Origin of the sequence: Comamonas sp. SY3 (assembly GCF_041730275.1) — a bacterium.
Lineage (GTDB): Bacteria > Pseudomonadota > Gammaproteobacteria > Burkholderiales > Burkholderiaceae_C > Comamonas > Comamonas sediminis.
Genome location: NZ_JBGTYN010000018.1, coordinates 1 through 55,482 on the forward strand (window position 1 = coordinate 1; position 55,482 = coordinate 55,482).

A 55,482-nucleotide genomic window follows, 5' to 3' on the forward strand; every position below is an offset into this window, starting at 1 on the left:
CGGCCTGGTGGCTGACCTGTTCGACGCCGTGCCCGAGATGGCCAGCAAGCTGTAAATAACGTGCCTGCCACCACACCACACTGCAACAGCATCCTGCTGAGCTTGGATGTGGTGGGCAGCGTGGTGGCAGACAGCAGCATCTGAAGAAGGCATCCCCTGGCGGGATGCCTTTTTTGTCTGCGCAGCGCACCCCTAAACCACAAGCAACGATAAGACGAGGAGACAACGATGAGCTACAAGGCACCAGTCAAGGACATGCTGTTTGCAATGGAGCACCTGGCCCGTATCGACCAGGTGGCACAGATTCCCGGTTTTGAAGAAGCAGGGCTGGAGACGGCACAGGCCGTGCTGGAGGAATGTGCACGCTTCAACGAAGAGGTGGTGGCGCCGCTGAATGTGGTGGGTGACCTGCAGCCCTCAACCTGGAAGGATGGCCAGGTCAGCACCACGGCAGGATTCAAGGACGCCTTTGCGCAGTATGTGCAAGGCGGCTGGCAGGGCCTGCAGCACCCGGTGAATGCCGGCGGCCAGGGCTTGCCCAAGACGATTGGCGCAGCCTGTGTCGAGATGCTCAACAGCGCCAACATGAGCTTTGCGCTCTGCCCCTTGCTGACCGATGGCGCGATCGAGGCCTTGCTGACGGCTGGCAGCGATGCGCTGAAAACGACCTACCTGGACAAGCTGGTCTCCGGCCAGTGGACCGGCACGATGAATCTGACCGAGCCCCAGGCCGGCTCGGACCTGGCGCTGGTGCGCACGCGCGCCGAGCGGCAGGGCGATGGCAGCTACAAGGTCTTTGGCACCAAGATCTTCATCACCTATGGTGAGCACGACATGGCCGAGAACATCGTGCACCTGGTGCTGGCCCGGGTGGCCGGTGCGCCCGAAGGCGTCAAGGGCATCAGCCTGTTCGTGGTGCCCAAGTTCCTCGTCAATGCCGATGGCGCACTCGGTGCGCGCAACGATGTGCACTGCGTCAGCATCGAGCACAAACTGGGCATCAAGGCATCGCCCACCTGTGTGCTGCAGTATGGCGACCACGGGGGGGCCACCGGCTTTTTGGTGGGCGAGGAAAACCGGGGCCTGGAGTACATGTTCATCATGATGAACGCGGCCCGCTATGCGGTCGGTCTGCAGGGCGTGGCCATTGCCGAGCGGGCCTACCAGCAGGCCGCCGCCTTTGCCAAGGAGCGTGTGCAAAGCCGCCCGGTCGATGGCAGCGTGGCCGGCAGCGCCACTATCATCCACCACCCCGATGTGCGCCGCATGCTGATGACGATGCGCGCCTATACCGAAGGCTGCCGCGCGATGGCGTTGACGGCCGCTGCGGCTTTTGATGCCGCCCATGCCCATCCCGATGCGCAGGTGCGCCAGGACAACCAGGCTTTCTATGAGTTCATGGTGCCGCTGATCAAGGGCTACAGCACCGAGATGAGCCAGGAGGTCACCAGCCTGGGCGTGCAGGTGCACGGCGGCATGGGTTTTATCGAGGAGACGGGTGCGGCCCAGCACTACCGCGACGCCAAGATTTTGACCATCTATGAAGGCACTACGGCCATCCAGGCCAATGACCTGGTGGGCCGCAAAACGGCCCGCGATGGCGGTCAGGCCGCGCGGGGCATCGCCAGCCAGATCGAGCAGACCGAGCAGGCGCTGAAGGCCGGCAGTTCAGCCGCAGCCCAGGCCTTTGCACGTGCGCTGGCGCAGGCACGGCAGGACTTTTTGGCAGTCGTCGATTACGTGGTCGCCGGCAGCAAGACTGCGCCCAACGATGTGTTTGCGGCCAGCGTGCCGTACCTGATGCTGGCGGGCAATCTGGTGGCCGGCTGGCAAATGGGCCGGGCCTTGCTGGCGGCCGAGCAGCAGCTCAGCCAGGGCGCGGGCGACCAGGCTTTCCTCGAAGCCAAGGTGACAACCGCGCATTTCTATGCCACGCATATTTTGGTAAAAACCTCCGCATTGCGCGAAGAAGTGCTGCACGGTGCGGCCCCGGTGATGGCGCTGCCGCAGGACAGTTTCTGAGCACCATGCCCCCCATCTGAAGTGCCCCGGCGCCTTGGCCAAGGCGCCGGGGGTCTGCGCCGCCCTAACCGCGCAGAAGGCTTTAGCCATTTGAAGGAGACCTTGTATGTCCAAGCTTCCCGGCGCGTTGCAGAACGTGCCTTTTCCGGTCATCGGCTCGCCGCTGTTCATTGTCAGCAACCCGCAGTTGCTGATCGCCCAGTGCAAGGCCGGTATTGTCGGCTCCATGCCCGCGCTCAATGCCCGCCCGGCCGAGCAGCTCGATGACTGGCTGGCCGAAATCACCGAAACCCTGGCTGCTCACAACCGCGCCCACCCTGACCAGCCCGCCGCACCGTTTGCGATCAACCAGATCGTGCACCGGACCAATGAGCGCCTGGAGCATGACATGGCGCTGTGCGAAAAGTACAAGGTGCCCATTTTGATCACCTCGCTGGGCGCGCGCGAGGACGTGTTCCAGGCGGCCCATTCCTGGGGCGGCGTGGTGATGCACGACATCATCAACAACAGCTTTGCACACAAGGCCATCGACAAGGGCGCCGATGGCCTGATCGCCGTGGCCGCTGGTGCCGGTGGCCATGCGGGCATCAAGAGCCCGTTTGCGCTGGTGCAGGAAATCCGTGAATGGTTTGACGGCCCGCTGGCGCTGTCGGGCAGCATTGCGCATGGGCGCGCCGTGCTGGCTGCCCAGGCCATGGGCGCCGACTTTGCCTATATCGGCTCGGCCTTCATCGCCACCGACGAGGCGCGCGCGGTGGAAGAGTACAAGCAGATGATCGTCAGCTCCAACTCGGACGACATCGTCTACAGCAACCTTTTTACCGGCGTGCATGGCAACTACCTGAGCCCGTCGATCCGTGCGGCCGGCATGGACCCGGACAACCTGCCGGTCTCCGACCCCAGCTCGATGAGCTTTGGCAAGGACCGCAAGGCCTGGAAAGACATATGGGGCAGTGGCCAGGGCATTGGCGCTGTCAAGCAGGTGGTGCCCGCCGCCGAGCTGGTGGCCCGGCTCAAGCGCGAGTACTTCGAAGCCCGCGATGCGCTGCTGGCTGGCGGCCCAAGCCGCGTACCTGCCGCTGCGCAAGCGGCGTAACGCGCAGATACCAACACCGGCCGCCGGGGCTGAACTTTGGCCCTGCGGCGCTGTCGAACCGCGTTTGACAGCTACGGTGTGATGCGATGGTGAATCTGTTTTTTGCCCCAGGGCCTGCCCCGCTGCTGCCGCGCCGCCATTGCCTGGCATGGGCTGCAGCGGCCATGGTCGTAGGGACCGGCCTTGCGGCCAGCGTGGCGCAGGCGGCCGATGCCCCACTGCCCGCCGGTGCGCGCAGCATCAGCATCAGCCAGGCGCAGCTGCAGCAGGCGGTCGCGGCCAAGTTTCCGCTGGCCCGCTCCTGGCAGGGCATGGTCGTCATCCAGCTGCAAAAGCCCAAGGTGGAGCTGCTGGCGCAGAGCAACAGCCTGCGTGCCGCCTTCGATATCTGGGTGACCGAAAAACTGATGGGCAATGAATACCCCGGCCAGATGACTCTGGACTTTGGCCTGGCCTTCCACGATGCCGATGCCAGCATCCGTCTGCACAATGTGCGCGTGCAGCAGTTGCAGATGCAGGGCGTGCCTGCCGCCTACCAGGGCATGTTCCAGACCTATGCCCCCCGCCTGGCCGAGCAGGTGCTGCAGGGCCTGCTGGTCTATGAGCTCCCGGCCAGCCAGCGCATGCTGCTGCAAGGCCTGGGGTATACGGTCGAGCGCATGGAGGTGCAGGAGCAAGGCCTGCGCATCGTGCTGGCGCCCAAGACGGCTGCGGCCGCGCCCACGCGTTAAGCTAGCGTGTAGGGGTAACAGGCAGGCAGGCCCGGCGCCAGCTGCGCCATCAGCACCCGGGCTTGCGGCGCCAGCTCCAGCCCCTGGTCTTGCGCCGCTTCCAGCTGGGCCATCAGATCGGCCAGTTGCAGCCATTGCCCGGCATCGATGCCCAGCAGCCGGGGCAGGGCATCAGGGCCGGCAGCGTAGTCCAAAAAGGCGACAGTCTGCTGCTGGTCACGGCTCAACAGCCAGGCGTCGCCGGTGCCAGAACAGGCAAACACCCACCAATCCTGGCCCAGGTTCGCCAACGGGGCATCGCGCCCCCAGGTTTCTTCGGCGGCTTCGAGGTGGTCCAGCAGCACGAAATCACCGGCAATCTCGGTGCGGGGCAGGCCATGGCCGGGCATCAGCGCAGGCCAGCCCGTGCCGGGCCAGAGCCGCTCGGCAATGGCGGCCGGAGTTTGCAGCGCCAGCATTTCAGTCGTTGCCTTCCTTGCGGGCGGGCGATTTGCCGGTCAGGCGGTCCTTGATGGTCAGCACCCGGGTGACGGCGCTGCCCATACCCATCAGCTGCAAGGCGGTGTCGGGGTTGAGGCGCTGCACATCGTCAAACCAGGTCATCAGCTTGTCGATCAGGTCGTACATCTCCTGCATTCGCTGCTGGGCGTATTGCTCGTCGGCCGAATGGGTTTCCTGCAGCAGGGCGGAGCGCAGCATCGACTGGGTGGGTTCGATCTCGCGGCGGCGGCGCTCCTCGGCCAGGGTGCGGAAGATTTCCCAGACATCGGCCGGCGCTTCAAAGTACTCGCGCCGGTCACCCGGCTGGTGGCGCATGTGTACCAGGCGCCAGGATTGCAGCTCCTTCAAGCCCATGCTGACATTGGAGCGCGAGAACGACAGGCCCTCGGCAATCTCGTCGGCATTGATGGGCTGGGGCGACAGAAAGATCAGCGCGTAGATCTGTCCTACCGTGCGGTTGATGCCCCAGCGGCTGCCCATTTCGCCAAAATGTGACACGAATTGGCGGGTGAGCTCGGGCAGCGGCGTTGGGGCTTGTTTCATGGCGCTGATTATCGGTTTTTTCTGGAAAAGCTGAAACGCCAGGCTGCCATGGCCCGGCGCTTGCTATAGCCGCTTTGTAAAGACGGCAGTTTTCGGTCTATCAGCGGGGCCGCCCCGTCAACGGCAGCGGATACAACGGCGTTACACATGGAGTGGCACTGCGCGCGCGGTGCCACACCTTTGTCAGAACATTGCCAAACTGCGCCGCGATGGCATGCCCATGGCGGATCAGCTGGCCAGAGACTATCTTGCCTACCACCACAACCCATAACAAACGAAATCTGTGGCTGGACATGACCAAAGGGGCTTGCTGTGCTGCCATCGTCTGGCACCACCTGGCTTTCTATGGCCCGATGTCGGATGTTGCAGCACAAGTCACCCCCGGCATCATCGAGTGGCTGGCGGAATATGCGCGCATCGCCGTGCAGATTTTCCTGGTCATGGGTGGCTTTCTGTCGGCCGCCAGCCTGGCACCCCAAGGCGTGGCCCGCTTTGGCAGCCCGCTGGCCAAGATCGGCCAGCGCGCGCTGCGCCTGCTGGCGCCTTATTCCGTCGCGCTGTTGCTGGCGGTGCTTATCGCAGCGCTGGTGCGGCCCTGGTTTGCCCATGAATCCGTACCCGCCGAGCCGACCTGGCAGCAGTTGATCGCCAATGCGCTGATGCTGCAGGACATCAGCGGTGAAGATGCGCTATCGGCAGGCGTCTGGTATGTTGCCATCGACTTCCAGCTGTTTGCGGCGGTGACGCTGCTGTTCGCATTCAGCCGCCGCTGGCCGCGCCAGTGGCTGGGCCTGCAACTGGGCCAGTGGGTGGTTCTGGCGATGACGGCGCTGTCGCTGCTGGTGCTCAACCGCCACAGTGAGCTGGACATGTGGTTTGTCTACTTTATCGGCGCCTATGGCATGGGCATGCTGGCCTTCTGGGGCAGCCAAAGTGCCAAGCCCTGGTCCTGGACGGCCGCATTGCTGGCACTGGGCCTGCTGTCATTGGAGGTGGATTTCCGCCTGCGCATCGCGGTGGCCCTGTGTGGCGCCGTGGCACTGCTGTGGTTGATGCGTGTGCCTTCGGACAGCCGCCTGGTCGATTGGCTGGGCCGCCAGGCCCCCGTGCGTTGGCTGCAGTCGCTGGGCCAAATGGGTTACTCGGTGTTTCTGGTGCACTTTTCGATCGTGGTGCTGTGCAACGCGGTGGTCTCGCATGTCTGGCCGAGCCAGCCCTGGCTGAACTGGCTGGGCATGGGCCTGGCCTTTGCGCTGTCGCTGCTGGCCGGGCGCGCGCTCTACCTGGGTGTCGAGGCGCGCACGCCCAGCCTGCGTTCGGTGGCCCGCTGGGAGCTGGGCCTGGTCGGTGCCGGCCTGCTGGTCAGTCTGGTCGGCGCGCGCTTGTCGATGTAGGGATTGCTAGCGGTGCAGATCGCCAGCCCGCTCGGGCTGGTAGCTGATGCCGGTCACGCGCACCGTCATGGTTTTTCCGCCCACCGATGGCCAGGCCAGTTCATTGCCAATCGACAGGCCCAGCAGTGCACTGCCCACCGGTGCGAATACCGAAATCTTGCTGCTGGTGTCGTCCAGGTCCTTGGGGTAGACCAGGGTCAGCTGGAACTGCTTGCCCGATTCGGCAATATCGAAGTTCACCGTGGAGTTCATCGTCACCACATCCGGTGGGATATCGGCCGGCTCCACGATATCGGCACGGGCAATCTCGGCCTCCAGATCCGCCTTGCCAGGGAAGGCACTGGCTGGCATCGCTTCCAGCAGTGCTTCCAAGCGGTCCACATCCAGGGATGACAGGATGAGTTGGGGTTTGCGAGACATGAAAACTTCCTCCGGAGTATGTAATCCCCGAATGTAGGCCATGCCCCATTTCGCACCAAAACGGTGCGAATAGCCCTGGTTTTCTCGGCGCTTGCACGGCCGCTCCGGATCGCGCACAATGCATGGAAAAACTGTATATAAAAACAGTTACCATGCCTGCCCGCCATCCCTCCACCAATACCTTGAACGCTGCCGCGCGGGAAGACCCGCAGGCGCTGCAGCGCTGCGCGGACGAGCTGGATGGGCCTGTGCCAGTGCGCGTGCCGCTGCCGGTGGCCCGCAAGGGGCGGGGCGCAGTAGGCGCCCCCCGCCACCGCTTTGCCAGCGATGTGCGGGAATGGGCCGACGATGGCTGGACCCCATCCACCGCTGCGGCGCCTGTTGCAGGCGATGCAGACCAGCATCTGGAAGAAGGCGCCTGGTGGCAGCAGGACGCCGAAAGCCTGCCGACCCAGGTGCATGAGGAGCGGGCCCGCAGCGCGATTCAGAAAAATGACTCGCCCGATATCTTCTTTGATCACTCGGTCAATCCCTACCGGGGCTGCGAGCATGGCTGCATCTACTGCTATGCCCGGCCGTACCACAGCTACCTGAATCTCTCGCCCGGGCTGGATTTTGAAACCCAACTGTTTGCCAAGACCAATATTGCCCAGGTGCTGAAGGCTGAGATCAGCCGCCCGCGCTACCAGCCTGCCTCGCTCAATATCGGCTCCGCCACCGACTGCTACCAGCCGATCGAGCGTGAGCTGGGGCTGACGCGGCAGCTGATCGAGGTGCTCAGCCAGGCCGAGCATCCGTTCTCGCTGATCACCAAGAGCAGCGCCGTGGAGCGTGATACCGACCTGATTGCTGCAGCGGCGCGCAAGAACGCGGCGGCGGTCTACATCACCATCACCAGCCTGGATCCGCAGCTCACCCGCCTGCTCGAGCCACGGGCAGCGGCCCCCCACCGGCGGCTGCGCACGATACGCCGGCTGACCGAGGCGGGCATCCCGGTGGGCGTGAGTGTGGCGCCGCACATTCCGTTTTTGACCGAGGACATGGAGGAGGTGCTGGCTGCCGCGCGCGAGGCCGGTGCCAGCACCGCCTTCTACACCGTGCTGCGCCTGCCCTGGGAGCTCAATGGCGTTTTCCAGCAGTGGCTGCAGGCCCACTACCCGCAGCGCGCCGCCCGGGTGATGCAGCGGGTGCGCGACCTGCACCAGATCAGTGAGGCCGACCGGCTGCGCGGCAAGAGCTATGACAGCCAGTCGTTCAGCCGCATGAAGGGCCAGGGCCTGTGGGCCGACCTGGTGCGCCAGCGCTTTGTGCGTGCCTGCGCGCAGCTGGGCTATGGGCGCGAGCGGCTGGAGATGGACTGGCGCGGTTTTGAGGCCTGGCGGGCCCGGCAGTTGCTGGTGCCCCGGCAAGCGGGCGCCGCGCAGGCACCACACCCGGGGCAGGGAAACCTGTTTTAGCCGCGCTTTCGTGCAGCAGCGCCATGGACTGGCTGCGCTGTCGCAACGCTTGCAGGCGCAGAGGCTGACGCCAGGTGCGCCACTGTTGCGGGCGGCGCAGAGCCCTTGCAGCTGGCAAAAATGTCCAGATCGGGCTGGTGCAGCGCGGTCTGCACATCGGTCAGGCCCAGCATCGAGTGGAACAGGTTGTCGTGGCTGATGCGGGCGGTGGCCACCGCTTGCTGCAGGCAAGTGGTGCGCATGCCCATGCGCTGCTGCATCGCGGGCGACAGCCAGGTGATCCAGGGCACACGCTTTTGCACATCGGGCGCGACGGAGTAGGGCAGGCCGTGCAGATAGAGGTTGTTCTCGCCCAGCGATTCGCCATGGTCGGCCACATACATCATCGCGGTGGGCTGGCGCTGGCCCTTGCTGGCGAGCCAGCCGATCAGGCCGCCCAGCATGCGGTCGGTGGCGACGACGCTGTTGTCATAGGCGTTGACCAGCGATGCGCGGTCGCAGGACTGCAGATTGACGTTATTGCACTCGGGGCTGAAACGCTTGTCCTCGCCCAGCGAGCGCTTGAAGTAGGCCGGGCCATGGCTGCCCATCTGGTGCAGCACCAGGACTACGCCCTTGGCGCGTTGCTCGGCGGGCAGCGCATTGATGCGCTCGTCCAGTCCTTCGAGCAAGGCCATGTCCACGCACTCGCCGTCCTGGCAGAGCGCCTTGCGGGCGGCGGCGGGCAGGTCGTTTTCGGTATTGGCGTTGTGCACGCGGATGCAGACGCCCTTGCAGCCCGATTGGTTCTCCACCCACAGCACGGCCAGGCCGGCGCGCTGCAAGACATCGAGCAGGTTTTCATAGGACTTGTCGCTGTTCTGGCTGCTGCGCCCCAGGTGGGAGAACATGCAGGGCACCGACACGGCGGTGCTGGTGCCACAGGACCAGGCATTGGTGGCGACTGCCAGATCGTCGCGCGCAGACAGCAAAGGCGTGGTCGGCCGGTCATAGCCATTAACGGCAAAATTGCCCGCACGCCCTGTCTCGCCGACCACCAGTGCATAGATCGGAAACGTGGTCTGGCCCGCATAGCTGGCGCCGAGCTTGGCGTCTTCGCCAATCGGGTAGAGGGTCGTGTCGCGGTGGTGGATTTGCTGGGCCACCAGGTTGCCTGCGGCATAGACGGTCGACAGCGGGTTCATCATGTAGCGCAGGTTGGTGTGGTTGCGCATGGCCGACGAGATGGGTCTGAAGCCTGCCATCACGACGACGACCATCGCCAGCACGGCCAGCAGCACCATGCCCAGCTGCTGGAGCACCGGGCGCCAGCCATGGTGCCGGGGCAGGGTCTGGCGCCAGATCCACCAGGTGGGGGGAATGGCGATGGCGCCGACGGTCACAAACAGGCTCCAGTGCAGCAGGTCCGCCGCTTCCTTGACGTCGGTCTGCAGCACATTGGTGAGCATCGATGCATCAATGGCGATGCCATAGTTCAGCATGAAGCAGGCCGCAAAGGCGGAGATCCAGCACAGCGCGGCCATCACCGGCTTGGCCGCACGGCCCCAGCTGATCAGGGTCAGCAACGCCCAGCAGGCGCATGCAATGGCCAGGCCCAGACTCGCTCCCAATACCCACTGCTGGGCGCTGCTCAGGCCTTCGGCCTGCGATATCGCTTTCCACAAAGCCAGGTTGCCTACGCTGGCCAGCCACAGGCTGACAACCAGGCTCCACAGCCACACGGGCCGCGCCGGCTGGTGGGGGGTGGTGGTGGCCAGGTCAGCGCTGAAGGGCAGGTCGGCCGGATGGGGCGGGAATGCCGCCGTGCCGGCGGCCTTGCCTGTGGAAGTGATAAACCGGGCAAAGAAATTCATCCCGCCATCGTCGGCGCGCCAGCTTAACAAGCGATTAATGCGTCAGCAGGCGTAAAAAAACCCGCCTAGCGGGTTTCCAAGGGGTTGCGGCGCAGTGCCAGGCGGCCATGGGCTGCCTGGCTGCGTCCCATCAACGCTGGGCGATAGGCTTGACGTCGCGCACCACCGAGCCGGTGTACAGCTGGCGTGGACGGCCAATCTTGTACTCGGGATCGGCCATCTGCTCGTTGAGCTGGGCGATCCAGCCGACGGTACGGGCCAGTGCGAAGATGCCGGTGAACAGCTTGACGGGGATGCCGATGGCGCGCTGCACGATGCCCGAGTAGAAGTCGACGTTCGGGTACAGCTTGCGCGAGACGAAGTAGTCGTCTTCCAGCGCGATCTTCTCGACCTGCTTGGCCAGTGCGAACAGCGGATCGTTTTCCAGGCCCAGCTCGGCCAGGATCTCGTTGCAGGTTTCCTGCATCAGCTTGGCACGTGGGTCGTAGTTCTTGTAGACGCGGTGGCCAAAGCCCATCAGCTTGACGCCGCTGGACTTGTCCTTGACCTGCTCCATGAACTCACCGACCTTGGCGATGCCGCCATTGGCCTGGATGCTTTCGAGCATGTTCAGACAGGCTTCGTTGGCGCCGCCGTGGGCAGGGCCCCACAGGCAGGCAACACCAGCGGAGATGGCGGCAAACGGGTTGGTGCCCGAGGAGCCGCACAGGCGCACGGTCGAGGTCGACGCGTTCTGCTCGTGGTCTGCGTGCAGGATGAAGATGCGGTCGAGCGCGCGCTCCACCACAGGGTTCACCACATAGTCTTCGCAAGGGTTGCCAAACATCATGCGCATGAAGTTGCCTGCATAGGACAGGTCGTTCTTCGGGTACATGTAAGGCTGGCCCGTGCCGTACTTGTAGGCCATGGCCACCAGCGTGGGCAGCTTGGCGATCAGGCGGATCGCAGCGATGTTGCGGTGCTCAGGGTTGGTGATGTCGGTGCTGTCATGGTAGAAGGCCGACATGCCGCCCACCAGGCCCGTCAGAACGGCCATCGGGTGCGCATCGCGGCGGAATCCACGCAGGAAGAACTGCATCTGCTCGTTGACCATCGTGTGCTTGGTCACCGTGTCTTCGAACTCGGCCTTCTGCGTTGCATTGGGCAGCTCGCCGTACAGCAGCAGGTAGCAGGTTTCGAGATAGTTGCAGTTCTTGGCCAGCTGCTCGATCGGGTAGCCGCGGTACAGCAGCTCGCCCTTGTCACCATCGATATAGGTGATGGCCGACTGGCAGGCAGCCGTCGAGAGGAAACCGGGGTCGTACGTGAACATGCCGGTCTGCGCGTACAGCTTGCGGATGTCGATGACATCCGGGCCGATCGAGCCCTGGTAGACGGGAAGGTCTACGCTTGCTGCGCCGTTGCTAAACGATAGCGTGGCTTTGTTGTCTGCTAGTTTCATAAAACTGGTTCCTTCTCGAGTTAGTCCGCAAGAGATGCGCGTGGTTTTCGGCTGCGCAGCATCTCCAGCACTTCATGAACATCTGGCGTGTCGAGGTCGCCTGTTGGTTCCTTGCGCTTGAGCAGCAAGTCCAGCAGGTCGTTGTCCGACAGGTTCATCAAAGTGGTCAGCCCTTGCGCCTGGCGGACATTCAGGCTTGCTCCGTATGTGCGGAAGAACTGCTCGACGAAGATGTCGTTCTCCACCAGCCCTCGGCGGCTGCGCCAGCGCAGCAGGTCGCGTGCACGTTCATCCAGCAGTTCGTTTTCCATCATTGCTCAATCTGGTTCTTACACCGCACGGCGAACCATCAGTTCCTTGATCTTGCCAATCGCCTTCGTGGGGTTGAGGTGCTTGGGGCACACGTCCACGCAGTTCATGATGGTGTGGCAGCGGAACAGACGGTAGGGGTCTTCCAGGTTGTCCAGGCGCTCACCGGTATGGTCATCGCGGCTGTCGGCGATGAAGCGGTAGGCCTGCAGCAGACCGGCAGGGCCCACGAACTTGTCGGGGTTCCACCAGAACGATGGGCAGCTGGTCGAGCAGCTGGCGCACAGAATGCACTCGTACAGGCCGTTGAGCTCTTCGCGCTCTTCGGGCGACTGCAGGCGCTCCTTCTCGTTGGCGACAAAGCTGTCGGCCATCAGGTAGGGCTTGATCGAGTGGTATTGCTTGAAGAACTGGGTCATGTCCACGATCAGGTCGCGGATGACCGGCAGACCGGGCAGAGGCTTCAAGACGATGTCACCCTTGAGGGTGTTCATGTTCGTCAGGCACGCCAGGCCGTTCTTGCCGTTGATGTTCATCGCGTCCGAACCGCAGACGCCTTCGCGGCAGGAGCGGCGGAAGGAGATCGACGGATCGAGTTCCTTGAGCTTGACCAGTGCGTCCAGCAGCATGCGCTCGTGACCGTCGAGTTCCACCTCCACGGACTGCATGTAGGGCTTGGCATCTTTATCGGGATCGTAGCGATAGATTTTGAAAGTACGCTTCATTTTGGGATGTTCTTTCGTGGGCTGCGTGGATTTAGAAGGTACGAACCTTGGGTGGTACCGACGGCACGGTCAGCGGCTTGAGTTGCACGGGCTTGTACTCGAGGCTGTTGGCGGCGCTGTACCACAGCGTGTGCTTGAGCCAGTCGATGTCATTGCGGCCCAGTGGGTACTTGGGATCATCGGCGGGGTGTTCGTAGTCGTCCACAGTGTGGGCGCCACGGCATTCCTTGCGGGCGGCGGCCGAGACCATCGTCGCTTGTGCCACTTCGATCAGATTGGCCACTTCCAGTGCTTCCATGCGGGCGGTGTTCCAGACCTTGGACTTATCCTTCAAGGTTACGCCACCAACGCGGGCGCGGATGTCGGCAATCTTCTTGACCCCTTCGTCCATGCTCTTTTGTGTACGGAACACGCCGGCGTGCAGTTGCATGCAGGCGCGGATGTCATTGGCCACGTCCTGCGCGTATTCACCGCTGCTCGACTCGTCGAGCTTGTTCAGGCGCGACAGCGAGAAGTCCGATGCGTTCTCAGGCATGGGCTTGAATTCGCCATAGCCGTTGACGTAGTTGACGATGTGCTTGCCGGCCGACTTGCCAAAGACCAGCAGGTCCAGCAGCGAGTTCGTGCCCAGGCGGTTGGCACCGTGCACCGACACGCAGGAGCATTCGCCCACCGCGTACAGGCCGTTGACAACCTTGTTTTCCTGACCGTCCCAGACAACGACCTGGCCGTTGATGTTCGTGGGGATGCCACCCATCTGGTAGTGGATCGTAGGCACCACAGGAATCGGCTCCTTGGTGATGTCCACGTTCGCGAAGTTGTGGCCGATTTCTTCCACCGACGGCAGGCGCTTGCGGATGGTTTCTGCACCCAGGTGGGTCATGTCCAGCAGGATGTAGTCCTTGTTCGGACCGCAGCCACGGCCTTCCTTGATCTCCTGGTCCATCGAGCGCGAGACGAAGTCGCGCGGAGCCAGGTCCTTCAAGGTGGGCGCATAGCGCTCCATGAAGCGCTCGCCGTCGCTGTTGCGCAAAATGGCGCCTTCACCACGGCAGCCTTCGGTCAGCAGCACGCCCGCGCCGGCCACGCCGGTGGGGTGGAACTGCCAGAACTCCATGTCCTGCAGCGGGATGCCTGCACGTGCAGCCATGCCCAGGCCATCGCCGGTGTTGATGAAGGCGTTGGTCGAGGCCTGGAAGATGCGGCCTGCACCGCCGGTGGCCAGCAGCACTGCCTTGGCGTGCAGCTCATACAGATCGCCGGTTTCCAGCTCCAGCGCGGTCACGCCAATGACGTCACCGGATTCGTCACGGATCAGGTCCAGTGCCATCCACTCGACGAAGAAGTTGGTCTTGGACTTGACGTTCTGCTGGTACAGCGTGTGCAGCATCGCGTGGCCGGTACGGTCAGCGGCAGCGCAGGCGCGTTGCACCGGCTTTTCGCCGTGGTTGGCGGTGTGGCCGCCAAACGGGCGCTGGTAGATCGTGCCGTCGGGGTTGCGGTCGAAAGGCATGCCGAAATGTTCCAGCTCGTACACCACCTTGGGTGCTTCGCGGCACATGAACTCGATCGCATCCTGGTCACCGAGCCAGTCCGAGCCCTTGATGGTGTCGTAGAAGTGCCATTCCCAGTTGTCGGGCGACATGTTGCCCAGCGAGGCAGACACGCCACCTTGCGCTGCCACAGTGTGCGAGCGTGTGGGGAAAACCTTGGACAAGGCGGCCACGGACAGGCCGGCCTTGGACAGTTCCAGCGCAGCGCGCAGGCCCGATCCGCCAGCGCCGATGATGACGACATCAAACTTGCGCTTGGTGATGTTCTCTTTTGTATAGCTCATTGTTCTCTTTCAATCGCGGGTATCACAGACGCCACAGAACCTGGAGGCCCCAGCCGAGGCAGCCGACCAGCCAGACCAGCACGAAAATCTGCATCACCAGGCGCAGGCCGACGGGTTGGATGTAGTCCATGAAGATTTCACGCATGCCGACCCAGGCGTGGTAGGCCAGCGCGACGAGCGTGCCCACGGTGATGAACTTCATCCACTGGTGGGCGAAGATGCCTGCCCACTGTTCGTAGCCGATGGGGCCTTTGATCATCAGCACCTGCACCAGCAGGGCCACGGTGAACAGGGCCATCAGCAGACCGGTCACGCGCTGGGCCAGCCAGTCGCGCAAACCGTAGTGGGCACCTGTCACGACACGTTTGGAGCCGTAATTGACGGACATGGGGAATCCTTTCTATTTATCAGTGAATGCAGTCGTGGGCGATCAGTACAGGCCAAACAGCTTGGCGCCCAGGATGGCCGTCAGCGCCAGGCTGATGACAAAGCAGGCGAGCGCCGAGTTCTTGCCGAATTCCTTGTTGACCGCCTTGTGCGAGACGTCCATCCAGATGTGGCGCAGGCCGGCGCAGAAGTGGTGCAGGTAGGACCAGATCAGCGCCAGCACGGCAAGCTTGATGAACCAGCCCGGGAAGATGCCAGCGCCGGTGTTGAAGGCGGCGGTGAAGCGGGCGTAGGAGAACTCGGAGGAGATCGAGGTGTCGAGCAGCCAGATCACGAAAGGCAGCAGGAAGAACATGACCAGACCACTGACGCGGTGCAGGATCGACAGCTTGCCGGCCAGCGGCAAGCGGTAGGTGGTGAGGTCCGACAAAGGGTTGATATTGCGAAACTCGGGCCGCTTCTTCGTGGTATCTGTCATGGTGTGAAAACTTTCGTGGATGTAACTGCTATGTAATCGCTAGGCGCAAACCTGCAAAATTTTATTGCAATGCAGCGCGCAGGTCTAAGGGTTTCTCTTTAACCCCGTGGTGACTACTCTGACTTGACCGGTGCATTAGCTCAGGGTATTGCTGTAATGGTGGGTGTCCGTCCGATAAAGACCTCGTCGTAATTCCATGGGAACATCGTTATAGGTGTAAGCAACGCGCTCCACGCTGAGCAATGGGGTGTGCGCATCGACATCGAGCAGTTGGGCCTGGGCGGCATCGGGCAGCACGGCGCGCAGTTTTTCCTGGGCGCGCACCATGCGTACACCGTATTCCACCTCGAACATGGCATAGGTGGCGCCGGGGTAGTCGCGCATCTGCTCGGCCGACAGGCCCTTGAAGCTGCTGCTGGGCAACCAGATGTCTTCGACAATCGTCGGAATGCCTGCGAACACCAGCACGCGCCGCACGTGGATCAGCGATTCACCCGTGGGCACCTGCAGCAGCTTGCAGATCTCGCTGGGGCCCTTGATGCTGCGGCAGGAGATGATGTTGCGCTGGGCAGGGCCTTCCTCATTGAGGTCGCCACTGTCGGGCAGGAGCCGCAGGAAACGGTACTGCACATTGCGCTCGGCATGGGTGGCCACAAAGGTACCCTTGCCCTGGCGGCGCAGCAGCAGGTTCTCGGCGGCCAGTTCGTCGATGGCCTTGCGCACGGTGCCCTGGCTGACGCGGTAGCGCGCTGCCAGCTCCATCTCGCTGGGGATCATTTCGCCGGGTTTCCAGGCGCCAGCCTCCAGGCTTTGCAGGATCAGGCCCTTGATCTGCTGGTAGAGCGGACTGAAAGCAGGGGTCGCACCACCCACACTGTCGCCAGCGGACGGGATGCCGGTGTCGTTTGCATTGGGGGTGGAAGATGTCATGCGCTTGTCTTGGGAGAGATTCAATCTCTCGGGTGTCACGGTGGATGTGACATCCAACGGTTCAAAATTACAGCGCGCATTGTATAGCGCATCAGAGGCCAATCATATCTTATATAAGACATAAGACAAATTGACTGAGTGATCTGTTCAAGAGTACACTTACGCGCTGTTTACAGACCTGCCATCGGGGCCTCCCGATCGCTGATTCCAGTCGTTTGACACGTTCTCCGATGCTGGCCTGCTTGGACACCTCATTTCTATTTTCTGGAGTTTTCCCATGAGCAAGAAGCCCGTACGTGTCGCCGTTACCGGTGCCGCTGGTCAAATCGGTTATGCCCTGTTGTTCCGCATCGCGTCGGGCGAAATGCTGGGCAAGGACCAGCCTGTCATCCTGCAACTGCTGGAAATTCCTGACGAAAAGGCACAGAACGCGCTCAAGGGCGTGATCATGGAGCTGGAAGACTGCGCTTTCCCTCTGCTGGCCGGTATCGAAGCCCACAGCGACCCGCTGCAGGCATTCAAGGACACCGACTACGCACTGCTCGTGGGCGCCCGTCCTCGCGGCCCAGGCATGGAGCGCGCTGACCTGCTGGCTGCCAATGCCCAGATCTTCACCGCCCAAGGCAAGGCCCTGAACGCTGTCGCTTCGCGCAACGTCAAGGTGCTGGTGGTGGGCAACCCTGCCAACACCAATGCCTACATCGCGATGAAGTCGGCTCCGGACCTGCCCGCGAAGAACTTCACCGCCATGCTGCGCCTGGACCACAACCGCGCTGCTTCCCAACTGGCTGCCAAGGGCGGCTTCAAGGTGGGCGACATCCGCAAGCTGACCGTCTGGGGCAACCACTCGCCAACGATGTACGCCGACTACCGTTTCGCCACCGTGGACGGCAAGTCGGTCAAGGAAGCGATCAACGACCAGACCTGGAACAAGGACGTGTTCCTGCCCACCGTGGGCAAGCGTGGCGCCGCCATCATTGCCGCTCGTGGCCTGTCGTCGGCAGCATCGGCTGCCAACGCCGCCATCGACCACATGCGTGACTGGGCCCTGGGCTCGGCGGGCGAATGGGTGACCATGGGCGTGCCTTCGAATGGCGAATACGGCATTCCTGCCGGCATCATCTTCGGCTTCCCCGTGACCACCGAAAACGGCGAATACAAGATCGTCGAAGGCCTGGAAATCGACGCGTTCTCGCAAGAATGCATCGACAAGACCCTGGCTGAGCTGCAAGGCGAGCAGGACGGCGTCAAGCACCTGCTGTAATCCAAGGCCGACCCGCATGCTTGCATGGAATGCCCAGCTCTACAGCCGGTTCGAGGACGAGCGCACGCGCCCGGCCGCCGAGCTGCTGGCGCGCGTGGCCCTGCCCGACGATGCCGCCTATGTGGTGGATCTGGGCTGCGGGCCGGGCAATTCCACCGAGCTGCTGGCCCAGCGCTTCGTGCATGCACGGGTGCTGGGTGTCGACCAGTCGCAAGACATGCTGGCCGCTGCGCGCCAGCGTCTTGCGCATGTGCATTTTGAGCAGGGTGACATCGCCCATTGGCAGGCTCCACTGCACAACGGGCGTTTGCCCGACCTGATTTTTGCCAATGCGGCCCTGCAATGGGTGCCGGACCACGCGCAGCTGCTGCCCCGCTTGATGGGCATGCTGGCGCCCGGCGGCGTACTGGCCGTGCAGATGCCGGACAACCGCGATGAGCCCACCCACCGCCTGATGCGTGAAGTGGCAGCGCTGCAGCCCTGGGCTGCAGAGATCGGCGATCCGCATGCGTTGCGCACGGATTTGCTGTCTTTGAATGATTACTACGATGTGTTGGCCCGTGGTGCGCAGGTGGATGCCTGGCGTACGGCGTACCAGCACCCAATGGACAGTGCGGAGGCGATTGTCCAATGGGTTCGTGGCACCGGTCTGCGGCCGTTTCTCCAGCCTCTGCGTGCCGAGCTGCAAACCAGCTTTGTGGCCGAATACACGCGCCGCATCGATGCTGCCTACAGCCTGCGCAGCGATGGCCGGCGCCTGCTGGCCTTTCCCCGCTTGTTTTTGGTGGCCCGCCGCCCCATCTGACGATCAGTAGCCATGAGTGTTTCCGCCATCCATCCTGCACAGGTACTGCTCGGCGCCCAGTCCGGGGCCCTGGCATTGCCGGTCTGCGACCACTACAGCGGTGTTGAAGACCGCATGCGCAAGAGCCTGGCCTTGCAGGCGCAGATGATGGAAGAGTTTGGCCGCTGCGTGTTCGATGTGACCCTGGATTGTGAAGACGGCGCGGCCGTCGGCCAGGAAAAGGCCCATGCCCAGCTGGTCGCCTCGCTCGCCAAGAGCGCTGCGCCCGGTGCCCGTGTCGCGGCCCGCGTGCATGCGGCCGACCACGCGGCGCTGGCCGAAGACATCGCCACCATCGCCGGTGAGGCAGGCGAGCAGCTGTGCCACATCATGGTGCCCAAGGTCGAGTCGGTCGATGACATCGACAAGGTCGACCGCTTGCTGCAGGCGGCCACCAGCACCCCGGTGCCGCTGCATGCGCTGATCGAGTCGCCCCAGGCGGTGCACCGCGCGTTCGAGATTGCGGCCCACCCCCGTGTGCAGAGCATCAGCTTTGGCCTGATGGATTTTGTCTCTGCCCATGGCGGCGCCATCCCTTCGAGCGCGATGGGCGTGCAAGGCCAGTTCACGCATCCGCTGGTGCTGCGCGCCAAGCTGGAGATCGCCGCCGCCTGCCACGCCTACGGCAAGGTGCCGTCGCACTGCGTGGTGACCGAGTTCAAGAATCCCGATGCGATGGAGCAGGCAGCCCGCCGCGCCTATGGCGAGCTGGGCTACACCCGCATGTGGAGCATCCACCCCGCGCAGATCCGGCCCATCCTGCAGGCCTTCGCGCCGACGCAGAGCCAGGTCGATGAAGCGGCCCGCATCGTGCGGGCGGCGGCAGACGCGCAATGGGCGCCGATCAGCGTCGATGGTGTCTTGCATGACCGTGCAAGTTATCGTTACTTTTGGCAAATTTTGGAGCGTGCTGCGCAGACGGGTTGTCCGTTGCCGGGTACAGTGCGGGAGTGGCTGTAACCATCCGGGTCCAGCCCTTTTCCTGTTTCTTGCGTTGTATCGCGGGAGTTGTTATGAAAAATCGCGTGATTTCTTTGTTGGTCTTGGTTCCTGCATTGACTCTGGCCATGGGCAGTGTGCAGGCGCAAGAGAAAAAGGCTGCCAAGCCAGCGGCTGCCAAAACCACTGCGGCCAAGAAGGCACCGGCCAAAAAGGCCCCTGCCAAGCGTGCCGCCACTGCCAAAAAGGGTGCTGCGGTCGCCGCGGGCGCCGGCGCCGCCACTGCGGCCGCCGCCATTCCCGCCCAGCAGACGCTGACCCCTGCTGAACTGGCCATCGCCGAGCAGGTCTACCAGGGCCGCATCAACTGCGAGCTGGGCGCCTCGATCAATATCGCCAAGGACTCGGTCAACCCCGGCTACTTCTTCGTTGAAGGCAAGGGCTTCAAGTACCACATGGCACCGGTGTCCACCTCCACCGGCACCATCCGCCTGGAAGACCAGCACGCCGGCGCCATGTGGCTGCAGGTGGCCAACAAGTCCATGCTGATCAACCGCAAGCTCGGTCAGCGTCTGGCCGACGAGTGCATGAGCCCCGAGCAGAACCAGGTTGCCGAAGCCATCAAGAAAAACCCACCTGCCGCACTGTTTGAAGGCAACGGCCGCTGATAAGAACAGCGGCGCGGATGCCCGACGCCTTGCGAGCGCCCCACCATTGAAATAGAGAACCGGAGAACGTATGTTGAAAGCCTACCGCGACCATGTGACTGAGCGTGCCGCTCTGGGCATCCCCCCACTGCCGCTGGATGCAAAGCAGGTCGCTGACTTGATCGAGCTGATCAAGAACCCGCCTGCCGGTGAAGAAGCATTTCTGCTCGATCTGCTGACCCACCGCGTGCCGCCAGGCGTGGACGATGCCGCCAAGGTCAAGGCTTCCTTCCTGGCTGCCGTGGCACACGGCGACCTGAAAGTGGCGCTGATCTCCAAGGCCAAGGCCACCGAGCTGCTGGGCACGATGGTAGGTGGTTACAACGTTCATCCGCTGATCGAGCTGCTCGATGACGCAGACGTGGCAGCCGTGGCTGCCGATGCGCTCAAGAAGACGCTGCTGATGTTCGACTTCTTCAATGACGTCGCCGACAAGGCCAAGGCCGGCAATGCCAAGGCCAAGGAAGTGATGCAAAGCTGGGCCGATGCCGAGTGGTTCACGTCGCGCCCCGAAGTCGAGAAGAAGATCACCGTCACCGTGTTCAAGGTGCCCGGTGAGACCAACACCGACGACCTGTCGCCCGCACCGGATGCCTGGAGCCGTCCCGACATCCCGCTGCACTACCTGGCGATGCTGAAGAACACGCGCCCTGACGCGGCCTTCAAGCCCGAGGAAGATGGCAAGCGCGGCCCGATGCAGTTCATCGAAGAGCTCAAGAAGAAGGGCAACCTGGTTGCCTACGTCGGCGACGTGGTCGGCACCGGTTCTTCGCGCAAGTCTGCTACCAACTCCATCATCTGGGGCACGGGCGTGGACATTCCCTTTGTGCCCAACAAGCGCTTTGGTGGCGTGACCCTGGGTGGCAAGATCGCTCCGATCTTCTTCAACACGCAGGAAGACTCCGGCGCGCTGCCGATCGAGGTGGACGTCTCCAAGCTGGAGATGGGCGATGTCATCGATGTGCTGCCCTACGACGGCAAGATCGTCAAGAACGGCGAGACCATCGCCGAGTTCTCGCTCAAGAGCGATGTGCTGCTCGACGAAGTGCGTGCCGGCGGCCGTATCAACCTGATCATCGGCCGCTCGCTGACGGCCAAGGCGCGTGAAGCGCTGGGCCTGCCCGCGTCCACCGTGTTCCGTCTGCCCCAGGCGCCTGCCGAATCCAAGGCCGGCTTCACCCTGGCGCAAAAGATGGTCGGCCGTGCGGTCGGTTTGCCAGAAGGCCAGGGCGTGCGCCCCGGTACCTACTGCGAACCGCGCATGACCACCGTGGGCTCGCAGGACACCACCGGCCCGATGACCCGTGACGAGCTGAAAGACCTGGCCTGCCTGGGCTTCTCCGCCGACATGGTGATGCAGTCCTTCTGCCACACGGCGGCCTACCCCAAGCCGGTGGACGTCAAGACCCACCGCGAACTGCCCAACTTCATCAGCAACCGCGGCGGCGTGGCCCTGCGCCCGGGTGACGGCGTGATCCACAGCTGGCTCAACCGCCTGTTGCTGCCCGACACCGTCGGCACCGGCGGTGACTCGCACACCCGTTTCCCTATCGGTATCTCGTTCCCAGCAGGCTCGGGCCTGGTGGCCTTCGGTGCCGCGACCGGCGTGATGCCGCTGGACATGCCTGAATCGGTGCTGGTGCGCTTCAAGGGCGAAATGCAGCCGGGCGTGACCTTGCGCGATCTGGTGCACGCGATTCCGCTGTACGCGATCAAGGCCGGTCTGCTGACCGTCGCCAAGGCCGGCAAGATCAACGAGTTCTCCGGCCGCATCCTGGAAATCGAAGGCCTGCCCAACCTGAAGGTGGAGCAAGCGTTCGAGCTGTCCGACGCGTCGGCCGAGCGCTCTGCCGCTGGCTGCACGATCAAGCTCAACCCCGAGCCGATCAAGGAATACCTGACCTCGAACATCGTTCTGATGAAGAACATGATCGCCGACGGTTATGCCGATGCCAAGACCCTGCAGCGCCGTATCGAGAAAGTGGAAGCCTGGCTGGCCAAGCCCGATCTGCTCGAAGCCGACAAGGACGCCGAGTACGCGCACATCATCGAGATCGACCTGGCCGACATCAAGGAGCCTATCGTCTGCTGCCCCAACGATCCGGATGACGCCAAATTCCTGTCCGAGGTGGCCGGCACCAAGATCGATGAGGCCTTCATCGGTTCGTGCATGACCAACATCGGCCACTTCCGTGCTGCAGCCAAGCTGCTGGGCGGCCAGCGTGACATCCCTGTCAAGCTGTGGGTGGCACCGCCCACCAAGATGGACCAGAGCGAACTGATCAAGGAAGGCCACTACGCCGCCTTTGGTACCGCGGGTGCCCGTACCGAAATGCCCGGCTGCTCGCTGTGCATGGGCAACCAGGCCCAGGTGCGTGAAGGCGCCACGGTGATCTCGACCTCGACCCGCAACTTCCCCAACCGTCTGGGCAAGAACACCAATGTGTTCCTGGGCTCGGCCGAGCTGGCTGCGATCGCATCGCGCATCGGCAAGCTGCCGACCAAGGAAGAGTACCTGAAGGAAATGGGCGTGATCGATGCCGACAAGGCCTCCGTCTACCGCTACATGAACTTCAACGAAATCTCGGAATACGCCGAGGTGGCCGAGAAGATCTAAGCCTTTTGGCCCAAGTGCAGGGGTTTGCAGCCTCTGCCCTTCCAACCCGCTTCGGCGGGTTTTTTTTATGCCATGTATTTAGGTTTTGCGTGCTGCCCCGTGCAAAAAAAGCGGAGGTATGCACAATGTTCGCTGGCCGCAGGCTGACGCCTGTGCGTCTGCAGGCCTGGCATGCCAGGTTTATTTGCCCAAGTTTTGAAATGCCCGACGGGAGAAATGAGTCCGATGAAGATGTGGAAATATGTGGTGGCGCTGCTGGTGCCTGGAGTGATGGCCAGTGCCAGCCTGGCGCAAGTGCAGGATGGCGCCACGGACAGCGCCGCCTCTGCCGAGGTCACCAGCGCGCAGGCGACGCCCTGTGAAGGCGCCGTGATGTATGCACTGGACAACTGGTACCAGGTGCAGCGCTGCGAAAGCGCAGGTTTTTTGCGGGCCGATGAAACCGCCCAGAGCAGCGCCGATTTTCTGGCCGCGCACCAGGGCATCGAGCAGGATGTGCGCAGCCAAAGCCGGCGTGCGCAACAAGCGCTGGCCTTGGCCGGCGCCAGTCCCTGGGACTGGAATGACCCGGGCAACCGCAGTACGCTGGAAAACCTCTGCCGCGACACCTTGCAGTCGCAAAAGCGCATGGTGAGCGAGCCCAGCTGGCGGGAATCACTCAGCTGCGCGCGCTGATCAACGCACAGCGGGCAGGGCGTACAAGCGCCAAACGCCCGCCTTTGTAGGGAAGCCTTGAGCAGCCTTTGATGCAAGGCTGCCCAAGCCGAGAGGGCCGGGGGATCCTCTGCAAAACCCTCGCCAAGCGGGATGGGCGCGGATCGGGATGAGCCGCAAGGCGTCTTTCGCAGTCAATAGCGAGCTATTGACAAGGAAGACAACGCAGCGGATCGCCCGAGACCGCGTTCAGACCACGGCAGGGAGTTTTGTAGAGGGTCCCTAACCCAGGCGCACGTCGAAGTACGCCTCTTCGACGCCAATCCCCTGAAAGCCTGCCTGCCGTGCCTTGTCAAAGGCCTTGAGCCAGGCGCGTGCCAGCACCTCTTGGCGGGCAGAGATCTCGCCGCCTTCGGCAGCATCGGTGTAGGCACTCAGCGCTTCCAGCATGTCTTGCTCATCGGGGAAAAACTTGCCGATCTCTCTGGCAAAGCGCGCTTCGGCGCGGTGCTTGAGGGCGGGATCAATGCCGTGGCAATCCTGCAGGCTGATGGCGATCGGGGTAGAGACTTCCATAGATTAGATGACTGTTTAAATAAACAGTGCTTAGTATCTCTGTTAACTGTTTATTTGTACAGGTTTTTATCATCGGCCTCTGCATGGGTGTGGCCGGGGACGGACGCGCGCATGCACTCGCGGTCTGGGATTGCACCCTCGCCGAGGCCGGTTTTGCACAGCACGGATACAATACGCCCCCCTGAGTCCAGGAACCTGCGTGGTTCTCGGGCCATTTTTTCGTAGCCATGGGTTCCCTCGCCCCCATTGACCAAAAAGGAATGTCATGAACTCCGCTCATGCCGTGCAGACCCCTGCATCTCGCGTGCCCTTCTATCTGTCCTTGCTGGTGGCCTTCCATATCGCCATCGTCATCGCCAGCAACTACCTGGTGCAGCTGCCCATCTCGCTGTTTGGTTTTCACAGCACCTGGGGGGCCTTCAGCTTTCCCTTCATCTTTCTGGCAACCGATCTGACCGTGCGTCTGATTGGCAAGGCCGAGGCGCGCCGCGTCATCACCCGGGCCATGCTGCCTGCGTTGCTGGTGTCCTATATCGTCGGCGTCATCTTCCATGAAGGGCGCTTCAACGGCTGGGAGGCCCTGCAGACCTTCAACAGCTTTGTGTTCCGCATTGCGCTGGCCAGCTTTGCCGCCTATGTGCTGGGCCAGCTGCTCGACATCCAGGTGTTTGACCGCATCCGCCAAAAGAGCCATGCCTGGTGGATGGCGCCCGCTGCCGCCTCGGTGTTTGGCCAGGCGCTCGATACCGCTGCCTTTTTCTCCATCGCCTTCTGGCGCAGTGCCGATCCCTTCATGGCCGCCAACTGGGTGGAGATCGCGCTGGTGGACTATGTCATCAAGCTGGCCGTGAGCCTGCTGCTGTTTGTGCCCGCCTATGGCGTGGTACTGGCCGCGCTGGTGCGCTCGATGCGCATGCCGACGGCGCCTGCTGCGGCATCCTGAATGTCTTTGGCAGGTGCCAGCGCCTGAGGGGGCTCTGGGCTATATGCTGCAATGACAAAGGCCGCCAGATACTGGCGGCCTTTTTGCATGGGCGCGGCGTAGCTTCAGGTCTGGCTTTGCAGGTAGTTGGGCAGGCCCATCATGTTGATCAGGCCGAGCTGCTTTTCCAGCCAGTAGGCGTGGTCCTCTTCGGTATCGCGCAGCTGGGCCAGCAGAATGTCGCGGCTCACATAGTCGCTGTGCTTCTCGCACAGTTCCATGCCCTGGCGCAGGCCGGCGCGCACTTCGTATTCGGTGTCCAGGTCCTTTTGCAGCATCTCGGGCACGGTGGCGCCGGGCGTGAATTCCTTGGGGCGCATATCGGGACGGCCACCGAGCATCAGGATGCGGCGCAGCAGCGCATCGGCGTGCTGGGTTTCTTCCTGCATCTCATGGTCCAGGCGGGTGAACAGCTTGCTGAAGCCCTGGTCTTCGTAAATGCGCGAGTGGGCAAAGTACTGGTCGCGTGCGGCCAACTCGCCACGCAGCAGGTCCTTGAGGTAATCGACGACGTCGGGATGGCCTTGCATGTTCTTGTTCTCGGTAAAGTTTGCGAAGCCTGCAGTATCGCGTGTCTGTGTGGCCTTGGTTGCGAGAGCAGCCAAATGCCCATGCACCACCGCTCTGGATGCGGGCCGTAAGCAGATGCATTCGCATTGCCTGTGCCGCCTGCGCGGACGATGCCCGGGGCTGGGACGCAGCGGTTCTGGCAAGATCAGGGGTTTTGAAGGGAGCGAGCATGAACCCATCCGACGCCTGGCAAGCGCAGGTCCACCCCATCGACCCGGCGGTGCGCGCCAGCATCGAGGCCAAACTGGCGCAGATCGAGATCGAGCACCAGGTGCGCATCCTGTTTGCCTGCGAGTCCGGCAGCCGGGGCTGGGGTTTTGCCTCGCCCGACAGTGACTACGATGTGCGCTTCATCTACGCGCCGCGCCTGCCGTGGTACCTGAGCGTCAGCGAGCAGCGCGATGTGATCGAGCTGCCGATCTCCGATGTGTTCGATGTCAATGGCTGGGAGCTGCGCAAGGCGCTGGGCCTGCTCAAAAAGGGCAATGCCACCTTGATCGAATGGTTTGATTCGCCGGTGGTCTACCAGGCCGATCCGCTGTTTGTCGCCGACATGCGTGCCGCCATCGAGCGCGTGCACCTGCCCGAGCGCACGCACTACCACTACCTGCACATGGCGCGCAAGAACTACCGCGAGTACCTGCAGGGCGAGACGGTGCGGCTCAAAAAGTACCTGTATGTGCTGCGCCCGCTGCTGGCCTGCCTGTGGGTGTCCGAAGGCCGGGGCGTGGCGCCGATGCGCTTTCAGGATCTGGTCGATGGCACGGTCGCCGATCCGGCGGTGCTCGACGCGATTGCGGCGCTGCTGGTGGTCAAGCGTGCGGCCAAGGAGTCCGAGCATGGCCCCGCAATGCCGGTGCTCAATGCCTTTATCGAGACCACGTTGGCGCAGCTGGAAGCCGCACCGGCGCCGCAGACGCCGAGCGTGGACTTTGCGCCGCTTGATGACTTGCTGCTGCGCACCGTGCTCAGCGGCCACACGGGCTGATCAAGCGCCTTGCGCCACTGCCTGCACGGCCGATTGCAGGCTGAGCAGCAGCTTGTGCACCAAAGGGTTGTCGGGCTGGCTGCGCCAGACGGCCAGCAGCTCGGACTGCGGCTGCTCGCCCATCAGCGGGATGAACACCACATCGGGCATGCCCACACGCTGCAGCGCGGCCGGCACAATGGCCGAGCCCTGGCCCAGCGACACCAGCGACAGCACCGACAGCCAGTGCCGCACCTCATGCCGCACCTCGGGCGCAAAGCCATGGGCCATGCACATCTGGTAGATGCGCTGGTGGTAGAGCGGAGAGACGGCGCTGGAAAACAGCACCAGGCGATCATGCCTGAGCTGTGCCAAATCCAGCACCGCATGGCCGGCCAGCGGATGCTGGCGCGGCAGGCAGGCCACAAAGGGCTCTTGCATCAGCAACTGGCTGTGCAGGCCTTCGGGCAGCATCACCGAATGCACCAGGCCCATGTCCAGCTCGGCCTGCTGCAGGCCCAGCAGCTGCTCGGCGCTGTTGAGCTCGCGCATGTCGATGCGCACCTGTGGATGCGCATTCTGAAAATGGGCCAGCGCCTGGGGCACGCCCCGGTACAGCGCCGAGCCCACAAAGCCCAGGCGCAGATGGCCGCTTACGCCCTGGCCCACATCCCGCGTTTCCTGCACGGCCTGCCCGGCCAGCGCCAGCAGCTGGCGTGCGCGTGGCAGCAGATGGGCGCCGGCAGCGGTCAGGCGCACGCCCTTGCTGCTGCGCTCGAACAGCGCGGCGCCAATTTCTTCCTCCAGCTGGCGGATCGCGACCGACAGCGGCGGCTGCGAAATGGACAGGCGCTGGGCTGCACGGCTGAAGTGCAGCTCTTCGGCCAGGGTTGCGAAGTAGTTCAGCAGCCGCAGCTCCATGGGGTGCTCCTAACTATATTTAATACGTATCGATAAAGATTTTAATAATATTTGACGCGAATAGCATCGGCTGCTGAAATGGCGCAAAACCTCGCGACCAGAGCGCGAACCCACGCATAAAACACGCGTAACCACGCGGACCGGCAGCGCACTCCGTCCCGAGCGCAGCCCCGCCAGTCCCGCCATCAGGAGACCCGCATGTCCGCACCGGACCCATCCCAGCGCAGCGCCATCGCGCAGGTGGCACACGCCCATGACCACCCCGTGCCCGATCGCCACGGCAGCAATTTCTACAGCACCGACCCGGCTTTGCAGCAGCTGCTGCAGCTTTACCTGCCCGCCGATCTGCTGGCCCATCTGCAGCCCTATCTGCAGCGCATGGGCGAGCTGGCCGGCGGCCGCATCGACGAGCTGGCCAGCATTGCCGACAAGAACCCGCCCACCCTGGAGCACCGCAGCCGCGCCGGTCAAGACCGCCAGCGCATCATCAAGCACCCGGCCTATGAAGAGCTGGAGCGCATCGCCTATGGCGAATTCGGGCTGCAGGCGATCTCGCACCGCGACGACATGCTGGGCTGGCAGGGCAAGATGCCGCCCATCGTCAAATATGCGCTGACCTACCTGTTCGTGCAGTCCGAGTTTGGCCTGTGCTGCCCCTTGTCGATGACCGACTCGCTGACCCGCACGTTGAAGAAATTCGGTGCGCCGGAGCTGGTCGCCAAGTACCTGCCGCAGCTGCTGTCGCTGGACTGGGACAGCCAGGCCCAGGGCGCCATGTTCATGACCGAGCAGGCCGCCGGCTCCGACATCTCCAATACCCAGACCCTGGCGCAACCGCAGGCCGACGGCAGCTGGCGGGTGACGGGCGACAAGTGGTTCTGCTCCAACCCCGATGCCGAGTTTGCGATGGTGCTGGCCCGTGTCGACGGCGCACCCGCTGGCATGAAGGGCATTTCGCTGTTCCTGCTGCCCCGCCAGCTCGATGACGGCAGCCAGAACCACTACCGCATCATCCGCCTCAAGGACAAGCTGGGCACCAAGTCAATGGCCAGCGGCGAGATCCGCATGGAAGGCGCGATGGCCTACCTGATTGGCGAGCAGGGCCGGGGCTTTGTGCAGATGGCCGACATGGTCAACAACTCGCGCCTGTCCAACGGCGTGCGCTCGGCCGGCATGATGCGCCGCGCTGTCGCCGAAGCCGAGTTTGTGGCCAGCGAGCGCGTGGCCTTTGGCAAGCGCCTGCAGGACATGCCGCTGATGCAGCGCCAGCTGGACAAGCTGCGCGTGCCCGCCGAGCAGGCGCGGTCGATGGTGTTCCAGACCGCGCAGACCCTGATGCGCTCGGACGCGGGCGACAAGGAGGCCTATGCGCTGCTGCGCATCCTGACGCCGATGATCAAGTTCCGCGCCTGCCGCGATGCGCGCAAGGTGACCGGTGACGCGATGGAAGTGCGCGGCGGCTGCGGCTACATCGAGGAATGGACGGATCCCCGCCTGGTGCGCGATGCGCACCTGGGCTCCATCTGGGAAGGCACCAGCAATATCGTCGCGCTCGATGTTGTGCGCGCCATCCAGCGTGAAGGCTCGCTGCCGGTGCTGCAGGCCTACCTGCAAGGCCTGCTGGCGGACTGCCGCACCAGTGCCGGCTACCGCCAGGCGCTGGATGCCGCACTGGCCCGCGCCAGTGCGCTGGCCGAGCGTGCCGCGCAAGACGGCGGCGCGGTGCTGGCCCGCCAGGCCGCCACCGGTCTGTACAACTGCACCACCGCCATTGCGATGGCCTGGGAAGCCGGCCAGATCGCATCGGCCGAGCGCCTGCGCCTGTCGCAACTGGTGCTGCTGCACCGGGTGCTGCCGCGCGACCCGCTGGCCAGCGAGTCCATTCCGCAAGAGTGGCTGGCCTGATTTGCCTGTCCGCAGACCGGTGCCGATGCCGAGATCAACACGCAGGCACCAGACCTGCATTCCTGAATCCATGGAGACAAAATGCAAAAATTTTCGTTGAACGCGGCCGCGCTCGCCCTCGCTTGCCTGGGTGGCCTGGGTATGGCATCGGCGCAGGCCGCTGACAAGTTTCCCGACCGCCCGATCATGTTCACCGTGCCTTTCCCGCCCGGTGGCCCCACCGATGCGATGGCCCGCATTCTGGCGACGGAGCTGACGCGCGAGCTGGGCCAGAGCGTGGTGGTGGAAAACCGCGCGGGCGCGGGCGGCAATATCGGCGCCGAGTATGTGGCGCGCGCCAAGCCCGATGGCTACACCATCATGTTCGGCACCTCGGGCCCGCTGGCGATCAACAAGAGCCTGTACAAGTCGATCAGCTACGACCCGCGCACCAGCTACGCGCCCATCATCTATGTGGGCTACCTGCCCAATATCCTGGTCGTCAAGGCGAGCCTGCCGGCCGACAACGTGCAGGGCCTGATCGCGCTGGACAAGGCCCATCCGGGCAAGCTCAATTTCGCGTCGTCGGGCAATGGCGCTTCGTCGCACCTGGCCGGGGTCCTGTTCAACAACCTGGCCGGCACCAAGCTGCAGCACATCCCTTACAAGGGCACGGGCCCGGCGCTCAATGATTTGCTGGCGGGACAGGTCGACATGAGCTTTACGGATATCCTCACGGCCATGCCCTATATCAAGGCAGGCAAGGTCAAGCCGCTGGGCGTCGCCACCGCGCGCCGCTCCAGCGCCTTGCCCGACATTCCCACCGTGGCCGAGCAGGGCATGGCCGGGTATGACGTGAGTGTCTTCTTCGGTGTTGTGGCTCCCAAGGGCACGCCGCCCGAGCGTGTGCAGGTGCTCAACCAGGCCTTCTCCAAGGCGCTGGATTCGGACAGTGTGAAAAAGGCCTTTGCCGCGCAGGGCCTGGAGGCATCACCCGATCGCTCGCCTGCCTACCTGGGGCGCTTCATCGCCACCGAAGTGGACAAGTGGCAGGCAGTGGTTCAGCAGTCGGGTGTGACGCTGGACTGACCCAACGGAAAACGGACATGACAACAACACAGGCGGCCCATGGTGGCGCTTTGCAGGGCATCAAGGTGCTCGATCTCTCGCGTATTCTGGGCGGGCCGCTGTGCGGCCAGATCCTGGGTGACCATGGTGCCGATGTGCTCAAGGTCGAGCCGCCGCAAGGCGACGACACGCGCAGCTGGGGCCCGCCGTTCCGCGATGGCGTGGCCTCGTATTACCTGGGGCTGAACCGCAACAAGCGCGTGCAGTTCATGGACCTGGCCAGTGCCGAAGGCCAGGCCCAGGTGCGCGCCTTGATGGCACAGGCCGATGTGGTGGTCGAGAACTTCAAGACCGGCACGATGGAGAAGTGGGGCATTGGCTACGAGCAGATGCAGCAGCAGTTTCCGCACCTGGTCTGGTGCCGTGTCACTGGCTTTGGTGCCGATGGCCCGCTGGGCAGCCTGCCCGGTTATGACGCCGCCATCCAGGCCATGGCCGGGCTGATGAGCATCAACGGCGAGGCCGACCGCGACCCGCTGCGCGTGGGCCTGCCGGTGGTCGACATGGTCACCGGCCTCAATGCCGTCATCGGCGTGCTGCTGGCGCTGCATGAGCGCGGCCGCAGCGGCCTGGGCCAATTGGTCGATGCCTCGCTGTACGACGCCGGCATCTCGCTGCTGCACCCGCATGCCGCCAACTGGTTCATGAACGGCAAGATCCCTGGCCGCTCCGGCAATGCCCACCCCAACATCTACCCCTACGATGTTGTGAACACCGGCAAGGCGCCGATTTTTCTGGCTGTGGGCAACGACCGCCAGTTCCGCCTGATGTGCCAGCACCTGGGGCAGGAGGGCCTGGCCGACGACCCGCGCTTTGCCACCGCCGGCCAGCGCTCGGTCCACCGCGATGCGCTCAAGCCGCTGCTGGAGCAAGCGTTTGCCGCACATGACGGCGTGCAACTCGCCGAAGACCTGATGGCCATCGGCGTGCCCGCCGCGCCGGTGCTGAATGTGGAGCAGGCCTTGCAAGCCCCGCATACTGCGCACCGCGAGATGGTCGTGAAGATGGGCGACTACACCGGCCTGGGCGCTCCGGTCAAGCTCAGCCGCACGCCCGCGTCCTACCGCTTTGCGCCGCTGACCGAGGGCACGGCGTTCCTGGATGCCGCCAACGACCACTGATCTGCACCGTCAACCCGCAAAAAAGGCCCATGCCTGCGCACTGCAGCATGAGCCTTTTTTGTGGGCGAGAGGGCGGTGCTCAGTCCAGCAGGCGAATGCCCGTGCGCTGCACAAACTCTTCGTAGCTCAGGGGCTTGCCGGCCTTGGCCGATGGCTGGTTGTCCTGCAGATGCACCCAGCGCTGGCCGGTGGCCGGGTCGTAGACCATCTTGAACACGGCGTCGGGCACCCAGACCTGGCCTTCGCCAATGGTGCGCCGCTGCTTGCCAAACACCGGGCCGGTGATGACAAACACATCGCCCTGGGCGCGGCGGATATAGCGGCGCGTGTCCTGCTCGATCTGCGACCAGGGCTTGCCGTTCTGGGTCGGGTCCTGCGGCACCATATTGGCCAGCGAGTAGCTTTGGGCCTTGCCGTACTTGGTGCTCATGTCACCAGCGGCAGCCATATGGCCACGGCTGAGGCCGGAGCGCCGGTAGTCCGACAGCTGGGCGCGTTCGCGCTCGGGCAGCCGCGCTTCGGGGTAGAACTTGTCGCTGCGCTTCAGGTCCTTGGCCTGCTCCAGCATGCGGGCGTTCAGGCGCTGGGCCACAAAGATGGGTGTCTTGGTCTGGCCCGAGTGCAGCACTGCGAACTCTTCAAAACACAGCGGGCGCAACTGGCCGTAGGCGCTGGTACTGGGGGGCTTGCCCGCAAAGAACTGGGGACAGTCATCAAAGCCTGCAGCCAGGGCAGGGGCGGCGGCGCACAGCAGCATGGGCGCCAGGTAAACAGAGAGGCGAGAAAACATAAGCGCGCAAGTGTTGCACAAGATCGGGGCGCCCGGCGCAAAGGCCGGGCAGGCCGTCGGCTATGCGGGGCTTGACGGGGGCGCCTGCGGGTACCCGTTGCGGCTGGCTAGTGGGCGGCCTCTTGCAAAAACGTCCACAGGCGCAGCGCCTGGGGCGGCAGCTGAGCCGGATCGCGGCAGGCCAGCACCAGCTGGCGCGCGGCCCAGTCGGCGCTCAGCGGCCGCAGGCGCAGCCGGGCCTGGGGCCAGCGCAGGGTGGCGCATTCTGCAGCAGTGCGTGGCACCAGTGCGGCGCCCAGGCCCATCGCGACCCAGTCGCACAGCGCTTCCAGGTGCGGGGCCAGGGCGCGGTAGCGCAGCGCCACACCTGCCTGCAACGCCTGCGCGGCCATCAGCTGGTGCAGCGCATGCTGGGGCAGCAGGCCCAGCAGCGCAATGTCCTTGAGGTGGTTCAGCTGCACGTCCTGGGGCAGGGCGCTCAACAGGCGCGTCGTCCCCAGCAGCACCAGTGGGTCATCGCGCCAGACCTGGGTGTGCAGGCTGCCCGCAGGCACGGCGTTGGAGAGCACGCCCATGTCGGCTTCACCGGCCACCAGCGCACGGGCAATTGCATCGCTGGTGCATTCGCGCAGCTCCAGCCGCAGCTGCGGGTTGGCCTGCATGAAGGCGCCCAGCGGCGCAATCAGGTGTTCGCTGATCGCCGAGGTATTGGCCAGCAGCTCGATGCGCGTGCCCAGGCCCTGGCCAAAGGCCTGCATGTCGCCCGCCAGCTGCTCCATCTGCAGCAGCATGCGGCGTGCATGGGGTAGCAGCACGGCACCCGCTTCGGTGGCTGTTACCCCGCGCTTGCTGCGGTGGAGCAGCGGCGCGCCCAGCACCGTCTCCATGCCCCGGATGCGCTCGCTGGCCGATGCCAACGTGATATGGCAACGCTCGGCCCCCTGGGTGATGGTGCCGGACTCCAGCGTATGGACAAAAAGGCGCAGGTCTTGCAGGTCAAAGCGCATGGCGGACGAGGGCAGCGGAGCGTGGGGATGCGACATCGTAACGGGCCGCCGGCATCGTGGATACGGATTTTCCAGAGTCACTGTTCGGAATGCATTGCTGCAAAAGGTGCTGCTCCGCATGCCTATGGAAAAAATGAATGCTTCGGCCAGAGCAGGGCTGCGACGGCCGCAGGCATGCCGCCCTGCGCAAACCGTGCATCGCCTGCGGCTGGCCGCCGTGACCTGGCCTGCGCTGGGGTATGCTCTGCGCAGTATGGGATCCAAACATGGCTACTTCGTCTTCTGAAAGCAGTGTTGCCGGCACGGCAGCGTTTTCCAAGTTCATGCGTGTGCTGCAACTGGTGGCCGACAGCAGCGAGCCCCTGGGCATTGCAGAAATAGCCAAGGCGACGGGCTTTCCGCGGCCCACAGTGCACCGCATCGTGGCGGCGCTGCAGGCCGAGCGCATGCTGGTGGAGGCCGGGTCGACGCGCTGTTGGACCCTGGGCCCGCGCCTGGTGCAACTGGCCAGCCGCAGCTGGAGCCGCTCGGGCCTGCGTCTGGCCGCTACACCGGCGCTGCGTGATCTGCGCGATGCGACACAGGAGACCATCCATTTCGCCGTGCCGTCGGGCCACAGCATGGTCTATATCGAAAAGCTCGAAAGCGACAGCGCTGTGCAGATGTCATCGCGCATTGGCACCAGCGTGAACCTGTACTCCACCGCCGTCGGCAAGGCCTACCTGGCCGCATTGCCGCAGCCCGAGGCCAGCGCATTGATGGCAGCGCTGAGCTATGCGCCGCTGACCGCGCAGACCGTGGGCGATGCCAAGGCGCTGCAGCAGCAGGTGGACGAGGTGCGCGAGCGCGGCTGGTCCACCGATGCGCAGGAGAATGAGGAGGGCATCTACTGCTTTGGCGCCGCCGTCTTGGGGCCAGACGGCAGCCCCGTGGCCGCCATCAGCGTCAGCACCTTGCTGTTCCGCCAGCGTGAGGATGTGCAGGCTGCCTACATCCAGCCGCTGCTGCGCACCTGCCGCGCGATTGCCCTGCAACTGGCGCAGAACCCGAACCTGGTGCATGGCTGAGTGCCAGCGCTGGGGCCTTGTGAGCCCCGCGCTACCACATCCATTTAGAGCATCACGTTGGAGTTGGTGATCTTCTTTACCGGCCGGATCGCGCTGCTGTCCGGCTGGATCGACGCTGCATTGTCGCCACTGTCCCAGTGCGGGTCTTCGATGCTGTCAAAGGCCTGGCGCAGCTTGTCGCCCCAGGTGTTGCGCACCATGCGGAAGTACTGGTTGAACTCGTCGATGCAGGCGATGTTGTCGCAGGCGAGCGCGTCGGTGTCGTAGACCACAAGGTCCAGCGGCAGGCCCACCGACAGGTTGGATTTGAGCGTGCTGTCCATGGAGACCAGCGCGCATTTGGCCGCTTCGTTGAGCGGCGTCGTCGGCGTCAATACGCGGTCGAGCACCGGCTTGCCGTACTTGGCCTCGCCGATCTGGAAATAGGGCGTCTCGGCCGTGGCCTCGATGAAGTTGCCAGCCGAGTAGACCTGGAACAGGCGCGGGCTCTCGCCGGCAATCTGGCCGCCAAACACGAGGCTGCAGTTGAAGTCCACGCCGGCGCGCTCCAGCGCCTTGCCGTCGCGCTCCTGGATATGGCGCACGGCGGCACCGAGCACGCGGGTGGCGTCGAACATGCTCTTGGCGTTCCAGATGGTGATGGGCGGGCCGCCGTTCTCGTCTTCGAGCTGCTGGGTCTGCAAAATCTCGCGCACCGATTGCGAGATCGACAGATTGCCGGCAGACAGCAGCACCATGAAGCGCTCGCCGCGCTTCTCATACACCATCATCTTGCGGAAGGTGCTGATATGGTCCAGGCCCGCATTGGTACGGGAGTCGGAGAGGAACACCAGGCCGGCGTTCAGCTTGATGGCTACACAATAGGTCATGACTTGTCAGCGAGTCGCTTGAGTGAATACAGTAGATCGAGTGCGTCGCGCGGTGTCAACGTGTCGGGTTGCAGCTCGCGCAGTTGCGCCTCGACGGCGCTGGGGGTCGGGGTCTCGGCCGAAGCCGGTTGGGCAAACAGGTCCACCTGGGAGTCGCCTGCCTGCTGGCGCGACTCCAGCGCGGCCAGCGCATGGCGGGCGTGGCTGAGCACGGGCGCCGGCATGCCGGCGAGCTTGGCCACCTGCACACCATAGCTGCGGCTGGCCGGGCCCGGTTGCAGCTCGTGCAAAAACACGATGTCGCTGCCCGCCTCGGTCGCGGCCACATGCATGTTGATCGCATGCTTGGCCTTGGCCGGCAGCTCGGTCAGCTCAAAGTAATGGGTGGCGAACAAGGCCAGCGCCTTGGTCTTGTCATGCAGGTGCGTCGCAATGCCGCTGGCCAGCGCCAGCCCGTCAAAGGTGCTGGTGCCCCGGCCAATCTCGTCCATCAGCACCAGGCTGTAGGGCGTGGCGCTGTGCAGGATCTGCGCGGCCTCGGTCATCTCCAGCATGAAGGTGGATTGGGCATTCGCCAGGTCATCGGCCGCGCCGATGCGGGTGTGGATCGCATCGATCGGCCCGAGCAGGCAGCGTGTGGCAGGCACATAGCTGCCCATGCTGGCCAGCAGCGCAATCAGCGCCACCTGGCGCATATAGGTCGATTTACCGCCCATGTTGGGGCCGGTGATGATCTGCAGGCGCTGCAGGCTCGACAGCCGCGTGTTGTTGGCGATGAACGAGGCGTTGGAGGTCTCGGCCAGGCGTGCTTCCACGACCGGGTGGCGGCCCGCATCGATGTCGATGCAGGGTTCGGGCACAAACTGGGGGGCGCACCAGTTCAAGGTCAGCGAGCGCTCGGCGAGTGCGCACAGCGCATCCAGCGATGCAATCGCCTGGCCCACGCGGCACAGCGCCGTCACATGCGGCTGCAGCTGGTCCAGCACCTGCTCGTACAGCCATTTCTCGCGCTGCAGCGCGCGCTCCTGGGCCGACAGCGCCTTGTCCTCAAAGGTCTTGAGCTCGGGCGTGATAAAGCGCTCGGCGTTCTTCAAGGTCTGGCGGCGGCGGTAGTCGTCGGGCACCTTGTCCTTGTGGCTGCTGGTGACTTCGATATAGAAGCCATGCACCTTGTTGAACTGCACGCGCAGGTTGCTGATGCCGGTGCGCGCTTTCTCGCGCGTCTCCAGGTCCAGCAAAAAGGCATCGCAGTTGGTCTGGATCGCGCGCAGCTCGTCCAGCTCGGCATCAAAGCCTTCGGCAATCACGCCGCCATCGCGCACCAGCGCCGCAGGCTCGGGCGCGATCGAGCGGATCAGCAGCTCCATCGCATCCAAGGGCGGTTGCAGCGCCTCAAAAATCTCGCCCAGCAACGGCGCAGGTGCGGCGGCATTGCGCGCCAGCTGCTGCGCCTTTTGCAAGGTCAGGCCCAGCGCCACCAGCTCGCGCGGGCGCACCTGGCGCAGCGCGATGCGGGCGGTGATGCGCTCCACATCGGAGACGCCCTTGAGCTCGGTGCGCAGGATCTGCCACGGTGCGGCAGACAGCGTGTCGCTGTCGCCGCGCAGCACGCCGATGGCGCCCAGGCGCGCGCGCGCATCGCTGCGGTCGCGGCTGGGTTCGAGCAACCAGCTCTTGAGCAGGCGGCTGCCCATGCCGGTCTGGCAGGTATCGATCAGCGAGAACAAGGTGGGGCTGTCTTCACCGCGCAAGGTCTTGACCAGCTCCAGGTTGCGGCGCGTGGTCGCTGGCAGGTCGATCAGTGCATCGTCGCGCACGACATGGATGGTCTGCACATGGGGCAGGTTGCGGCCCTGGGTGTGCTCGGCATAGGTGAGCAGCGCGCCAGCGGCCGCATGGGCGGCATACAGGGTCTGCGCATTCCAGGCCTGCAGGCTGGCGGCGCCCAGCTGCTCCAGCAGCTTGCGCTCGCCCAGCTTTTCGTCGAACTGCCAGTCAGGGCGCAGCGCCAGCGGGCAGGTCAGCACGCCGCTGCTGCGCAGCTGGTACAGCGATTGTTCAAAGCGCTGCGAGGCGCCGGCGCTGTAGGCCACTTCGCTGGGCGCGATGCGGGCAATCCAGGCGGGCAGCTCTTCATGGGTGCACTCGGCCAGGAAAATCTTGCCCTGGGTCACGCTCAGCCAGGCCAGGCCGCAGCGGGCGCGCTGGGCCTGGTGCACCACCAGCAGCATGGCCTCGGCCTTGTCGCTCATCAGCTCGCTGTCGGTCACCGTGCCTGGCGTGACGACCCGCACCACCTTGCGCTCCACCGGCCCCTTGCTGGCCCCCACTTCGCCCACCTGCTCGCAGATCGCTACCGATTCGCCGAGCTTGAGCAAACGGCCCAGGTAGTTCTCCAGCGCATGGAAGGGCACGCCCGCCATCGGAATCGGCTGGCCGGCGGACTGGCCGCGTTGGGTCAAGGTGATATTGAGCAGCTGCGCGGCCTTCTCGGCATCGCCATAAAACAGCTCGTAAAAGTCCCCCATGCGGTAGAACAGCAGGGTGTTGGGGTGATCCACTTTGGCAGCGTGGTACTGCTGCATCATGGGGGTATGCGATGAAAAATCGGCTTTGGTAAGCGTGGGATTTTCCATGGGGTTTGAACTCATCTATGGTTGGTCGGGTGGGGAAGAAGCCAGCCCGGGATGGCAGGGGTAAAGAGGGTCGGTAGGGGCCTTGTCGAGGCGGCTTGACCAGCAGCGCACCCGGGGGCGGGGCGCCTGCGGCGGTCTGCCTGTGGCCGCAATGCGCATCATACAAGGCTGGCCGGAGGCCCAGGGGCCGAGCGGGGTGTGCATATTACCGTATCGGCGGGAGCAAGTTGGCATCCACTCGCTGATGGAGCGCGAATTTTCCAGGCGTTCACGCGAGGCACAGGCCTTATCCGCCCAGGCGTAAACCGCCGGCCTACCCGCCCCCTTTTTGAAGAGATTTAACACCCCGATGCGAATGTAAAGCCCGCTGCACGGCCTCGAAAATTCCGGTAAAGCTGGCAGATTCCTACCTATTTGCGGTGCTGCTTGCGCCATCATGGATTGCAAGCGAGGCGATGGTGCCTTGCGTCAAGTACAGGAGGTCCCGATGAAAAACGCAATGACAACTTGGATGAACCGCGCAGCCGCTGCCGCGCTGGTCGCGACCTTGGGTGCGGGTGCCGTCAGCGTGCAAGCCCAGCCGCGCCCTGCGCAGGACTCCCACCGCTACGACAACCGGGGCCATGCGCAGCCCGATCGCCGCCATGATTCGCACCGGCCCGATGTACGCAACCACCGGGGTGCCGGCCCGGACCACCGCTGGGTCAAGGGCTCGCGGGTGCCGCCGCAGTACCGGGCGCACGGCTATGTCGTCAACGACTGGCGTGGCCACCGCTTGAGCGCACCGCCACGCGGATACCACTGGATCCAGAATGGCGGTGACTACCTGCTGGTGGCCATTGCCTCCGGCGTGATCGCCCAGATCGTGTTTGGCAACTGATAGTTAGTCGATTTTCTGATCGCCCAAAGACAAAGCCCGCAGGCATGGCCTGCGGGCTTTGTCGTATGAGAGCGCGGAGGTTTACTCGGCTTGCTCGGCGTCTGGCTCGGCCGGGGTGTCTGCAGCGGGCTCGGCACCGTCGTCGTTCAGCGCCTGGCGCACGCCGGCCTTGTCACCAGCGCTGGCGAACTTGCTGTACTTGGCAAGGATGGGCACCAGCTGGCCGTAAATGCGGGGCGTGCCGGCCAGCACTTCGCGTTGTTCCAGGAAGTCGGCTTCACCGGTGAAGTTGCCGACCAGGCCACCGGCCTCGGTCACCAGCAGCGAGCCGGCTGCCACGTCCCAGATGCTCAGGCCCGTTTCAAAGAAACCATCGCTGAAACCAGCGGCCACATAGGCCAGGTCCAGTGCCGCTGCGCCAGGGCGGCGCACGCCGCTGGTGCGCTGCATCACATCGCCCAGCATGGCCATGTACTGCTTGAAGTTGTCGCCTGGACGGAAGGGGAAGCCGGTGGTGATCAGGGTGTCGCGCAGCAGGGTGCGCTTGGACACGCGGATGCGGCGCTCGTTCAGGAACGCGCCACGGCCACGGGTGGCGGTGAACAGGTCGTTGCGGGTGGGGTCGTAGACGACGGCTTGCTCGATGCGGCCGTTCACGGCCAGCGCGATGCTGACGCAGTAGACGGGGAAGCCGTGGATGAAGTTGGTGGTGCCGTCCAGCGGATCGATGATCCAGATGTGGTTGGAGCGGGGGTTGCCGTATTCGTTGCCCGATTCTTCGGCGAGGATGCCGTGGTCAGGGTAGGCGGTCAGCAGGGTCTCGATGATCGCTTGCTCGGAGGCCTGGTCCACTTCGGTCACAAAGTCGTTCACCTGTTTGGTCGAAACCCGCACCGATTCCACGTCAAGCGCGGCACGGTTGATGATGGCGCCAGCAGCGCGAGCGGCCTTGATGGCCATGTTGAGCATGGGGTGCAGGGAGGAGGACGACATAAATTGTGTGGGCGTAAGTGGGGCAGCAAAAACGCTGCGAAACGCTGGGGCAAGAGCGGCTGGTAGATCGCGGCCGGCGATGCGGCAGCGACAATAGGGGCTAGATTGTACCTGCGCTCGATTTTTTTCGCTGGTACATGCCCCTTTTTGCCCGACCTGTCTATGAAAACCCGTTTTGTTCTGATCGAAACCAGCCATGCCGGCAATGTGGGCGCCGCCGCCCGTGCCATCAACACCATGGGTTTCGATGACCTGGTGCTGGTGCGCCCGCGCTGGAGCAATGTGCTGCGCAAGGAAGAAACCATCCAACGCGCCAGCGGCGCGCTCGATGTGCTGGCCAACTGCCGCATTGTGCAGTCGGTGGACGAGGCCCTGGATGGCATGAGCCACCTGTGCGCCACCGCGATGACCCCGCGTGATTTTGGCCCGCCCGCCCGCACGCCGCGCGAGCATTTTGCGCTGCTGCTGCAGGGCGCGCTGGCGGCCCAGCCTGCGCCTAGTCCGTTGGATGAAGATGCCGCTCCTGCCGCCACCGATGCCGCCGCCCACCCCAGCGGCGAGACCGGCGTGGCCTTCTTGTTTGGCTGCGAGCGCTATGGCATGGCCAATGAGGATGTGTACCGCTGCCATGTGGCGCTGTCGATTCCGACCAATCCGGATTTTGGCTCGCTGAACCTGGCCTCGGCGGTGCAGGTGGTGGCCTATGACTGGCGCCAGGCGCTGGGCGGTTATGGCGTGAGCGATGCCGCAGCCCGGGGCGAGCGCGCCGATGCGCAGCAGGTGGCAGGCATGCTGGCGCACTGGCAGCAGGCGCTGGCCGAGATCGGCTTTCTGGATCTCGAGGCCCCCAAGAAGCTGATGCCCCGGCTCAACCAGATGTTCAACCGCGCGCAACTGACCCAGGAGGAAATCCACATACTGAGAGGTGTTGCCAAGGCTATGCTGCGCACGGCCGAGGCCGCAAAACGATAGACTGGCGGACCCTCGAATATTTATATAACCATTGTTTCCATGTTTGACCGCCTGCGCTCCGATATTCAGTGCATCCTGGACCGCGACCCCGCTGCCCGCAGCCGTTGGGAGGTAGTCACCTGTTATCCCGGTCTGCATGCGATCTGGATGCAGCGCCCTGCGCACTGGTGCTGGAACCATGGGTTCAAATGGACGGGCCGTTTCATCTCGCACCTGGCCCGCTGGCTGACCGGCATCGAGATCCACCCCGGCGCGCAGATTGGCCGCAATGTCTTCATCGACCACGGCATGGGTGTCGTGATCGGTGAGACGGCTGTCGTCGGCGACGGCTGCACCATCTACCACGGCGTCACGCTCGGTGGCACCACGCTCTACAAGGGCGCCAAGCGCCATCCCACTTTGGGCAGGAACGTGGTGGTGGCAGCGGGCGCCAAGGTGCTGGGCGGCTTTGAGGTGGGCGATGGCGCGAAGATCGGCAGCAATGCGGTGGTCATCAAGCCCGTGCCTGCCGGTGCCACGGCCGTGGGCATTCCGGCCCGCATCATTGCCTCGCGCCAGGGTGCCAGTGCCGATGTGACCGAAGCCCCGGCAGAGCAGAAGTTTGCCGCCTATGGTGTGACGCAAGAGGACGACCCGCTGTCCAAGGCCATGCGCGGCATCATCGACAGCGCTGCCGGCCACGAGCAGCAGATCACCATGCTCTGGGCGGCCATCGAGAAGCTGTCGGTGCAGAGCAAGGTGGGCGATTGCGTGCCTTGCGATGCGCAGCGCGAAGCCGAGTTTGAAGCCCAGAAGCTGAGCGACCTGGTTGGCAAGTAAGCCGGGCTCGGTCGCCAGCGGCACCGCGCTGCTGTTTTGCCGGGCGAGCCGCAACTGGATGCGTGGTTACCTGATGGGGCTCAGTGCCGGCCGTGCAGCAAGGTCTGCAGTGCCTGCTGCGTGGCATCGCAGTCGCCAAAATGGGTGCTGACCCATTCGCGGTGGTAGTAAGTGGGCAGGTAGCGCTCGCCAGCGTCGCACAGCAGGCTGAGCAGCGAGCCGGTTTCGCCCCGCTGGCGCATGCCATCGGCCAGGCGCAGCATGGCCACCATGTTGGTGCCGGTGGAAGGCCCCACCTTGCGGCCCAGCACATCGCCCAGCAGCGCCATGGCCGTGACCGATTCGCGGTTGCTGACGACCTCCATATGGTCCACCACGCCACGGATGAAGCTGGGCTCCACGCGCGGGCGGCCGATGCCCTCGATGCGCGAGCCAGGCGCTGTCAGGCTGGCGTCGCCGCTGCGCCAGTAGGCATGGAATACGCTGCCTTCCGGGTCCGCCACACAGACCTGGCTGTTGTAGCGCATGTAGCGCACAAAGCGGCCAATGGTGGCGCTGGTGCCCCCGGTGCCTGCGCCCACCACGATCCAGCGCGGAACGGGGTGGCGCTCCATGCGCATCTGCTGGAACATGCTCTGCGCGATGTTGTTGTTGCCGCGCCAGTCGGTGGCGCGTTCGGCATAGGTAAACTGGTCCATGTAGTGGCCGCCGGTGCGCTGGGCCAGCGCACGGGCGGCATCATAGACTTCGCCGGCATGGCCGACAAAGTGGCAGCGCCCGCCGAGAAATTCAATCTGCGCAACCTTCTCGGGCGAGGTGGACTGCGGCATCACCGCGACAAAGGGCAGGCCCAGCAGGCGCGCAAAATAGGCCTCGCTCACGGCCGTGGAGCCGCTGGAGGCCTCGACAATCGTTGTGCCCTCATGCACCCAGCCATTGCACAGCGCGTAGAGAAACAGCGAACGCGCCAGCCGGTGCTTGAGGCTGCCGGTGGGGTGGGTGGATTCGTCCTTGAGGTAGAGATCAATCCCCGCCTGCCCATAGCAGGGCAGGTTCAGCGGAATCAGGTGGGTGTCGGCACTGCGCTGGTAATCAGCGTCGATCTTGGCAATGGCCTGGTCACGCCATCCGTGGTGGTTGTTGACCTCGTGCGCGCTGGTGGTGGGGGTGTCGTGGAGCTGCATGGCTATGGATTATGACGCCATGACAAAAAATGGCTATCCAGGCAGAGCTGCCTGCACTGCCGTGGCAAGCGCAATGGCTGCTTCCGTCGTTCAGGCGCGTGCAGGCTGTGCGCGCCCCAGGGCGGCCAGCACCGCAGGCGCAATGCGCCGGTGCATAGGCGCCACTGGCAGCATGTACAAATGGCCGAGCAGGTTGTGGACATGCACCACCGTCGTGATGGTGATGGCGACCTGGTCCTCGCGGCCGGCCACAGGCGCGCGGTGGATGCTGAGCAACACGTTCAGATGCTTGTCGCTGTCGCCGATCAGCGCTTCATCGGCGCGGTTCTCCAGCACGGTAAATACGCCCACGCGCTCGCCTGGCTGGTAGGCGCTGGCGGGGCGCTGCGGGTCGATCTGGGAGAGGGTGCCCAGGTCCTTGAGCCCGACGATGTGACCGACCCGGTTGCGGGCCTGCATGCACCACTCAATCCAGCGCGGCGTGCGCGCGACGGCGGCCAGAAAATAGGCCAGCGCGGGCGCGCCGGTCTGCGCAGTGTGGATGCACCAGGCATCCTGAAAATGCGCGCCGGCCAGGCGTTGGGCGATGCGGCTGCCCGCAGGCGGACGGCATTCTTGCGGTTGGCTTGGCATGGTGTGGATGAGCGCTAATCAGTGGGCTGCGGCCAGGCGTGCGCTGGCGGCCTGCAGCCATTGGTCCAGCGCATCGGGCGCATCGCAGGCAATGGCCTGGCGGGCAGGCATGCTGCGCAGCCAGGTGATCTGGCGCTTGGCCAGCTGGCGGGTAGCGGCAATGCCCTTGTCGCGCATCTCTGCCCACAACGCGGGCGGTACATCGCTTTCGGTCTGCACGGCAATGCCTTGCTGGGCACAGCTGTCGAGCATCTCCCACATCTGGCGGTAGCCCACGCAGCGCATCGATGGCAGGTTCAGATCCAGATCGCCGCGCGCACGCAACTGCAGCACCTCGGCCAAAAAGCCCTGGGCCAGCATCTGGTCGTAGCGCAGTGCAATGCGCGCATGCAGCCAGGCACGGTCGCTGGGCTCCAGGCTGAAAAGCTGAAAACCGGGTGCCAGCTGCAGCAATGGCGACGGGCGCTTTGGCTGCGCATGGAAATACGACAGCGGCTGGCCGCTGAGCCGCCAGATCTCCAGCGCACGCTGCACCCGCTGGCTGTCGCCGGGCGCCAGGCGCTGCGCAGTGACCGGATCTACCTGCGCCAGCAGCCCATGCATATGCGGCCAGCCATGGACGGCCGCCTCGGCATCGAGCTGGGCGCGCACCGCCGGGTCGGCGGCAGGCATGTCGTCCATGCCATCCATCAGCGCCTTGAAATACAGCATGGTGCCGCCCACCAGCAAGCTGATGCCGCCCCGCGCATGGATTTGCGCCACCAGCGCCAGCGCGTCGTGCACAAACTCTGCTGCGCTGTAGGCGTCCAAGGGGTCGCGGATATCGAGCAGATGGTGCGCAATGCCGGCCTGCTCCTGCAGGCTGGGCTTGGCCGAACCAATGTCCATGCCGCGGTAGATCAGGGCCGAATCCACGCTGATGATCTCAACCGGCCGCATCGTGCTCAGTTGCTGCGCCAGCGCAATGGCAGCGCCGGTCTTGCCGGAGGCGGTGGGGCCTGCCAGGCCCAGGCAGAGAGGGGTATCAACAGCGTGCACGTCGGGAAGCTTGTCAGGGCAGCGGCAGCCGGCACCAAGCGGCGGCTGCTGCGGCGGAACGGGGGAGAGGCGCGCGCCTGCGGACCCATGAAAAAAGGAGCCTTGCGGCTCCTTGGGGTGGGGCAATCAGGCGCAGGCCGATTACAGCACACCTTGGGCCAGCATGGCGTCGGCCACCTTCACAAAGCCGGCGATGTTGGCGCCATCGATGTAGCTCACCGTGCCGTCGTCGCGCTGGCCGTACTTGACGCAGGCCGAGTGGATACCTTCCATGATCTCGAACAGGCGCTGGTCAACTTCGGCAGCAGGCCAGCTCAGGCGCAGCGCGTTCTGGCTCATCTCCAGGCCCGAGGTAGCGACGCCGCCGGCGTTCGATGCCTTGCCGGGTGCGTAGAGCACACCGGCCTTTTCAAAGGCCTTGGCCGCTTCGATGGTGCAAGGCATGTTGGCACCTTCGGCCACGCAGAGCACGCCGTTGGCGATCAGGGTCTGGGCGTCGGACAGTTCCAGCTCGTTCTGGGTCGCGCAGGGCAGCGCCACATCGGCCTTGATGAACCACGGGGTCTTGCCTTCGTAGTATTCCACGCCGGGCACTTGCTTGGCGTAGTCGCTGACGCGGCCGTATTGCTTGTTCTTGATGTCCATCAGCTTGACCAGCTTGTCGCCGTCAAAACCGGCAGCGTCGTAGATGGTGCCCGAGGAGTCGGAGGCCGACACCACCTTGGCGCCCAGCGCCATGGCCTTGTCGATGGCGAACTGCGCCACGTTGCCCGAACCCGAGACCGAGACCGTCAGGCCTTCGAAGCTCTTGCCACGGGTCTTGAGCATTTCCTGCGCGAAGTAGACGGTGCCAAAGCCGGTGGCTTCGGGGCGGATCAGCGAGCCGCCAAAGGCCAGGCCCTTGCCGGTGAACACGCAATCGGCGCGGTTGGCCAGCTTCTTGTACATGCCGGCCATGAAGGCCACTTCCCGGCCGCCCACGCCGATATCGCCGGCTGGCACGTCGGTGTCCGAGCCCACATGGCGGAACAGTTCGGAGATGAAGGCCTGGCAGAAGCGCATTACTTCTGCATCGCTCTTGCCCTTGGGGTCGAAGTCCGAGCCGCCCTTGCCGCCGCCCATCGGCAACGTGGTCAGCGCGTTCTTGAAGGTCTGCTCAAACGCGAGGAACTTGAGCACCGACAGGTTGACCGACGGGTGGAAGCGCAGACCGCCCTTGTAAGGGCCGATGGCCATGCTGTGCTGGATACGGTAGCCACGGTTGACCTGGACCACGCCCTTGTCATCCACCCAGCTGACGCGGAAGCTCACCACGCGCTCGGGCTCCACCAGGCGTTCGAGCAGGCTGTGCTGGGCGTAGCGGGGGTTCTTCTCGATGAAGGGCCAGAGGCTTTCCATGACTTCGGTCACGGCCTGCAAGAACTCGGGCTGGCCGGGGTTGCGCTGTTCGACATAAGCGAGAAACTGGGCCAGGGATTGGTGTTGCATGGACAAACTTTCAAGGTCTAGGGCCGGCTTGCACAGAAGTTGTGCGCAGGCTCCGGTGTGCACAGCGATGGTGCGCCATCGCGCCGAAAACCGACATTATGCCGAATCTGCATGCGTTAATGCATAAAACCCACATGGGATGATCCTGATAAGCCAGTCCATTGCACTGCTTTGGTGCTTTTGGAGGCTGCTGGCGGCCCTGCGGACCTGCTGCAGTGCCCTGAAATGGGGCTGTGCAGCGGAGCGGGCCTGCTGTCACCCAGAGCACTGCAGTGCAACAAATCTGTGTGCCGGTTGTGGTCTTTGCCTTTTCAACAATTGCCTAGGCAATGAATGATTGGATAATCATTGCCTTGTAAACAATTTCAGAGAGGCCCTGCGGCATGACCGATTCGCACCAGGAAAACACCGCGTCTGCTGGCGAGGACCGAGAAGCGCTGGCAGGCGGATATCCTGAGATTGAAGCCATTCGGCCGGTGGATTTCCCCTGCTGGTTGATGCGCATCATCTCCACCGTGGTCCGTGCCGAGGTGGACCGCCGCATGGAGCCGCTGGGCCTGACGCAGGCGCAGTGGATTCCGGTGTTGCATCTGGCCAGCGGCAAGGCCCATACCTCGGCGGACCTGGCACGCCGCACCCTGCAGACGCCGGGCGCGATGACGCGCCTGGTCGACCGCCTGGTGGACAAGGGCATCATCGAGCGCGAACGCTCCACCGACGACCGCCGCGTGGTCAGCCTGCGTTTGACCGACGAGGGCCTGGCCGCTGCGATGCAGGTGCCCGACATCGTCAAGGGCGTCAACAGCGCCGCGCTCAGCCCCTTGTCGCCCGATGAATTGACCCAGTTCCATGGTTACCTGCGCCGCATCTACGAGGCCATGCCCAACACCTTGTCGGTGGACATGTGCCTGCCCCCGGATGGCTGCGCCGGTGACCCCACAGACAACTCCGACAACTCCGACAACACCGCACTCCAGCCCGGCAAGGAGAGGGCACTATGACCAGCAGTTTTTCATTTGTGGGCGCCGATCGTCGGCTGGCCCTGTCAGCCATTGCGCTGGCTGCCACCACGTTCATCGCCGGATGCGCCGATATGCGTGGCATCGATACCCATGCGCAGCTGCGCTCGCCGCAGTCCGTAGGCCTGCTCACCGAGCCGTCAGCGGCGGACCAGGCCGCGGCAGTGGCCCCGGTCGATGCGCAGTGGTGGAAGGGCCTGGGTGATGCCCAACTCAACGCGCTGATCGACACTGCGCTGGCGGACAGCCCCAACCTGCAATCAGCGCAGGCGCGCATCCGCAAGGCCTGGTCGCTGGCGCAGGTCAGTGAATCGGCCCTGGGCCCGCAGGTCAACGGCCAGGCCAGTGCCACGCGCAACCATGCGCCGGCCAACGGCTTGGTTCCGCCGCCGCTGGCGGGCAACAACTACAGCACGGCCGAGGCGCGCATCAACGGCAGCTGGTCGCTGGACCTGTTTGGCAAGCACCGCGCAGCGCTGGATGCTGCCGTGGGCTCGGCCCGTGCCGCCCAGGCCGATATGGACGCCGCCCGCGTGCTGCTGACCAGCAACATGGTGCTGGCCTATGTGCAGCTGTCCCGCCTGCAGGCGCAGGAAGAGGTGGCCGTGCGCGCCATCGACCAGCGCGCCCACACCTTGCAACTGGTGCGTGACCGCTATGACGCGGGCCTGGACACCACGTTGGAGGTGCGCCAAAGCGAGAGCGGTGTGCCCCAGGCCAAGGTGCAGCTGCTGCAAGTGCGTGAGCAAAAGCAGCTGGCGCAGAACGCGCTGGCTGCGCTGATGGGCCAGCCGGCACGGGCCCAGGAACTGGTGGCTTCGCCCATTGCGCAGCTGAGCCTGCCGCGCTTTCCGGTGCAGCTGTCGTCCAACCTGCTGGGGCGCCGGGCCGATATCGTGGCCGCGCGCTGGCGGGTCGAGGCCGCCGAGCAAGGCATTCGCCAGGCCAAGGCCGAGTTCTATCCCGATATCGACCTGACCGCCTTCCTCGGTCTGTCGAGCATCGGCTTCAACAACTTTGCCAAGGGCAGTGCGCGCGAATGGGGCGTGGGCCCGGCGCTGAGCCTGCCGATCTTTGATTCGGGCCGTCTGCGTGCGAACCTGAGCGGCAAATCGGCCGACTATGAGCTGGCCGTGCAGGCCTACAACCAGGCGGTGATCACGGCGGTGCATGACGTGGCCGACCAGGTCGCCAGTGCCCGCTCTGCCCATGCACAGCTGCCCGAGCAGCGCCGCGCCGCCGATGCCGCACAAAGCGCGCTCGATATTGCCAACCAGCGCTATGCCGCAGGCCTGGGCACCTACTTGAATGTGCTGTCGGCCGAGACCAATGTGCTGACCCAGCGCCAGCAGATGGTGGATGTCGAGGCCCGCATTCTGTCGAGCAATGCCGCCCTGGCCCAGGCTTTGGGGGGCGGCTACCAGGAGCAGACCCACAGCAGTGACAGCAGCGACAGCCTCGCCAACCCGGACAGCAACGCCTCCACCCAGACCAACACCCCGATGGACAGCGCCAAGAGCTGACCTGCCCACCTCGCGTGCAACACACATAAGCAAGACCTTGAAGGCCCGGCCTCTCGTCATATAACTCGCTACGCAACACCATGTCGAACAACAACACATCCGTTTCTCCCTCCGCTGCGCCTGCTGCCCCTGAGGCGCCCGCTGCCCAGCCCCGCAAAAAATGGCTGCTGCGCCTGACCGGCCTCGTCGTCGTGCTGGGCGCCGCCTATGGCATCTACGACTGGATGGTCAACAGCCACTTCGAAGAAACCGACAACGCCTATGTGCAGGGCAATCTGGTGCAGATCGCGCCGCAGACCGCCGGCACCGTGCAGTCCATCCTGGCCGATGACACCGACTATGTGAAGGAAGGCCAGGCACTGGTGCGCCTCGATCCCGCCGATGCCAAGGTGGCTTTCGAACAGGCCAAGGCCAACCTGGCCCAGGCCGTGCGCCAGGTGCGCACCTTGTATGTCAACAATGGCTCCTACACCGCACAGATCGCGCAGCGCCAGGCCGAAGTGGCCAAGGCCAAGAATGACCTGGTCCGTGCGCAAAGCGACTTCAAGCGCCGCCAGGCACTGACCGGCAATGGCGCGGTATCGAAGGAAGAGCTGAGCCATGCGCAAAGCCAGGTGGATGCCGCGCAGGCGGCCGTCAACGCTGCGCAGGCCGCCGTCAACACGGCCCGCGAGCAGCTGGCCAGCAACCAGTCGCTGACAGAAGGCATCAGCGTGAACGACCACCCCAATGTGCAGGCCGCTGCGGCCAAGGTGCGCGAGGCCTACCTGGCCATGCAGCGCAATGAGCTGGTCTCGCCCGTCTCGGGCGTGGTGGGCAAGCGCTCGGTGCAGGTCGGCCAGCGCGTGGCCCCCGGCACGCCGCTGATGACCGTGGTGCCGATGAACCAGCTCTGGGTGGAGGCCAACTTCAAGGAAAACCAGCTGCGCAACCTGCGCCTGGGCCAGCCCGTCAAGATGACGGCCGACCTCTACGGCAAGAAGATCGAGTACAGCGGCACCGTCGAAGGGCTGGGTGTGGGTACGGGCTCGGCTTTCTCGCTGCTGCCCGCGCAAAACGCCACCGGCAACTGGATCAAGGTGGTGCAGCGCGTGCCGGTGCGCATAGCGCTCGATCCCCAGCAGGTGCAAGCGCATCCGCTGCGCGTAGGCCTGTCGATGCTGGTGGATGTGGACATCCAGAACCAGGACGGCAAGCTGCTGGCCGATGTGCCGCGCAAGGAGCCGCTGGTGCAGACCAATGTGTATGACGTGCAGGACGAAGGCGCCGATGCAGTGATTGCACAAGTGATCGCCAGCAATGCCGGCAAGAAGCTGTAAGCGTCCCTTGTTTTGACCAGGGCCTGCCCACCGGGCGGCCCAAGGATGCGTTATGGCAACTTCCAATCCTCCGTTACCCCACCCGCCGCTCGAGGGATCGGCGCGCCTCATCGGCACCCTGGCGCTCTCGGCTGCGGTGTTCATGAATGTGCTGGACACGTCGATCGCGAACGTGTCGCTGCCGGCCATTGCCGGTGACCTGGGCGTCAGCGCCAACCAGGGCACCTGGGTGATCACCAGCTTTGCGGTGGCCAATGCAATCTCGGTGCCGCTGACCGGCTGGCTGTCGATGCGCTTTGGCCAGGTGCGGCTGTTCATGCTCAGCGTGACCTTGTTCGTGATCTCGTCGTGGCTCTGCGGCCTGGCGCCGAATATGACCACCTTGATCGCCTTCCGCATCCTGCAGGGCTTTGTCGCCGGGCCAATGATTCCGCTGTCGCAGTCGTTGCTGCTGGCCAGTTACCCGCGTGCGATGGCGGGCACGGCCATGGCCTTCTGGTCGATGACGACCTTGATCGCGCCGGTAATGGGCCCGTTGCTCGGCGGCTGGATCACCGACAACATGTCCTGGCCGTGGATCTTCTATATCAACGTGCCCGTCGGCATGCTGTCCGTGGGCGCCACCTGGGCGATCTTCCGCAACCGGGATTCGGCCCGCAAGGCCTTGCCGATCGATGCGATTGGGCTGGGGCTGCTGGTGGTCTGGGTCTCGGCGATGCAGATCATGCTGGACATCGGCAAGGAGCATGACTGGTTCCAGTCGCCGATGGTGGTCGCCTGTGCGGTGATTGCGGTCGTCGGCCTGTTGTACTTCCTGATCTGGGAGCTGGGCGACAAGCACCCGGTGGTGGACCTGCGCCTGTTCAAGAACCGCAATTTCTGGGCCGGCACCCTGGCCATCTCGGTGGGCTATGGCCTGTTCTTTGGCAATGTGGTGCTGCTGCCGTTGTGGCTGCAGCAGTTCATGGGCTATACCGCCACCGATGCCGGTCTGGTGCTGGCGCCGGTGGGTTTGCTGGCGCTGGTGCTCTCGCCGGTGGTGGGCAAGACCATCCACAAGGTCGATCCCCGGCGCTATGCGACGGCCTCGTTCGTCGTGTTCGGTCTGGTGATGTGGATGCGCTCGCGCTTCAACACCCAGGTGGACCTGACGACGATCATGATCCCGACCATCGTGCAGGGCGCGGCCATGGCGGGCTTTTTCATCCCGCTGATGACCATCACCTTGAGCGACATCCCGCCCGAGAAAATGCCCAGCGCGTCGGGCCTGTCCAACTTTGTGCGGATCACCGCCGGTGCGGTGGGTACGTCGGTCGCCACCACCTTGTGGGAGCGCCGCGCCACCTTGCACCATGCGCAACTGGTCGAGCACATCAGCCTGGGCGACGGCCCCACTGCGCAGGTGGTGCAAGGCCTGCAGGCCTCCGGGCTGACCCTGCAGCAGGCCTTGGCCAGGGTCGACCAGCTGGTCAACCAGCAGGCCTTTATGCTGGCGGCCAATGATATTTTCTGGGCCTCGTCGATGCTGTTCCTGCTGCTGATCCCGCTGGTCTGGCTGGCCAAGGGCCCCAAGAAGGGCCAGGGCGGCGGTGGATCGGAGGCGGCATCGGCGGCGCACTGATCTGACACCGCTGCATCCATAAAAAAAGGAAGCCTCGGCTTCCTTTTTGTCGTTTGCAGCGCTGCGGTGTGGTTTATCGGCCGCGCAGGAACAGCGCATCCAGCTCCTTCATGCTGAGCTGCCGCCACGTGGGGCGGCCATGGTTGCACTGGTCGGAGCGTTCGGTGTGTTCCATATCGCGCAGCAATGCGTTCATCTCGTCGATGGTCAGTTGCCGGTTGGCGCGCACGGCGCCGTGGCAGGCCATCGTGCCCAGGATCTCGTTGCGGGCGCGCTGTACCACGGTGCTGGCATCGTGCTGCGCCAGCTCGGCCAGCACGCTGCGCGCCAGCTCCACCGGGTTGCCCTGGGCCAATGTGGTGGGCGTCGCGCGCACGGCCAGGGTCTTGGGCGAGAAGGGCACCACCTCCAGGCCCAACTGCGCCAGCGTTTCGCTGTGGTCTTCGGCCGTGGCGACCTCTTCCGGCGTGGCCGAGAAGGTCGCGGGAATCAGCAACGGCTGGCTGGCAATGGCGCTGCTGGCATCGCCATCGTCCAACTGGCTTTTGAGGCGTTCATAGACGATGCGCTCATGCGCTGCATGCATGTCGACAATGACCATGCCCTGGGCGTTTTCCGCCAGGATGTAGACGCCATGGATTTGCGCCACGGCGCGGCCCAGCGGCCAGGGGTTGTCGGCAGACTCCGGAGGCAGGGTGGGCACCAGCGGGGCGCCGGCGGCCATCGCACCAGCGGCCGGTTGCGGGTTCCAGCGTGGGCTGGCTTCCTGCACCTGCCAGGGCGTGGCATCGATGCTGGTGGGTGTGCTGGTCGCAGTGCTGCCGGCCAATGCATTATCCGCTGCTGCCGTGCCGCCAGCCTGGCCCCAGAGTGCAGCCGTTTGCTGCAGCGCCTGCAGGCCGTTGACACGGGGTGGGGCCTCAAAGCGCATGGCAGTCTGCGCCTGGGGTGCGGGCGCATAGGCCTGGCCGGGCAACGCGGTCGGCTGGCCTGCAGCAGCGGCTGTGGGTGTGGGTGTGGCGGCTGCAGCATCCAGCAGCTGCTGCGCGCGTGGGGCGGCGAGCGCGTTCTCCACGCCATGCAGCACCGCCTGGTGCACCTCGCGGCTATCGCGAAAGCGCACCTCGATCTTGGTCGGGTGCACGTTCACATCGACCCGCATCGGATCGAGGCTGATGTAGAGCGCATAGACGGGCTGGCGGTGGCCGTGCAGCACGTCTTCATAGGCGGCGCGCGCCGCGTGGGTGAGCACCTTGTCGCGCACAAAGCGGCCGTTGACGTAGCAGAACTGCTGGTCGGCACGCGAGCGCGCCGCATCGGGCAGGCCGGCGCGGCCGCGCACCTGCACATGGCCGGCCTGGTAGTTCACGACAATCGACTGTTCGAGAAAATCGGGGCCGAGCACATCGGCCAGGCGCTTGTCCATCGCCCGCTGCTCCAACTGCTGCCAGGCGGCTTCGTCGTGATGGTCTTCATCGCTGCGGGGCGGCAGGGTGGCGCGCCACTGCTCCACGAGCTTGCCCTCATGCCATATCGCAAAGCCCACGCCCGGGCGGGTGAGCGCATGGCGGCGCACGGCTTCCACACAATGGGCCAGCTCGGTGGCATCGGTCTTCAGGAACTTGCGCCGCGCAGGCGTGCTGAAGAACAGTTCCTTGACCTCCATCGTGGTGCCGGGGTTGCGGGCGGCGGGGCGCAGCTCGCCACTGCGGGCATCGAGCAGGTAGGCGCTCTCCTGCTGGGCGGGGCGCGAGAGCACGCTCATCTCCGACACCGACGCAATGGCCGCCAGCGCCTCGCCCCGGAATCCCATCGTTGCCACCGATTCCAGGTCATGCAGGTTGCGGATCTTGCTGGTGGCATGGCGGCGCAGCGCAATGGGCAGCTCCTCGCGCGGAATGCCGCAGCCATCGTCTTCGACGGTAATCAGCCGCACGCCACCGGCGAGCAGGCGCACCGTGATGCTGGTCGCCCCGGCATCGAGCGCGTTGTCAACCAGCTCACGCACAACGGAGGCGGGCCGTTCCACCACCTCGCCGGCCGCAATCTGGCTGACGAGCTCATCGGGCAGATCCTGGATGGGGCGGCGCGCCGGGGCTGCCCGGTCTGCACTGTGGGCTGCAGGCGTCAAAGCGTCGTCGGGGGCGTCTGCCGGGTCAAGGGTGGCGGGTGCGGTATCTGCGGTCATGCAGGGATTTTAGGCAAAGCCGCCTGGCATTCGGGGTAAAGTGTTCAATGGCCACTTTGGGACTGCAGTGCCCAGCACAGCGCAGGTGGCATCAACATGGTTTGCCGCAGGGTCTCCAGGCCGCTGCGGTTTTTCTGTAGAGAGGTTGTGTTTTGGAATTTTTCAGCTGGTTCATCGATGCAGGCATGCATCTGATCGACTTCATCCTGCATGTCGACAAGTACCTGGAAGCCTTTGTGACGACCTATGGCATGTGGGTCTATGCGCTGCTGTTTCTGATCGTCTTTGTCGAGACGGGTGTCGTGGTGATGCCCTTTCTGCCTGGCGATTCGCTGCTGTTCATCGTCGGCGCGATGTGCGGTGCCGGCTTGATGAGCTTTCCGCTGGCGACTGCGCTGCTGTTTGCGGCGGCCTTCCTCGGCGACCAGTGCAATTACCAGATCGGCCACCATTTAGGGCCCAAGGTCTTCAAGTGGGAGAACTCGCGCTGGTTCAACCGCAAGGCCTTTGACAAGGCCCATGCGTTTTACGAGCGTTACGGCGGCATCACCATCATCCTGGCGCGCTTCATGCCTTTCATCCGCACCTTTGCGCCGTTTGTGGCCGGGGTCGCGAACATGAACCGCACCAAGTTCGTCATCTACAACCTGGTGGGCGCGGCGATCTGGGTGTTTGGCATTTGTGCGGCAGGCTATTTCTTTGGCAACCTGCCCTGGGTCAAGGCCAACCTGGAAAAGATCATCTGGGGCCTGATCCTCGTGCCCGGCCTGCTGGCCATCTTTGGCGCCTGGCGCGCCGGCAAGAACGAGAAGGCTGCCGGCCCCGTTTGATCCGCGATCGCACAATGAAGAAGGGACCGCCGAGGCGGTCCCTTTTTTTGTGCTGGAAAAGCGGGAGCGAAGGTCAGACCGTGCGGTTGCGCGCCAGCGGTGGGTTCTTCGCGAAGTACGCCTGGATGCCGCGCATGATGGCATCGGCCAGCTGGTTTTGGTAGGCGGTGCTGCGCAGCTTGGCTTCTTCCTCGGGGTTGCTGATGAAGGCGGTCTCGACCAGCACGCTGGGGATGTCGGGCGCCTTCAATACCGCAAAACCGGCTTGCTCCACACGGGGCTTGTGCAGGCGCGCGAACTGGCCCAACTGGCCCAGCACATGGGTGCCGAGCTTGAGGCTGTCGTTGATCTGGGCGGTGGTGCTCATGTCCAGCAGCGCGCGCTGCACATGGGCATCGCTGCTGCCCACACCGGCCACGTTCAGGCCACCGACCATGTCGGCCTGGTTTTCCTTGTTGGCCAGCCAGCGCGCGGCCGAGCTGGTGGCGCCGCGCTCGCTCAGTGCAAACACGCTCGCGCCATTGGCCGACGGCTTGGTAAACGCATCGGCATGGATGCTGATGAACAGATCGGCTTGCACGCGGCGGGCCTTTTCGACCCGGGTGTTGAGGGGCACAAAAAAGTCGGCGTCGCGCGTCATGAACGCACGCATCGGGTTGCCGCCGACGCTGCTGTTGTTGATGCGCTCGCGCAGCATGTGCCCGATCTTGAGCACGATGTCTTTTTCGCGGGTGCCGCTGGGGCCGGTAGCGCCGGGGTCTTCACCGCCATGGCCGGGATCGAGCGCCACGATGATCAGGCGGTCGGTTCGCGAGGCGGGCCGGCCGCGTGCCGGCGGTGGGCTGGGTGGCGGCGGTGCAGGGGGCGGTGGAGGCGGAGCAGCAGCCACGACCGTGGGCGGCGGCGCGACCGGGGCGGGTGGGGCGACGGGACGGTTGCCGCTCTTGGCAATCAGCTCGGCCAGCGGGTCGGCGGTCTGGGCCGTGGCGGCTACCGATGGGGCGGCCGCCACCACGGTGCCCAGCGCGGCGGGCGCCGGCGGGTCGCCGGCAATCGCAGCGGCCACCGAGGGCGGCAGGCTGCTGCCGGCAGCCGGTGGGGGCACCGGTGCCGGTGCAGCGGCCACGGCGCTGTGGCTGTTCTCCATCATGCGCTCGGTGATCAGGCTCTCGAGCGGATCGGTGGGCCGGGCGGGGTAGAGGTCAAGCACCAGGCGGTGCTGGTAGGGGGCGACCGGCTTCAACGTAAAGACCTGCGGCTTGGCTTCCTGCTTGAGGTCGATCACCAGGCGCACGACATTGGGCGAGT

The 55,482-nt window shown here is 64.4% G+C and carries 50 protein-coding genes (1 of these 50 only partly in view); 25 read left to right on the top strand and 25 right to left on the bottom strand.

What is annotated here, in order from left to right:
* Nucleotides 1–228: 228 nt before the first annotated feature.
* From ACCQ08_RS18990 to ACCQ08_RS19000, 3 genes are all read left to right on the top strand, one after another.
* A complete protein-coding gene (locus ACCQ08_RS18990; RefSeq protein WP_373450660.1) occupies nt 229–2,022 on the top strand; it encodes an acyl-CoA dehydrogenase in 1,794 nt (597 codons plus the stop codon).
* 106 nt (nt 2,023–2,128) lie between these two features.
* Complete coding sequence (locus tag ACCQ08_RS18995) at nt 2,129–3,118, top strand: nitronate monooxygenase family protein (protein WP_239808948.1); 990 nt, start codon at nt 2,129–2,131, stop codon at nt 3,116–3,118.
* 86 nt (nt 3,119–3,204) lie between these two features.
* Nucleotides 3,205–3,849 carry a hypothetical protein gene (locus ACCQ08_RS19000; RefSeq protein ID WP_373450661.1) on the top strand — a complete coding sequence of 215 codons (645 nt, stop codon included), beginning with the start codon at nt 3,205–3,207 and terminating at the stop codon, nt 3,847–3,849.
* On the opposite strand, the gene ACCQ08_RS19005 is transcribed toward ACCQ08_RS19000, so the two are convergent.
* On the bottom strand, nt 3,846–4,307 hold the full coding sequence (locus tag ACCQ08_RS19005; protein ID WP_373450662.1) for a hypothetical protein: 462 nt from the start codon (nt 4,305–4,307) through the stop codon (nt 3,846–3,848). The genes ACCQ08_RS19000 and ACCQ08_RS19005 overlap by 4 nt on opposite strands.
* A 1-nt stretch (nt 4,308) precedes the next feature.
* Entirely contained in the window at nt 4,309–4,893 is a 585-nt protein-coding gene (locus tag ACCQ08_RS19010; RefSeq protein WP_239808945.1) for a GbsR/MarR family transcriptional regulator, read from the bottom strand.
* A 209-nt stretch (nt 4,894–5,102) separates the two neighbouring features.
* Between ACCQ08_RS19010 and ACCQ08_RS19015 the strand changes: the two genes are divergently transcribed.
* The gene (locus ACCQ08_RS19015) at nt 5,103–6,287 is read left to right on the top strand and encodes an acyltransferase (RefSeq protein WP_312807647.1); all 1,185 of its coding nucleotides are present in this window, start codon (nt 5,103–5,105) and stop codon (nt 6,285–6,287) included.
* A 6-nt stretch (nt 6,288–6,293) separates the two neighbouring features.
* Here ACCQ08_RS19015 and rnk read toward each other — a convergent pair whose 3' ends face one another.
* Nucleotides 6,294–6,707: a nucleoside diphosphate kinase regulator gene (rnk, locus tag ACCQ08_RS19020; RefSeq protein ID WP_239808943.1), complete on the bottom strand. Its 414-nt coding sequence runs from the start codon at nt 6,705–6,707 to the stop codon at nt 6,294–6,296.
* 266 nt (nt 6,708–6,973) lie between these two features.
* On the opposite strand from rnk, the gene ACCQ08_RS19025 reads away from it, so the two are divergent.
* Nucleotides 6,974–8,164: a PA0069 family radical SAM protein gene (locus tag ACCQ08_RS19025; RefSeq protein WP_373450729.1), complete on the top strand. Its 1,191-nt coding sequence runs from the start codon at nt 6,974–6,976 to the stop codon at nt 8,162–8,164.
* Here ACCQ08_RS19025 and ACCQ08_RS19030 read toward each other — a convergent pair.
* The 8 genes from ACCQ08_RS19030 to ACCQ08_RS19065 form a co-directional block, all read right to left on the bottom strand.
* Complete coding sequence (locus tag ACCQ08_RS19030) at nt 8,161–10,017, bottom strand: phosphoethanolamine transferase (RefSeq protein ID WP_373450663.1); 1,857 nt, start codon at nt 10,015–10,017, stop codon at nt 8,161–8,163. The genes ACCQ08_RS19025 and ACCQ08_RS19030 overlap by 4 nt on opposite strands.
* Nucleotides 10,018–10,147: 130 nt before the next feature.
* Entirely contained in the window at nt 10,148–11,458 is a 1,311-nt protein-coding gene (locus tag ACCQ08_RS19035; RefSeq protein WP_239808941.1) for a citrate synthase, read from the bottom strand.
* Between the two features lie 20 nt (nt 11,459–11,478).
* A complete protein-coding gene (locus tag ACCQ08_RS19040; protein WP_312415061.1) occupies nt 11,479–11,772 on the bottom strand; it encodes a succinate dehydrogenase assembly factor 2 in 294 nt (97 codons plus the stop codon).
* Between the two features lie 15 nt (nt 11,773–11,787).
* Entirely contained in the window at nt 11,788–12,492 is a 705-nt protein-coding gene (locus tag ACCQ08_RS19045; protein ID WP_239808939.1) for a succinate dehydrogenase iron-sulfur subunit, read from the bottom strand.
* A 31-nt stretch (nt 12,493–12,523) separates the two neighbouring features.
* Entirely contained in the window at nt 12,524–14,329 is a 1,806-nt protein-coding gene (sdhA, locus tag ACCQ08_RS19050; protein ID WP_239808938.1) for a succinate dehydrogenase flavoprotein subunit, read from the bottom strand.
* Nucleotides 14,330–14,351: 22 nt separating this feature from the next.
* Nucleotides 14,352–14,717, bottom strand: a complete 366-nt coding sequence (gene sdhD, locus ACCQ08_RS19055; RefSeq protein ID WP_239808937.1) for a succinate dehydrogenase, hydrophobic membrane anchor protein — start codon at nt 14,715–14,717, stop codon at nt 14,352–14,354.
* Between the two features lie 42 nt (nt 14,718–14,759).
* A complete protein-coding gene (gene sdhC / locus ACCQ08_RS19060) occupies nt 14,760–15,194 on the bottom strand; it encodes a succinate dehydrogenase, cytochrome b556 subunit (RefSeq protein ID WP_312415071.1) in 435 nt (144 codons plus the stop codon).
* A gap of 135 nt (nt 15,195–15,329) precedes the next feature.
* On the bottom strand, nt 15,330–16,124 hold the full coding sequence (locus tag ACCQ08_RS19065; protein WP_239808935.1) for a GntR family transcriptional regulator: 795 nt from the start codon (nt 16,122–16,124) through the stop codon (nt 15,330–15,332).
* Between the two features lie 277 nt (nt 16,125–16,401).
* Between ACCQ08_RS19065 and ACCQ08_RS19070 the strand changes: the two genes are divergently transcribed.
* The 6 genes from ACCQ08_RS19070 to ACCQ08_RS19095 all read left to right on the top strand — a co-directional run bounded on the left by ACCQ08_RS19070 (nt 16,402) and on the right by ACCQ08_RS19095 (nt 23,170).
* Nucleotides 16,402–17,388: a malate dehydrogenase gene (locus tag ACCQ08_RS19070; RefSeq protein ID WP_230774505.1), complete on the top strand. Its 987-nt coding sequence runs from the start codon at nt 16,402–16,404 to the stop codon at nt 17,386–17,388.
* Nucleotides 17,389–17,404: 16 nt separating this feature from the next.
* Nucleotides 17,405–18,193 (top strand): trans-aconitate 2-methyltransferase, encoded by a 789-nt coding sequence (tam, locus tag ACCQ08_RS19075; protein WP_373450664.1) that lies wholly within the window; start codon nt 17,405–17,407, stop codon nt 18,191–18,193.
* 12 nt (nt 18,194–18,205) lie between these two features.
* Nucleotides 18,206–19,192, top strand: coding sequence for a CoA ester lyase (locus ACCQ08_RS19080; protein WP_373450665.1), 987 nt, complete (start codon nt 18,206–18,208; stop codon nt 19,190–19,192).
* A 53-nt stretch (nt 19,193–19,245) separates the two neighbouring features.
* Nucleotides 19,246–19,839 carry a hypothetical protein gene (locus ACCQ08_RS19085; protein WP_239808932.1) on the top strand — a complete coding sequence of 198 codons (594 nt, stop codon included), beginning with the start codon at nt 19,246–19,248 and terminating at the stop codon, nt 19,837–19,839.
* A gap of 70 nt (nt 19,840–19,909) precedes the next feature.
* A complete protein-coding gene (acnB, locus tag ACCQ08_RS19090; protein ID WP_239808931.1) occupies nt 19,910–22,495 on the top strand; it encodes a bifunctional aconitate hydratase 2/2-methylisocitrate dehydratase in 2,586 nt (861 codons plus the stop codon).
* Nucleotides 22,496–22,720: 225 nt separating this feature from the next.
* Nucleotides 22,721–23,170 carry a hypothetical protein gene (locus ACCQ08_RS19095; protein WP_373450666.1) on the top strand — a complete coding sequence of 150 codons (450 nt, stop codon included), beginning with the start codon at nt 22,721–22,723 and terminating at the stop codon, nt 23,168–23,170.
* Nucleotides 23,171–23,431: 261 nt separating this feature from the next.
* Here the strand turns inward: ACCQ08_RS19095 and ACCQ08_RS19100 are convergent, their stop codons facing one another.
* Nucleotides 23,432–23,725, bottom strand: a complete 294-nt coding sequence (locus ACCQ08_RS19100) for a hypothetical protein (RefSeq protein WP_239808929.1) — start codon at nt 23,723–23,725, stop codon at nt 23,432–23,434.
* A gap of 265 nt (nt 23,726–23,990) precedes the next feature.
* Between ACCQ08_RS19100 and ACCQ08_RS19105 the strand changes: the two genes are divergently transcribed.
* Nucleotides 23,991–24,668 carry a 7-cyano-7-deazaguanine/7-aminomethyl-7-deazaguanine transporter gene (locus tag ACCQ08_RS19105; protein WP_239808928.1) on the top strand — a complete coding sequence of 226 codons (678 nt, stop codon included), beginning with the start codon at nt 23,991–23,993 and terminating at the stop codon, nt 24,666–24,668.
* Nucleotides 24,669–24,772: 104 nt separating this feature from the next.
* On the opposite strand, the gene bfr is transcribed toward ACCQ08_RS19105, so the two are convergent.
* A complete protein-coding gene (gene bfr / locus ACCQ08_RS19110; RefSeq protein WP_312415092.1) occupies nt 24,773–25,237 on the bottom strand; it encodes a bacterioferritin in 465 nt (154 codons plus the stop codon).
* Between the two features lie 209 nt (nt 25,238–25,446).
* On the opposite strand from bfr, the gene ACCQ08_RS19115 reads away from it, so the two are divergent.
* On the top strand, nt 25,447–26,265 hold the full coding sequence (locus tag ACCQ08_RS19115) for a nucleotidyltransferase domain-containing protein (protein ID WP_312463495.1): 819 nt from the start codon (nt 25,447–25,449) through the stop codon (nt 26,263–26,265).
* On the opposite strand, the gene ACCQ08_RS19120 is transcribed toward ACCQ08_RS19115, so the two are convergent.
* Nucleotides 26,266–27,165, bottom strand: a complete 900-nt coding sequence (locus tag ACCQ08_RS19120) for a LysR substrate-binding domain-containing protein (protein WP_373450667.1) — start codon at nt 27,163–27,165, stop codon at nt 26,266–26,268.
* 198 nt (nt 27,166–27,363) lie between these two features.
* Between ACCQ08_RS19120 and ACCQ08_RS19125 the strand changes: the two genes are divergently transcribed.
* The 3 genes from ACCQ08_RS19125 (at nt 27,364) to ACCQ08_RS19135 (ending at nt 31,298) form a co-directional block, all read left to right on the top strand.
* Entirely contained in the window at nt 27,364–29,070 is a 1,707-nt protein-coding gene (locus ACCQ08_RS19125) for an acyl-CoA dehydrogenase family protein (RefSeq protein ID WP_373450668.1), read from the top strand.
* A gap of 141 nt (nt 29,071–29,211) precedes the next feature.
* A complete protein-coding gene (locus tag ACCQ08_RS19130; protein WP_312463500.1) occupies nt 29,212–30,138 on the top strand; it encodes a tripartite tricarboxylate transporter substrate binding protein in 927 nt (308 codons plus the stop codon).
* A 17-nt stretch (nt 30,139–30,155) separates the two neighbouring features.
* The gene (locus tag ACCQ08_RS19135; RefSeq protein WP_373450669.1) at nt 30,156–31,298 is read left to right on the top strand and encodes a CaiB/BaiF CoA transferase family protein; all 1,143 of its coding nucleotides are present in this window, start codon (nt 30,156–30,158) and stop codon (nt 31,296–31,298) included.
* 79 nt (nt 31,299–31,377) lie between these two features.
* Here the strand turns inward: ACCQ08_RS19135 and ACCQ08_RS19140 are convergent, their stop codons facing one another.
* Nucleotides 31,378–32,088: a DNA/RNA non-specific endonuclease gene (locus ACCQ08_RS19140; protein ID WP_312415103.1), complete on the bottom strand. Its 711-nt coding sequence runs from the start codon at nt 32,086–32,088 to the stop codon at nt 31,378–31,380.
* Between the two features lie 107 nt (nt 32,089–32,195).
* Entirely contained in the window at nt 32,196–33,131 is a 936-nt protein-coding gene (locus tag ACCQ08_RS19145) for a LysR family transcriptional regulator (protein WP_239808922.1), read from the bottom strand.
* 230 nt (nt 33,132–33,361) lie between these two features.
* Here ACCQ08_RS19145 and ACCQ08_RS19150 point away from each other — a divergent pair, with 230 nt between their 5' ends.
* On the top strand, nt 33,362–34,162 hold the full coding sequence (locus tag ACCQ08_RS19150) for an IclR family transcriptional regulator (protein ID WP_312415108.1): 801 nt from the start codon (nt 33,362–33,364) through the stop codon (nt 34,160–34,162).
* A 44-nt stretch (nt 34,163–34,206) separates the two neighbouring features.
* Here ACCQ08_RS19150 and ACCQ08_RS19155 read toward each other — a convergent pair whose 3' ends face one another.
* Nucleotides 34,207–35,031, bottom strand: coding sequence for a proteasome-type protease (locus ACCQ08_RS19155; protein ID WP_312531638.1), 825 nt, complete (start codon nt 35,029–35,031; stop codon nt 34,207–34,209).
* Complete coding sequence (gene mutS / locus ACCQ08_RS19160) at nt 35,028–37,667, bottom strand: DNA mismatch repair protein MutS (protein WP_373450670.1); 2,640 nt, start codon at nt 37,665–37,667, stop codon at nt 35,028–35,030. The genes ACCQ08_RS19155 and mutS overlap by 4 nt, the downstream gene beginning before the upstream one ends.
* A gap of 499 nt (nt 37,668–38,166) precedes the next feature.
* On the opposite strand from mutS, the gene ACCQ08_RS19165 reads away from it, so the two are divergent.
* Nucleotides 38,167–38,547 (top strand): RcnB family protein, encoded by a 381-nt coding sequence (locus tag ACCQ08_RS19165; RefSeq protein ID WP_312527258.1) that lies wholly within the window; start codon nt 38,167–38,169, stop codon nt 38,545–38,547.
* Nucleotides 38,548–38,628: 81 nt separating this feature from the next.
* Here the strand turns inward: ACCQ08_RS19165 and ACCQ08_RS19170 are convergent, their stop codons facing one another.
* The gene (locus ACCQ08_RS19170) at nt 38,629–39,540 is read right to left on the bottom strand and encodes an inositol monophosphatase family protein (RefSeq protein ID WP_133858599.1); all 912 of its coding nucleotides are present in this window, start codon (nt 39,538–39,540) and stop codon (nt 38,629–38,631) included.
* A gap of 162 nt (nt 39,541–39,702) precedes the next feature.
* Between ACCQ08_RS19170 and ACCQ08_RS19175 the strand changes: the two genes are divergently transcribed.
* A complete protein-coding gene (locus ACCQ08_RS19175; RefSeq protein ID WP_373450671.1) occupies nt 39,703–40,512 on the top strand; it encodes an RNA methyltransferase in 810 nt (269 codons plus the stop codon).
* Nucleotides 40,513–40,551: 39 nt separating this feature from the next.
* Nucleotides 40,552–41,331 (top strand): serine O-acetyltransferase, encoded by a 780-nt coding sequence (gene cysE, locus ACCQ08_RS19180; RefSeq protein WP_312415125.1) that lies wholly within the window; start codon nt 40,552–40,554, stop codon nt 41,329–41,331.
* A gap of 80 nt (nt 41,332–41,411) precedes the next feature.
* Here the strand turns inward: cysE and ACCQ08_RS19185 are convergent, their stop codons facing one another.
* From ACCQ08_RS19185 to gdhA, 4 genes are all read right to left on the bottom strand, one after another.
* Entirely contained in the window at nt 41,412–42,515 is a 1,104-nt protein-coding gene (locus ACCQ08_RS19185) for a PLP-dependent cysteine synthase family protein (protein ID WP_373450672.1), read from the bottom strand.
* A 90-nt stretch (nt 42,516–42,605) separates the two neighbouring features.
* Nucleotides 42,606–43,148, bottom strand: coding sequence for a DUF2867 domain-containing protein (locus ACCQ08_RS19190; RefSeq protein WP_373450673.1), 543 nt, complete (start codon nt 43,146–43,148; stop codon nt 42,606–42,608).
* An 18-nt stretch (nt 43,149–43,166) separates the two neighbouring features.
* A complete protein-coding gene (gene miaA / locus ACCQ08_RS19195; protein WP_373450674.1) occupies nt 43,167–44,186 on the bottom strand; it encodes a tRNA (adenosine(37)-N6)-dimethylallyltransferase MiaA in 1,020 nt (339 codons plus the stop codon).
* Nucleotides 44,187–44,327: 141 nt separating this feature from the next.
* Entirely contained in the window at nt 44,328–45,674 is a 1,347-nt protein-coding gene (gene gdhA / locus ACCQ08_RS19200; RefSeq protein WP_373450675.1) for an NADP-specific glutamate dehydrogenase, read from the bottom strand.
* 383 nt (nt 45,675–46,057) lie between these two features.
* On the opposite strand from gdhA, the gene ACCQ08_RS19205 reads away from it, so the two are divergent.
* The 4 genes from ACCQ08_RS19205 (at nt 46,058) to ACCQ08_RS19220 (ending at nt 51,156) form a co-directional block, all read left to right on the top strand.
* On the top strand, nt 46,058–46,675 hold the full coding sequence (locus ACCQ08_RS19205; protein ID WP_373450676.1) for a MarR family winged helix-turn-helix transcriptional regulator: 618 nt from the start codon (nt 46,058–46,060) through the stop codon (nt 46,673–46,675).
* Nucleotides 46,672–48,216, top strand: coding sequence for an efflux transporter outer membrane subunit (locus ACCQ08_RS19210; protein WP_313334822.1), 1,545 nt, complete (start codon nt 46,672–46,674; stop codon nt 48,214–48,216). Before ACCQ08_RS19205 ends, ACCQ08_RS19210 begins: the two co-directional genes overlap by 4 nt.
* An 80-nt stretch (nt 48,217–48,296) precedes the next feature.
* The gene (locus ACCQ08_RS19215) at nt 48,297–49,535 is read left to right on the top strand and encodes an HlyD family efflux transporter periplasmic adaptor subunit (RefSeq protein WP_239808824.1); all 1,239 of its coding nucleotides are present in this window, start codon (nt 48,297–48,299) and stop codon (nt 49,533–49,535) included.
* A gap of 52 nt (nt 49,536–49,587) precedes the next feature.
* Nucleotides 49,588–51,156 (top strand): DHA2 family efflux MFS transporter permease subunit, encoded by a 1,569-nt coding sequence (locus ACCQ08_RS19220; protein ID WP_312463169.1) that lies wholly within the window; start codon nt 49,588–49,590, stop codon nt 51,154–51,156.
* A gap of 73 nt (nt 51,157–51,229) precedes the next feature.
* Here ACCQ08_RS19220 and mutL read toward each other — a convergent pair whose 3' ends face one another.
* A complete protein-coding gene (mutL, locus tag ACCQ08_RS19225) occupies nt 51,230–53,344 on the bottom strand; it encodes a DNA mismatch repair endonuclease MutL (RefSeq protein ID WP_373450677.1) in 2,115 nt (704 codons plus the stop codon).
* Nucleotides 53,345–53,529: 185 nt separating this feature from the next.
* On the opposite strand from mutL, the gene ACCQ08_RS19230 reads away from it, so the two are divergent.
* Nucleotides 53,530–54,174, top strand: coding sequence for a VTT domain-containing protein (locus ACCQ08_RS19230; protein WP_239812743.1), 645 nt, complete (start codon nt 53,530–53,532; stop codon nt 54,172–54,174).
* A 73-nt stretch (nt 54,175–54,247) separates the two neighbouring features.
* Here ACCQ08_RS19230 and ACCQ08_RS19235 read toward each other — a convergent pair whose 3' ends face one another.
* On the bottom strand, nt 54,248–55,482 hold the 3' portion of the coding sequence (locus ACCQ08_RS19235; RefSeq protein WP_373450730.1) for an N-acetylmuramoyl-L-alanine amidase. 325 nt of this gene lie beyond the right edge of the window; the window shows 1,235 of its 1,560 coding nt (coding positions 326–1,560); its start codon lies off the right edge, out of view; the stop codon is at nt 54,248–54,250.

Excerpts from the sequence above, each read along its gene's own strand:
- ACCQ08_RS18990 (WP_373450660.1), top strand. The coding sequence starts at position 229 with ATGAGCTACAAGGCACCAGTCAAGGACATGCTGTTTGCAATGGAGCAC.
- ACCQ08_RS18995 (WP_239808948.1), top strand. The coding sequence starts at position 2,129 with ATGTCCAAGCTTCCCGGCGCGTTGCAGAACGTGCCTTTTCCGGTCATC.
- ACCQ08_RS19000 (WP_373450661.1), top strand. The coding sequence starts at position 3,205 with ATGGTGAATCTGTTTTTTGCCCCAGGGCCTGCCCCGCTGCTGCCGCGC.
- ACCQ08_RS19005 (WP_373450662.1), bottom strand. The coding sequence starts at position 4,307 with ATGCTGGCGCTGCAAACTCCGGCCGCCATTGCCGAGCGGCTCTGGCCC.
- ACCQ08_RS19010 (WP_239808945.1), bottom strand. The coding sequence starts at position 4,893 with ATGAAACAAGCCCCAACGCCGCTGCCCGAGCTCACCCGCCAATTCGTG.
- ACCQ08_RS19015 (WP_312807647.1), top strand. The coding sequence starts at position 5,103 with ATGGCATGCCCATGGCGGATCAGCTGGCCAGAGACTATCTTGCCTACC.
- rnk (WP_239808943.1), bottom strand. The coding sequence starts at position 6,707 with ATGTCTCGCAAACCCCAACTCATCCTGTCATCCCTGGATGTGGACCGC.
- ACCQ08_RS19030 (WP_373450663.1), bottom strand. The coding sequence starts at position 10,017 with ATGAATTTCTTTGCCCGGTTTATCACTTCCACAGGCAAGGCCGCCGGC.
- ACCQ08_RS19035 (WP_239808941.1), bottom strand. The coding sequence starts at position 11,458 with ATGAAACTAGCAGACAACAAAGCCACGCTATCGTTTAGCAACGGCGCA.
- ACCQ08_RS19040 (WP_312415061.1), bottom strand. The coding sequence starts at position 11,772 with ATGATGGAAAACGAACTGCTGGATGAACGTGCACGCGACCTGCTGCGC.
- ACCQ08_RS19045 (WP_239808939.1), bottom strand. The coding sequence starts at position 12,492 with ATGAAGCGTACTTTCAAAATCTATCGCTACGATCCCGATAAAGATGCC.
- sdhA (WP_239808938.1), bottom strand. The coding sequence starts at position 14,329 with ATGAGCTATACAAAAGAGAACATCACCAAGCGCAAGTTTGATGTCGTC.
- sdhD (WP_239808937.1), bottom strand. The coding sequence starts at position 14,717 with ATGTCCGTCAATTACGGCTCCAAACGTGTCGTGACAGGTGCCCACTAC.
- sdhC (WP_312415071.1), bottom strand. The coding sequence starts at position 15,194 with ATGACAGATACCACGAAGAAGCGGCCCGAGTTTCGCAATATCAACCCT.
- ACCQ08_RS19065 (WP_239808935.1), bottom strand. The coding sequence starts at position 16,124 with ATGACATCTTCCACCCCCAATGCAAACGACACCGGCATCCCGTCCGCT.
- ACCQ08_RS19070 (WP_230774505.1), top strand. The coding sequence starts at position 16,402 with ATGAGCAAGAAGCCCGTACGTGTCGCCGTTACCGGTGCCGCTGGTCAA.
- tam (WP_373450664.1), top strand. The coding sequence starts at position 17,405 with ATGCTTGCATGGAATGCCCAGCTCTACAGCCGGTTCGAGGACGAGCGC.
- ACCQ08_RS19080 (WP_373450665.1), top strand. The coding sequence starts at position 18,206 with ATGAGTGTTTCCGCCATCCATCCTGCACAGGTACTGCTCGGCGCCCAG.
- ACCQ08_RS19085 (WP_239808932.1), top strand. The coding sequence starts at position 19,246 with ATGAAAAATCGCGTGATTTCTTTGTTGGTCTTGGTTCCTGCATTGACT.
- acnB (WP_239808931.1), top strand. The coding sequence starts at position 19,910 with ATGTTGAAAGCCTACCGCGACCATGTGACTGAGCGTGCCGCTCTGGGC.
- ACCQ08_RS19095 (WP_373450666.1), top strand. The coding sequence starts at position 22,721 with ATGAAGATGTGGAAATATGTGGTGGCGCTGCTGGTGCCTGGAGTGATG.
- ACCQ08_RS19100 (WP_239808929.1), bottom strand. The coding sequence starts at position 23,725 with ATGGAAGTCTCTACCCCGATCGCCATCAGCCTGCAGGATTGCCACGGC.
- ACCQ08_RS19105 (WP_239808928.1), top strand. The coding sequence starts at position 23,991 with ATGAACTCCGCTCATGCCGTGCAGACCCCTGCATCTCGCGTGCCCTTC.
- bfr (WP_312415092.1), bottom strand. The coding sequence starts at position 25,237 with ATGCAAGGCCATCCCGACGTCGTCGATTACCTCAAGGACCTGCTGCGT.
- ACCQ08_RS19115 (WP_312463495.1), top strand. The coding sequence starts at position 25,447 with ATGAACCCATCCGACGCCTGGCAAGCGCAGGTCCACCCCATCGACCCG.
- ACCQ08_RS19120 (WP_373450667.1), bottom strand. The coding sequence starts at position 27,165 with ATGGAGCTGCGGCTGCTGAACTACTTCGCAACCCTGGCCGAAGAGCTG.
- ACCQ08_RS19125 (WP_373450668.1), top strand. The coding sequence starts at position 27,364 with ATGTCCGCACCGGACCCATCCCAGCGCAGCGCCATCGCGCAGGTGGCA.
- ACCQ08_RS19130 (WP_312463500.1), top strand. The coding sequence starts at position 29,212 with ATGGCATCGGCGCAGGCCGCTGACAAGTTTCCCGACCGCCCGATCATG.
- ACCQ08_RS19135 (WP_373450669.1), top strand. The coding sequence starts at position 30,156 with ATGACAACAACACAGGCGGCCCATGGTGGCGCTTTGCAGGGCATCAAG.
- ACCQ08_RS19140 (WP_312415103.1), bottom strand. The coding sequence starts at position 32,088 with ATGTTTTCTCGCCTCTCTGTTTACCTGGCGCCCATGCTGCTGTGCGCC.
- ACCQ08_RS19145 (WP_239808922.1), bottom strand. The coding sequence starts at position 33,131 with ATGTCGCATCCCCACGCTCCGCTGCCCTCGTCCGCCATGCGCTTTGAC.
- ACCQ08_RS19150 (WP_312415108.1), top strand. The coding sequence starts at position 33,362 with ATGGCTACTTCGTCTTCTGAAAGCAGTGTTGCCGGCACGGCAGCGTTT.
- ACCQ08_RS19155 (WP_312531638.1), bottom strand. The coding sequence starts at position 35,031 with ATGACCTATTGTGTAGCCATCAAGCTGAACGCCGGCCTGGTGTTCCTC.
- mutS (WP_373450670.1), bottom strand. The coding sequence starts at position 37,667 with ATGGAAAATCCCACGCTTACCAAAGCCGATTTTTCATCGCATACCCCC.
- ACCQ08_RS19165 (WP_312527258.1), top strand. The coding sequence starts at position 38,167 with ATGACAACTTGGATGAACCGCGCAGCCGCTGCCGCGCTGGTCGCGACC.
- ACCQ08_RS19170 (WP_133858599.1), bottom strand. The coding sequence starts at position 39,540 with ATGTCGTCCTCCTCCCTGCACCCCATGCTCAACATGGCCATCAAGGCC.
- ACCQ08_RS19175 (WP_373450671.1), top strand. The coding sequence starts at position 39,703 with ATGAAAACCCGTTTTGTTCTGATCGAAACCAGCCATGCCGGCAATGTG.
- cysE (WP_312415125.1), top strand. The coding sequence starts at position 40,552 with ATGTTTGACCGCCTGCGCTCCGATATTCAGTGCATCCTGGACCGCGAC.
- ACCQ08_RS19185 (WP_373450672.1), bottom strand. The coding sequence starts at position 42,515 with ATGCAGCTCCACGACACCCCCACCACCAGCGCGCACGAGGTCAACAAC.
- ACCQ08_RS19190 (WP_373450673.1), bottom strand. The coding sequence starts at position 43,148 with ATGCCAAGCCAACCGCAAGAATGCCGTCCGCCTGCGGGCAGCCGCATC.
- gdhA (WP_373450675.1), bottom strand. The coding sequence starts at position 45,674 with ATGCAACACCAATCCCTGGCCCAGTTTCTCGCTTATGTCGAACAGCGC.
- ACCQ08_RS19205 (WP_373450676.1), top strand. The coding sequence starts at position 46,058 with ATGACCGATTCGCACCAGGAAAACACCGCGTCTGCTGGCGAGGACCGA.
- ACCQ08_RS19210 (WP_313334822.1), top strand. The coding sequence starts at position 46,672 with ATGACCAGCAGTTTTTCATTTGTGGGCGCCGATCGTCGGCTGGCCCTG.
- ACCQ08_RS19215 (WP_239808824.1), top strand. The coding sequence starts at position 48,297 with ATGTCGAACAACAACACATCCGTTTCTCCCTCCGCTGCGCCTGCTGCC.
- ACCQ08_RS19220 (WP_312463169.1), top strand. The coding sequence starts at position 49,588 with ATGGCAACTTCCAATCCTCCGTTACCCCACCCGCCGCTCGAGGGATCG.
- mutL (WP_373450677.1), bottom strand. The coding sequence starts at position 53,344 with ATGACCGCAGATACCGCACCCGCCACCCTTGACCCGGCAGACGCCCCC.
- ACCQ08_RS19230 (WP_239812743.1), top strand. The coding sequence starts at position 53,530 with ATGCATCTGATCGACTTCATCCTGCATGTCGACAAGTACCTGGAAGCC.